This window comes from Aeribacillus sp. FSL K6-8394, from assembly GCF_038008865.1.
GTDB lineage: Bacteria > Bacillota > Bacilli > Bacillales > Aeribacillaceae > Aeribacillus > Aeribacillus composti.
The window spans coordinates 386846-444516 of the sequence record NZ_JBBPAA010000002.1; the positions used below are offsets into that span (position 1 = coordinate 386846).

General features: G+C 38.3%; 52 protein-coding genes and 2 pseudogenes (1 of these 54 cut by a window edge). 43 read left to right on the forward strand and 11 right to left on the reverse strand.

Going from position 1 to position 57671, the window contains the following annotated elements; translation table 11 throughout:
* The first annotated feature begins 376 nt into the window (after positions 1 to 376).
* The 15 genes and pseudogenes from NSR00_RS14425 (at position 377) to NSR00_RS14495 (ending at position 15910) form a co-directional block, all read left to right on the forward strand.
* A complete protein-coding gene (locus NSR00_RS14425) occupies positions 377 to 1738 on the forward strand; it encodes an IS4 family transposase (RefSeq protein ID WP_340789537.1) in 1362 nt (453 codons plus the stop codon).
* A 162-nt stretch (positions 1739 to 1900) separates the two neighbouring features.
* Positions 1901 to 2227: pseudogene (locus tag NSR00_RS14430) on the forward strand (transketolase C-terminal domain-containing protein); the annotation flags it as partial.
* Between the two features lie 202 nt (positions 2228 to 2429).
* Complete coding sequence (locus tag NSR00_RS14435; RefSeq protein ID WP_340789870.1) at positions 2430 to 3536, forward strand: dihydrolipoamide acetyltransferase family protein; 1107 nt, start codon at positions 2430 to 2432, stop codon at positions 3534 to 3536.
* 287 nt (positions 3537 to 3823) lie between these two features.
* Positions 3824 to 4243 carry an IS200/IS605 family transposase gene (tnpA, locus tag NSR00_RS14440; protein ID WP_340734271.1) on the forward strand — a complete coding sequence of 140 codons (420 nt, stop codon included), beginning with the start codon at positions 3824 to 3826 and terminating at the stop codon, positions 4241 to 4243.
* A gap of 1 nt (position 4244) precedes the next feature.
* Positions 4245 to 5510 carry an RNA-guided endonuclease InsQ/TnpB family protein gene (locus NSR00_RS14445; RefSeq protein WP_340789871.1) on the forward strand — a complete coding sequence of 422 codons (1266 nt, stop codon included), beginning with the start codon at positions 4245 to 4247 and terminating at the stop codon, positions 5508 to 5510.
* 173 nt (positions 5511 to 5683) lie between these two features.
* Positions 5684 to 6706 (forward strand): GTP 3',8-cyclase MoaA, encoded by a 1023-nt coding sequence (gene moaA / locus NSR00_RS14450; protein WP_445659586.1) that lies wholly within the window; start codon positions 5684 to 5686, stop codon positions 6704 to 6706.
* A 145-nt stretch (positions 6707 to 6851) separates the two neighbouring features.
* A complete protein-coding gene (locus NSR00_RS14455) occupies positions 6852 to 8117 on the forward strand; it encodes a molybdopterin molybdotransferase MoeA (RefSeq protein WP_340789539.1) in 1266 nt (421 codons plus the stop codon).
* Between the two features lie 24 nt (positions 8118 to 8141).
* A complete protein-coding gene (locus NSR00_RS14460) occupies positions 8142 to 8765 on the forward strand; it encodes a nucleotidyltransferase family protein (protein ID WP_340789540.1) in 624 nt (207 codons plus the stop codon).
* A gap of 922 nt (positions 8766 to 9687) precedes the next feature.
* Positions 9688 to 10632, forward strand: a complete 945-nt coding sequence (locus NSR00_RS14465; protein WP_066246945.1) for a metal ABC transporter solute-binding protein, Zn/Mn family — start codon at positions 9688 to 9690, stop codon at positions 10630 to 10632.
* A gap of 1 nt (position 10633) precedes the next feature.
* Positions 10634 to 11395 carry a metal ABC transporter ATP-binding protein gene (locus NSR00_RS14470; RefSeq protein ID WP_063386349.1) on the forward strand — a complete coding sequence of 254 codons (762 nt, stop codon included), beginning with the start codon at positions 10634 to 10636 and terminating at the stop codon, positions 11393 to 11395.
* Positions 11373 to 12293, forward strand: a complete 921-nt coding sequence (locus NSR00_RS14475) for a metal ABC transporter permease (protein ID WP_117017041.1) — start codon at positions 11373 to 11375, stop codon at positions 12291 to 12293. Before NSR00_RS14470 ends, NSR00_RS14475 begins: the two co-directional genes overlap by 23 nt.
* 2 nt (positions 12294 to 12295) lie before the next feature.
* On the forward strand, positions 12296 to 13183 hold the full coding sequence (locus NSR00_RS14480; protein ID WP_063386347.1) for a metal ABC transporter permease: 888 nt from the start codon (positions 12296 to 12298) through the stop codon (positions 13181 to 13183).
* A gap of 112 nt (positions 13184 to 13295) precedes the next feature.
* On the forward strand, positions 13296 to 13733 hold the full coding sequence (gene mntR, locus NSR00_RS14485) for a transcriptional regulator MntR (protein ID WP_063386346.1): 438 nt from the start codon (positions 13296 to 13298) through the stop codon (positions 13731 to 13733).
* A 124-nt stretch (positions 13734 to 13857) separates the two neighbouring features.
* Positions 13858 to 15267: a processed acidic surface protein gene (locus tag NSR00_RS14490; protein WP_340789541.1), complete on the forward strand. Its 1410-nt coding sequence runs from the start codon at positions 13858 to 13860 to the stop codon at positions 15265 to 15267.
* 1 nt (position 15268) lies between these two features.
* Positions 15269 to 15910: a class D sortase gene (locus NSR00_RS14495; RefSeq protein ID WP_340789542.1), complete on the forward strand. Its 642-nt coding sequence runs from the start codon at positions 15269 to 15271 to the stop codon at positions 15908 to 15910.
* 220 nt (positions 15911 to 16130) lie between these two features.
* On the opposite strand, the gene NSR00_RS14500 is transcribed toward NSR00_RS14495, so the two are convergent.
* On the reverse strand, positions 16131 to 17507 hold the full coding sequence (locus NSR00_RS14500) for an amino acid permease (RefSeq protein ID WP_340734395.1): 1377 nt from the start codon (positions 17505 to 17507) through the stop codon (positions 16131 to 16133).
* A gap of 536 nt (positions 17508 to 18043) precedes the next feature.
* Here NSR00_RS14500 and NSR00_RS14505 point away from each other — a divergent pair.
* The 5 genes from NSR00_RS14505 to NSR00_RS14525 all read left to right on the forward strand — a co-directional run bounded on the left by NSR00_RS14505 (position 18044) and on the right by NSR00_RS14525 (position 23726).
* Positions 18044 to 20485, forward strand: a complete 2442-nt coding sequence (locus NSR00_RS14505; RefSeq protein ID WP_340789544.1) for a PBP1A family penicillin-binding protein — start codon at positions 18044 to 18046, stop codon at positions 20483 to 20485.
* Positions 20486 to 20909: 424 nt separating this feature from the next.
* A complete protein-coding gene (locus tag NSR00_RS14510) occupies positions 20910 to 21494 on the forward strand; it encodes a CalY family protein (RefSeq protein ID WP_094245059.1) in 585 nt (194 codons plus the stop codon).
* A gap of 66 nt (positions 21495 to 21560) precedes the next feature.
* A complete protein-coding gene (gene tapA, locus NSR00_RS14515) occupies positions 21561 to 22430 on the forward strand; it encodes an amyloid fiber anchoring/assembly protein TapA (RefSeq protein ID WP_340789545.1) in 870 nt (289 codons plus the stop codon).
* Between the two features lie 63 nt (positions 22431 to 22493).
* Positions 22494 to 23081: a signal peptidase I SipW gene (gene sipW / locus NSR00_RS14520; protein ID WP_094245061.1), complete on the forward strand. Its 588-nt coding sequence runs from the start codon at positions 22494 to 22496 to the stop codon at positions 23079 to 23081.
* 12 nt (positions 23082 to 23093) lie between these two features.
* The gene (locus NSR00_RS14525) at positions 23094 to 23726 is read left to right on the forward strand and encodes an LPXTG cell wall anchor domain-containing protein (protein WP_094245062.1); all 633 of its coding nucleotides are present in this window, start codon (positions 23094 to 23096) and stop codon (positions 23724 to 23726) included.
* Positions 23727 to 24214: 488 nt separating this feature from the next.
* Here NSR00_RS14525 and NSR00_RS14530 read toward each other — a convergent pair whose 3' ends face one another.
* The 6 genes from NSR00_RS14530 to NSR00_RS14545 form a co-directional block, all read right to left on the reverse strand.
* A complete protein-coding gene (locus tag NSR00_RS14530) occupies positions 24215 to 25588 on the reverse strand; it encodes an IS1380-like element ISGsp2 family transposase (protein ID WP_044899598.1) in 1374 nt (457 codons plus the stop codon).
* Positions 25589 to 25671: 83 nt separating this feature from the next.
* Positions 25672 to 25986: a helix-turn-helix domain-containing protein gene (locus NSR00_RS14535; RefSeq protein WP_340789874.1), complete on the reverse strand. Its 315-nt coding sequence runs from the start codon at positions 25984 to 25986 to the stop codon at positions 25672 to 25674.
* Between the two features lie 87 nt (positions 25987 to 26073).
* Positions 26074 to 26268, reverse strand: a complete 195-nt coding sequence (locus tag NSR00_RS14540; RefSeq protein WP_094246425.1) for a transposase — start codon at positions 26266 to 26268, stop codon at positions 26074 to 26076.
* Positions 26269 to 26431: 163 nt separating this feature from the next.
* Positions 26432 to 26746, reverse strand: a complete 315-nt coding sequence (locus NSR00_RS18145; protein WP_144597200.1) for a transposase — start codon at positions 26744 to 26746, stop codon at positions 26432 to 26434.
* Between the two features lie 174 nt (positions 26747 to 26920).
* Positions 26921 to 27037, reverse strand: a complete 117-nt coding sequence (locus NSR00_RS18150; RefSeq protein ID WP_445659588.1) for a transposase family protein — start codon at positions 27035 to 27037, stop codon at positions 26921 to 26923.
* A gap of 740 nt (positions 27038 to 27777) precedes the next feature.
* Positions 27778 to 28125 carry a hypothetical protein gene (locus NSR00_RS14545; protein WP_063386339.1) on the reverse strand — a complete coding sequence of 116 codons (348 nt, stop codon included), beginning with the start codon at positions 28123 to 28125 and terminating at the stop codon, positions 27778 to 27780.
* Positions 28126 to 28458: 333 nt separating this feature from the next.
* Between NSR00_RS14545 and NSR00_RS14550 the strand changes: the two genes are divergently transcribed.
* From NSR00_RS14550 to NSR00_RS14640, 19 genes and pseudogenes are all read left to right on the forward strand, one after another.
* Complete coding sequence (locus NSR00_RS14550; RefSeq protein ID WP_340789546.1) at positions 28459 to 29706, forward strand: NAD(P)H-dependent oxidoreductase; 1248 nt, start codon at positions 28459 to 28461, stop codon at positions 29704 to 29706.
* Positions 29707 to 29743: 37 nt separating this feature from the next.
* Positions 29744 to 30169 carry a transcriptional regulator GutM gene (locus NSR00_RS14555; RefSeq protein WP_340789547.1) on the forward strand — a complete coding sequence of 142 codons (426 nt, stop codon included), beginning with the start codon at positions 29744 to 29746 and terminating at the stop codon, positions 30167 to 30169.
* Between the two features lie 25 nt (positions 30170 to 30194).
* Positions 30195 to 30722 carry a PTS glucitol/sorbitol transporter subunit IIC gene (srlA, locus tag NSR00_RS14560; protein ID WP_066246929.1) on the forward strand — a complete coding sequence of 176 codons (528 nt, stop codon included), beginning with the start codon at positions 30195 to 30197 and terminating at the stop codon, positions 30720 to 30722.
* Positions 30723 to 30773: 51 nt separating this feature from the next.
* Positions 30774 to 31808 carry a PTS glucitol/sorbitol transporter subunit IIB gene (srlE, locus tag NSR00_RS14565; RefSeq protein ID WP_063386336.1) on the forward strand — a complete coding sequence of 345 codons (1035 nt, stop codon included), beginning with the start codon at positions 30774 to 30776 and terminating at the stop codon, positions 31806 to 31808.
* A 28-nt stretch (positions 31809 to 31836) separates the two neighbouring features.
* A complete protein-coding gene (locus tag NSR00_RS14570) occupies positions 31837 to 32196 on the forward strand; it encodes a PTS glucitol/sorbitol transporter subunit IIA (protein WP_063386335.1) in 360 nt (119 codons plus the stop codon).
* Positions 32197 to 32264: 68 nt separating this feature from the next.
* Positions 32265 to 33188, forward strand: coding sequence for a sugar-binding transcriptional regulator (locus NSR00_RS14575; protein WP_340789548.1), 924 nt, complete (start codon positions 32265 to 32267; stop codon positions 33186 to 33188).
* A gap of 355 nt (positions 33189 to 33543) precedes the next feature.
* Positions 33544 to 34524, forward strand: coding sequence for a pyruvate dehydrogenase (acetyl-transferring) E1 component subunit alpha (pdhA, locus tag NSR00_RS14580; protein WP_340789550.1), 981 nt, complete (start codon positions 33544 to 33546; stop codon positions 34522 to 34524).
* A gap of 20 nt (positions 34525 to 34544) precedes the next feature.
* Positions 34545 to 35528, forward strand: a complete 984-nt coding sequence (locus NSR00_RS14585; RefSeq protein ID WP_063386333.1) for an alpha-ketoacid dehydrogenase subunit beta — start codon at positions 34545 to 34547, stop codon at positions 35526 to 35528.
* A gap of 16 nt (positions 35529 to 35544) precedes the next feature.
* On the forward strand, positions 35545 to 36876 hold the full coding sequence (locus tag NSR00_RS14590) for a dihydrolipoamide acetyltransferase family protein (protein WP_340789552.1): 1332 nt from the start codon (positions 35545 to 35547) through the stop codon (positions 36874 to 36876).
* A gap of 14 nt (positions 36877 to 36890) precedes the next feature.
* Positions 36891 to 38273: a dihydrolipoyl dehydrogenase gene (lpdA, locus tag NSR00_RS14595; RefSeq protein WP_340789553.1), complete on the forward strand. Its 1383-nt coding sequence runs from the start codon at positions 36891 to 36893 to the stop codon at positions 38271 to 38273.
* A gap of 230 nt (positions 38274 to 38503) precedes the next feature.
* Entirely contained in the window at positions 38504 to 38971 is a 468-nt protein-coding gene (locus NSR00_RS14600) for a PTS sugar transporter subunit IIA (RefSeq protein WP_340789556.1), read from the forward strand.
* A 54-nt stretch (positions 38972 to 39025) separates the two neighbouring features.
* Positions 39026 to 40411 (forward strand): PTS galactitol transporter subunit IIC, encoded by a 1386-nt coding sequence (locus NSR00_RS14605; RefSeq protein ID WP_340789558.1) that lies wholly within the window; start codon positions 39026 to 39028, stop codon positions 40409 to 40411.
* Between the two features lie 27 nt (positions 40412 to 40438).
* A complete protein-coding gene (locus tag NSR00_RS14610) occupies positions 40439 to 40723 on the forward strand; it encodes a PTS sugar transporter subunit IIB (protein ID WP_066246917.1) in 285 nt (94 codons plus the stop codon).
* 77 nt (positions 40724 to 40800) lie between these two features.
* Entirely contained in the window at positions 40801 to 41229 is a 429-nt protein-coding gene (locus NSR00_RS14615) for a hypothetical protein (protein ID WP_133309084.1), read from the forward strand.
* A gap of 14 nt (positions 41230 to 41243) precedes the next feature.
* Positions 41244 to 42269, forward strand: a complete 1026-nt coding sequence (locus NSR00_RS14620) for a zinc-dependent dehydrogenase (RefSeq protein WP_340789559.1) — start codon at positions 41244 to 41246, stop codon at positions 42267 to 42269.
* Between the two features lie 21 nt (positions 42270 to 42290).
* Positions 42291 to 42986, forward strand: coding sequence for an SDR family NAD(P)-dependent oxidoreductase (locus NSR00_RS14625; protein WP_340789560.1), 696 nt, complete (start codon positions 42291 to 42293; stop codon positions 42984 to 42986).
* Positions 42983 to 43735, forward strand: a complete 753-nt coding sequence (locus tag NSR00_RS14630; RefSeq protein ID WP_340789561.1) for an SDR family NAD(P)-dependent oxidoreductase — start codon at positions 42983 to 42985, stop codon at positions 43733 to 43735. The genes NSR00_RS14625 and NSR00_RS14630 overlap by 4 nt, the downstream gene beginning before the upstream one ends.
* Before the next feature lie 673 nt (positions 43736 to 44408).
* Positions 44409 to 45536 (forward strand): annotated as a pseudogene (locus tag NSR00_RS14635) (IS110 family transposase).
* A 953-nt stretch (positions 45537 to 46489) separates the two neighbouring features.
* Entirely contained in the window at positions 46490 to 47437 is a 948-nt protein-coding gene (locus NSR00_RS14640; protein WP_066246910.1) for a sugar-binding transcriptional regulator, read from the forward strand.
* A gap of 615 nt (positions 47438 to 48052) precedes the next feature.
* On the opposite strand, the gene NSR00_RS14645 is transcribed toward NSR00_RS14640, so the two are convergent.
* Both NSR00_RS14645 and NSR00_RS14650 read right to left on the reverse strand, forming a co-directional pair.
* Positions 48053 to 48745: a response regulator gene (locus tag NSR00_RS14645; RefSeq protein ID WP_340789563.1), complete on the reverse strand. Its 693-nt coding sequence runs from the start codon at positions 48743 to 48745 to the stop codon at positions 48053 to 48055.
* A 21-nt stretch (positions 48746 to 48766) separates the two neighbouring features.
* Complete coding sequence (locus NSR00_RS14650) at positions 48767 to 50344, reverse strand: sensor histidine kinase (RefSeq protein ID WP_340789564.1); 1578 nt, start codon at positions 50342 to 50344, stop codon at positions 48767 to 48769.
* Positions 50345 to 50477: 133 nt separating this feature from the next.
* On the opposite strand from NSR00_RS14650, the gene NSR00_RS14655 reads away from it, so the two are divergent.
* The 3 genes from NSR00_RS14655 (at position 50478) to manA (ending at position 55301) form a co-directional block, all read left to right on the forward strand.
* Entirely contained in the window at positions 50478 to 51527 is a 1050-nt protein-coding gene (locus NSR00_RS14655) for a DctP family TRAP transporter solute-binding subunit (protein ID WP_340789565.1), read from the forward strand.
* A gap of 710 nt (positions 51528 to 52237) precedes the next feature.
* Entirely contained in the window at positions 52238 to 53524 is a 1287-nt protein-coding gene (locus tag NSR00_RS14660; protein WP_340789568.1) for a dicarboxylate/amino acid:cation symporter, read from the forward strand.
* 826 nt (positions 53525 to 54350) lie between these two features.
* Entirely contained in the window at positions 54351 to 55301 is a 951-nt protein-coding gene (manA, locus tag NSR00_RS14665; RefSeq protein ID WP_066247027.1) for a mannose-6-phosphate isomerase, class I, read from the forward strand.
* Positions 55302 to 55402: 101 nt separating this feature from the next.
* On the opposite strand, the gene NSR00_RS14670 is transcribed toward manA, so the two are convergent.
* Entirely contained in the window at positions 55403 to 56263 is an 861-nt protein-coding gene (locus NSR00_RS14670) for an alpha/beta hydrolase (protein ID WP_340789569.1), read from the reverse strand.
* Positions 56264 to 56455: 192 nt separating this feature from the next.
* On the opposite strand from NSR00_RS14670, the gene NSR00_RS14675 reads away from it, so the two are divergent.
* Positions 56456 to 56986 (forward strand): competence protein ComK, encoded by a 531-nt coding sequence (locus NSR00_RS14675; RefSeq protein WP_094245073.1) that lies wholly within the window; start codon positions 56456 to 56458, stop codon positions 56984 to 56986.
* 94 nt (positions 56987 to 57080) lie between these two features.
* Here the strand turns inward: NSR00_RS14675 and tagU are convergent, their stop codons facing one another.
* Positions 57081 to 57671, reverse strand: partial view of a polyisoprenyl-teichoic acid--peptidoglycan teichoic acid transferase TagU gene (gene tagU / locus NSR00_RS14680; protein WP_340789571.1) — the 3' portion only. Its footprint extends 360 nt past the window's final position; 591 of the gene's 951 nt are visible here — the last part of the coding sequence; its start codon lies off the right edge, out of view; the stop codon is at positions 57081 to 57083.

The window sequence follows — 57671 nt, forward strand, 5'->3', positions numbered from 1 at the left end:
AAATTTCTAAAACAAACTGCATGATATTTTCCATCTTTAAGAATTTTGTCTTATCACCATATTCTATTTGATCCTGCACAATTTGACGTACTCATCTCTCCTAATGGTTGGTTGCCTGAATTAAGCAAGAAATTTAATAATAGTAACTTCATTTAGAATTTATAGAAAATAATAAAAATTATATTGACATAAAAAAGGTCTTTTTTATTATTAACTCAGCTTTCGCAGTCCAAAATCTTGTTTAAATGCTTGATGTAAATGGTTTTGGGAAGTACAAAATTATCATTTGCCATTTTTTAAAACATAAAGAAAGACACCTATTCTTTTGGTAAAATATTGGTGACGAAACCAAATCCAAAAGAAAGGTGTCACCACTATGATAACGAATAAAGACTACTTTGCGCAATTACCAAAAGAAATTAAACAAGGATTTTCCGAATTAAATATTGGATATCATTTAAGAAAAGCGAATATTACGAAACTTTCCGGGTATTCTTGTCTTACTGTTTTCAAACTGATTTTTCTTTTAGTCTTCCAATATAAGAACTGGTTTCGTGCTTTTATGAGTAAACGATCTCAGGATCTGCCCGGAAAGGATACAGTCTATCGCTTTTTAAATACACCAACCTATCATTGGAGAAAGTTTCTGCTTTCATTAAGCAGTGAAATGATCCGTCTGCTTCAACCATTAACTTCAAAAGATCGTGTCACAGCTTTTGTGATTGATGATTCTGTCTTTTCAAGAAACCGTAGTAAGTCGGTTGAACTGTTGGCTAAGGTTTTTGATCACTCTACCCATCAGTACTTGAAAGGGTTTCAAATGCTTACCCTTGGCTGGACCGATAGTTTTACTTTTATTCCCGTTGATTTTGCTCTTCTAAGTTCACCGAAAAAGGAAAATCGCCTGCAAGAAATCAATACCAATATTGATAAACGAACATCTGGCTATAAGCGTCGCCAGGAAGCTCTGAAATCAAAACCGGACGTGGCTTCAGCTTTACTTGATCATGCGCTTGAAAAAGGGATTGTAGCTGACTATGTTCTCATGGATTCCTGGTTTACACAAGCGCCTTTAATTGAGAAGATTACGAACAAAGGGTTATTTGTCATTGGCTTGGTGAAGCAATTAAAGCAGCGATACGTTTACAATGGTGAACGTTTCACACTGAATCAACTTTACAAATTGGCAAAACCTCACATGGGTAAAAAAGACATTCTCGGATCCGTTTATGCTACTTTAGACAATGGAATTCCAGTAAAAATTCTATTTGTACGAAACCGTAATAAACGGAGCGAATGGCTTGCCATTCTCAGCACAGATACAACATTAGAAAATGAAGAGATCATTCGTATTTACGGCATGCGTTGGGACATTGAAGTCTTCTTCAAATGCAATAAATCCCTTTTAAATTTAGAGAAAGAATTCCAGGGACGTTCCTACGACATGTTAATTAGCCATACAACCATTGTTTTTACACGATATATTCTCATTGCTTGGCAAATGCGAAAAGAGGAGGATCCTAAGACGATTGGCAACCTTTTTTACATCCTTTGCGAAGATGTAAAAGACATAGATTTTATTACTGCCCTTCAATCACTTATTGACTTTTTCCAAACTTTGCCGGAAGCCGAGGTTTCTTTGAACATGGACATCTTTAAAAATCAAATGAATAAATGGTTGGCCACTATACCTAATTATATCAAGCAATGCTTAAATATTTCTGTGTGCGAAAGTTGAGTAATTAAGAAATAAAAAAACAGAGGAGGCGAAAAAGGAGAAGTTCCGGAAGAGGAATACACGATTCCTTTAGGAAAGGCGGATATTAAAAGGTCTGGAAAGGATGTTACGATTGTTACGCTGTCAAGAATGGTACAGTTTTCGCTTTAAGCTGCAAAAGAATTAGAAAAAGAAGGAATCGATGCTGAAGTAATTGATTTGCGTACTCTTGTTCCTCTAGATATAGAAACAGTTAAGGAGTCAGTAAAAAAGACGAACCGAGTAGTTGTTGTGCATGAAGCGACTCGTTCTTACGGCTGAGGGGCTGAAATTGCTGCCAGAATTCAAGAGGAGGCTTTTGATGATCTGGATGCACCGGTACAACGAGTGGGGGCGGAAGATGTTCCTGTTCCATATAACTTAAATTTAGAAAAAGAAATGCTCCCGCAAACGAAAGATATCATTCAAGGAGTAAAAAAATCTTTGTATTTACAATTGGAAACAGTGTAATGGCACAGTACAACAATTATTTGAAAGCATTTTGATAAATAATTGCAATTTATATACACAAAAAGATGCTATCTATGTGTTATGACGAAGGAGGAAAAAAGGTGCGGCAGGAAATTGTACTTCCTAAATTGGATTCATCAATGGAAGAGGCTCGTATAGTTTCATGGGAGGTCAAAATTGGTGATACCAAATAGATGACCCAATTTTAATTGTAGAAACTGAAAAATCCAGTCTTGAGGTTGAATCAGAAGTAGAGGGAACGTTAGAAGAAATTGTTGTGGATGAGGGTGAAACTGTACCAGTAGGAACTGTTCTTGCATATGTATCGAGTGGTAAACATTCCACCGAACAAAAAGGCAGCTCCGATCATAATCCTGTAAAAGAAGAGAACATCTCACCAGGAAAGACTGAAAGAATCCGAGTTTCTCCAGCAGCTAGAAGACTTGCAAAGCAGCGCGGAGTAGATCTAACCAAAATTAAAGGCTCGGGACCAAGGGGAAGAGTGATTCTGAAAGATGTGGCGGAAGCTGCTGCAAATGTAGTGGATCAAAGTGTTAAAACAGAAAATAAAGTCATAGCATCGATACATGCTAAAGGGAAAAGGGTTAACCTTACAAGTATGAGAAAAACGATTGCGCAGCGCATGACCGCAAGCTTTATGAATGTTCCTCAATTCCAAATCAAGAAAAGAGTCGATGTATCATCCATTGTGCAATTGCGGCAGGCAGTAGTTTCAAGCATTGAACATTCGGCAGGCGTTCGTTTATCATTTAATGATTTTCTCATACAGGCGGTGGCTTTAACATTGAAGAAATTCCCGAGGGTAAATGCCTCATTCATAGATTCTGAAGGAGATCCTTATATTTTGGAGCATGAAGATATTAATATTGGTCTAGCGGTTGCTATTGATGACGGTTTAGTTGTTCCCGTCATCCATCAGGCAGATCAATTGTCCTTAATCGAGATTGCAGAAAAAAGAACAGAATTGGTTGAAAAAGCGAGAAAAGGCTTATTGAAGCCTGAAGAAATGCGTGGAGGAACTTTCACAATTTCCAATCTCGGCTCAGTTGGAGTTGACGAGTTTGTGGCAATCGTAAATCCTCCTGAAACCGGCATCTTAGCAGTTGGAAATATAATAGAACAGCCTGTTTTAACGAATCGTCATGAAACTTTGATAAAGCCGATGATCACATTAAATGCTTCATTTGATCATCGTACAATTGATGGCGCCTACGGTGGAAGATTTCTCGCTCAATTATGTGATCAACTGCAATCAGATCAATGGAATATCTTTTCAACAGTAAAATAATGAAATCATTAGGAAGTTGCCATGATGGGCATTCGAACATTCAAACAATTTTTCTGAGAAGGACATTAAGCAAAGCTTTTAATCAAGCTATCTTTGACTCTGATCTGAGGAGCAGGAGCTGGTGCACACCGAAAATATTGTCTGAAGATTTAGGATAAAGCGGTGAGAATCCTTATTTCAATGAGGAGATGAATCAACGCCTTCTTTGTACAGATAAAAGACTATATGTAATTAATCTAATCCATATAAATATTGGAATTTCGTTGTATTTGTAATATACTATATGTATGGATAAAAAAGCAAAAATTACTTATGCTAGAACTTGTGTTTATAATGTCAATTATCATATTGTATGGTCTGTCAAATATCGAAGAAAGGTGCTAATCAAGGAAATCGAGAAATATTTAAAAGACCTTTTTCAAGAAATCGCAAAAGAAAAAGGATTTGAAGTGGTCATGATGGAGGTAGGTGAACAAGATCATATTCATGTATTTGCGACCGCTCATCCAAAAGTAGCTCCTTCTTACATTGTAAAAATGTTAAAAGGAATTTCGGGCAGAAAATTGTTCTTAGAATTTCCTGAGATTAAGCAAAAGTTATGGAAAGGGCAACTATGGAACAGCAGTTACTATATTGAAACGATTGGTTCTATTAGTGAAGGAGCGATTAAGAAATACATTGCTATGCAGAAGAAGGGCAGTGAATAACATGATTCGTGCATCGTATTTCATTTATAAACCAAATCAAATGAACGAGATTATCCTTCGTCAGCTATGTTATGCGAGCCGAAAATTATGGAATGTTGCAAATTTTGAAAGACGTAACTGGACAAAAGATAGTGGTATTCCTTATCCTAACTGGTACGATCAAAAGAAGCGGTTAAAGAATCACTTTTGGTACAAGAATCTTCCTTCTCAATCCGCACAAGAAGTTTTGAAGGTGTTACAAGAATCTTGGCAATCATTTTTTGAATTGAAGAAATCGGGAGGGATTGAAAATCCCAAACCTCCACGATTCAAACATCACAATTTCAATGTAAAGTTTCTAAACAATGGTTTTCGCATCGAAGGAAATCGTATTCGATTGTCTATTCCTGCTAAACAAAAGGCTTATTTGCAAGAAACGTATGGGATTATAGAGAAATTCGTTTATATCTCTATCCCTAAACATATAAAAATTCATCATGTGAAAACGGTCGAAGTAAAACCGTTGAAAAATGGGAAGTACAAAATTATTTTGGCACAAAAATACGATGATGTGTTGATGAAGGAACATTCTACAAAGTTTATGTCTATCGACATAGGGATTGTGAACGCTCTTACTTGTTATGATTATAAAGGAAACTCTCATATTCTATCGGGTCGCCAATGGTTAGCGGTTGAACGGTATTTTCACAAGAAAATAGCGCACTATCAAGCTATTTCTGATGCTCAACAGGTAGCCAAAGGAATGAAATACCCGAAGAAATCCAAACGAGTGTTGCAGTTATATCGCAAAAGAAAAGGACAAACGTTTCATATCTTGCATTGTATGACGAAGAAAGTTGTTGATCTTGCAGTTAAGCAAGGTGTTGAAACGATTGTCATTGGAGATATAACAGGTATTCGTGATCAAACGAATTTTGGGAAGAAAACCAATCAAAAGTTTCATCAATTACCGTTTGAAAAGATAGTTCAGATGATCACGTATAAAGCCGAGGAACAAGGGATTTCAGTCGTTAAGCAATCAGAAGAATATACATCACAAACGTGTTCGGTATGTACACCATATCCAGCGAAAGAATTTGCGAAAAGGTCGAATCGTAAGCATCGAGGACTATATGTATGTAAGGATTGTCAAAGTGTAATCAATGCAGATGTGAATGGAGCGATCAACATCAGCAAAAAGTATCTGAAAGGGCTGAAAGCCCAATCAGTAGTGGTGTTGGACACGCCAACTGTGTATACGTTTAATGGACAAAAGTTCATTGCGTAGAACAGGAAGCTCGTCATTTCAATGACGAGTAGTTCACGCGGTAACTAAAAAACAAGTGAGAACTGATTCATCAACGCCTGCATCAAAAAGTTTCAAAAAATTCGGAACAACTTGAAATTTTCATGAGAAGCTTTTTCTCCAAAATAATGTTAGCATGATAGGAGAGTGTAAAAATGGGCAATATGAACAAAATAACCGATACCCTTCAGCGTCCTCTCCGTGATTTGCGCATTTCAGTTACTGATCGGTGTAATTTTCGCTGCCGCTATTGTATGCCAGCGGAGATTTTTGGTCCTTATTTTCAATTTCTCAAAAATGATCAGTTGCTCAGTTTTGAGGAAATAACTCGACTGGCTCGCATTTTTGCCTCACTTGGCGTCGAGAAAATTCGCCTATCAGGGGGAGAGCCGTTGCTGCGCAAAGAGCTGCCGAAGTTAATTGAAATGCTCGGTTCTATAGAGGGTATTTCTGACATTGCTTTGACTACGAACGGTTCTCTTCTTGCCAAACATGCGAAAGCATTAAAGGACGCTGGTCTTCACCGTGTCAACGTTAGTTTGGACAGCTTAGATGATAAAGTTTTTCGCCAAATGAACGGCGGCCGCTGTGACGTCAAAACAGTTCTTGAAGGGATTGAAGCGGCCGCAAAGGCAGGTATGAAGGTGAAAGTGAATATGGTTGTACAAAAGGGGATCAATGATCAGGACATTGTGCCCATGGCGCGTTACTTCCGCGGAACCGGACATGTTTTACGCTTTATTGAATTTATGGATGTAGGAAATAGCAACGGCTGGAATCTTACACAAGTGGTATCTAAGCAAGAAATTTTCGAACGTGTGAACGCTGAAATGCCGTTAGAACCAATCCCGTCCAATTATTTTGGAGAAGTAGCCTCTCGTTATCGCTATTGCGGCACAAATGAGGAAATAGGCATTATTTCTTCCGTAACGGACTCTTTTTGTTCCACGTGCACAAGAGCTCGCCTCTCAGCGGACGGCAATCTTTACACCTGTCTATTTGCCTCGCAAGGGACAGATTTGCGTGCGCAGCTCCGTAGCGGGGCAAAGGATGAAGAAATTAGGAATCTCATTCAGGATGTTTGGAGCCGTCGAGCTGATCGTTACTCTGAAGAAAGATTTAACAATACAACGATGCCGAACAAAAAGAAGATAGAGATGTACTATATTGGAGGATAAAACAGAGCGGGGGAGAAAAGAACATATATTTCAGCTAAACGCTATGATAACAACGAAATTGTCGGTCGATTGAAGGGACAAAAGAACGTATTTTTCAACTAATGAAAGGCGCAGGATCATTTCAAAATATACAGGTGGTGATTGCATGTTATATATCCCGAATTCTTCCCCTATCCCATTTGAAGAAGCACAACGTCTTATTCTCTCTGTGATACGTCCCCTTCCGGTTATGACCATACCTCTGTCTGAAGCTCTTGGGTACTATTTAGCGGAAACGGTAAGGGCAGATCACGATGTTCCTATGTTTGACCGTTCCACTGTAGACGGTTACGCACTGCGTGCGGAGGATGTGATCAATGCCAGCGCTTCTAACCCGGTAAAGCTGAAGGTTTTGGAAGAGATTCCCGCTGGATATTTACCTCAACAAAAAATTACCCAAGGTACGGCCAGCCGCATTATGACGGGAGCACCTATCCCCGAAGGTGCAAACGCAGTCGTTATGGTAGAGAAAACTGAGAATGCAGCGGAAGATAGCGAAAGCGTTTTGGTTTATCAATCGGTTAAAATTGGCGACGCTATTGCCAAAAAGGGACAAGATATTGAAGAAGGGAAGGACGTCCTCACACAAGGGACGCTTTTAGGACCAATTGAACTGGGTCTGCTCGCTACATTCGGGATTGCATCTGTTCCGGTTTATGCGAAGCCTAAGGTTGGTATTCTTTCAACGGGAAGTGAATTATTAAACGTAGACGAGCCGATCGTCCCTGGAAAGCTTCGTGACAGTAACGGCGTAATGCTGGCCGGTCAAGTGAGTCAAGCAGGAGGTGAACCGGTTTATTTCGGGATTGCCCCGGACAAAGTAGAAGAGCTAGAAAAAAAGATGCTAAAGATACTACAGCAGGTGGACATTTTAGTAACAAGCGGAGGCGTGTCCATGGGCGAATATGACTTCCTTGGAAAGGTATTTGAAAAAATTAATGCGAAAGTGATATTCTGGAAAACATTAGCTCGCCCTGGAATGCCAGTTTTGTGCGGAGTATGGCAGGATAAGCCGATTTTTGCTTTGGCAGGAAATCCAGCTTCGTCTTACGTCAATGCACATCTTTATGTGCTGCCTGCTATACGCTATATGAGCGGTTCTAAGGATCCGCTGCCGAAACGGGTAACGGTTGTATGTGACGAGGCAATTGAAGGGAAGCAAATGCTTCACACCCGGTTTTTACGAGGATTAACGTACGTTTCCCCAACCGGTGAACTAAGAGTGAAAATATCAAAGAAACAAGCTTCTAATGTTCTGTCCAGCTTTCTGGAAAGCAATTGTCTCGTTAAAGTGCCTGGGGGAAAAGGATTTAATGCAGGTGAGAAAGCGGAAGTGTATTTGCTGGGTGCAGTTGAGGAATTGAGACAGTGACAATGAGTCTGGGGGAGAGATGGTTTGAAAAAGGTTGGGGCAATTATTTTAGCAGCCGGAATGTCAAAACGGATGGGAAAACCAAAGCTGTTATTATCTCTAGGTGGGAAGCCATTATTTCGCTACTCTGTGAACACCGCTGCCGCAGCTGGCTTAAAACCAATTGTATTGGTCGGCGGCAAACATATTGAAGAACTGCGCAAACACACATCTGATTTAAGAGAAATAGAAATCATTGAGAATCGGGATTATGAATCCGGCATGGCTTCCTCTCTTAAAGCAGGGATTCAGGCTTTAAAGGGACGAACGGATGCAGTCTTCGTATTTTTGGCAGACCAGCCCTTTGTACCTCCAATAGTTATAACGAAATTACTAGAATCTTATGATCAATATCGAAAAGAAGGTGTCCGCATTTTCCGCCCTAAGTATAATAATGTGCTTGGACACCCTGTATTGTTTGATGCTGAATTATTTGATGAATTTGAGCAAATTCAAGGTGATGAGGGAGGAAAATCAATTGTCCAAAAACATTATTCCAGCTTAATGGCTGTACCGTTTGAAAATTCAGAATGGGGATTTGATATTGACACCACAGAGGATCTGCTCAAACTAAAAAGGATTGCGCCAAAATATATTAAACAAAAATAGGGATAACAATAGATTCATTGTTGTCCCTTTTTAAATTTGTGTAACGGTCGTTGTACTTGAAGAAGTGCGTGGTTTTATTCAATCAAAAATTTCCCGGTTCAACAAGATTGACCGAGACTTTAGAAAATTTATTGCAGGAGTCCCATATTGAAATCGATAAACAAACAGCTCTGATGGGATCTATATATAATTCGTATCTTAATAAGGCTCTTTATGATTGTTGAGAAAATTGTATCTTAGTTATCCGGTATTAGAAATAACAAGCAAATCCTTCCTTGATCATCATTCATTAGGATACTTGTGCGAGTGTTCCTCATCTCTTTGCACCGCTGAGTACGAATGCGGTTCTTCCATTTCGTTTTAATTTCTCCCGTTCATTCAGATAGTTTATACTTGACAGTTTCTCAAAAATGGTATTAAATTTGCATTAAGGAAAAATATATGCAATAACAACAAAATTTAAACTCAATAAAATAAATATGTGTGAAGGAATTTTTTTTAACATAAAGTTTGCCCTTAGGCAATATTTATAACTATGGTAAAAAAGTAGGTGAAGGAATGGAAAAAATTCTTATTTGTGCAACATGAAGCCGGCAACTTTCTGTAAAGTATTAAGCCAAACGGTAAGCTGAATGGCGAAGCTGAAACAAATCAACTAGCGAAATGAAATTCATGTCTGTAAGTGTTTTGGCATTTATTCATTGATTGCGTTTTTTCAGTTTTGTTTCTTCTCAGGAATAAAAACAAATTGAGGTTACATATAGGAGTTTTCTATAAAAAACGGACAATGTTTGATTCCTGAATTCACAATTTGCCAGAATGGTTGTCGATATTTAATAGAGATCGTTCGCCAATAAACTAGAGAGATGGGCTGACTTAAAAATCAAATCAATTCATAAAAATAAAAGGAGAGTGCGAAAAAATGAAAAATGTTATGAAAAAAATGGGGTGCTTATTCTTAATTAGTGCCTTGCTGGTGTTAAGCGCGTGTAGTTCTGGACAAGAAGCATCCAAACGATCAAAAGATGGAAAAATTAATGTCGTCACAACGATTGCACAAATTGGCGAGCCGTTGTCTGTAATCGGCGGCGATCGTTTAAATGTCAAAAGTTTAATGGGGCCGTCTGTAGACCCTCATTTGTATAAGGCTACTCAAAGTGATATGGAAACTCTTGAAGAAGCAGATATCATTTTTTACAACGGGTTGCATTTGGAAGCGAACATGGTTGAAATATTTGAAAAGATCTCTGAATCAAAACCTGTTCTTGCAGTCGGTGAAACCATTCCTGAAGAATCTCTTTTAAAGGATGAAAAAGGGGTAGTTGATCCTCATATTTGGTTTGATCTGGACCTTTGGCAGCAGGCATTGGATGCTGCGGTTGAACAATTAAAAGAATTCTCTCCGGAAGACGCAGATTATTTTGAAGAAAATAAAAAGAAATATTTTGCTAGATTAGCTGATTTGAAAAAAGAAGCCGAAAAGCTTGCGGACATTCCAGAAAGTCAAAGAGTTCTTGTCACAGCGCATGATGCTTTCGGATATTTCGGACGAATGCACGGCATTAAAGTAGTTGGTCTTCAAGGACTTAGCACTGATTCCGAAATCGGTATTACAGATATTCAAGATACGATTGACATTATTAAAAAGTACAAAGTTCCTGCCGTATTTATCGAATCAAGTATTAATGAAAAATCGATCAAGGCTGTCATAGAAGGAGCGAAAAGTGAAGGAATTAACGTTACATTAGGCGGGGAGCTTTACTCTGATGCAATGGGTGAGGAAGGAACAGAAGAAGGAACTTATATAGGAATGTATCGCCATAATATCAATACGATTTATGAAGCATTAAGCGAAGGAGGAAAATAGCATGGCTGAAGCAGTGCTTCAAGTAGAGAATCTGTCCGCTTCCTATCGAAAAAATACAGTGCTCTTCGATGTGAATTTTGTAGTGCAGGCTGGTTCGCTAGTGGGAATCGTCGGTCCGAACGGTGCTGGAAAGTCGACGCTTTTAAAAACAATATTAAATCTTCACCCTTCCTTAACGGGATCAGTGAAATTTTTCGGATTGCCATTCAACAAGGTCCAAAAAAGGATCGGTTATGTACCACAGCGAGGTTCGGTTGATTGGGACTTTCCAACAAACGCATTGGATGTTGTCACTATGGGACTATATGGGCAAATCGGATGGCTGAAGCGGCCATCCCGATTGCATAAACAAAAAGCATTCGAGGCCTTGGAAAAATTAGGGATGGCTGATTACGCTGACCGTCAGATAAGCCAGCTTTCTGGCGGTCAACAGCAGCGTGTGTTTTTAGCACGCGCATTAGTGCAAAATGCCGACTTGTATTTTATGGACGAACCGCTGGCTGGTGTTGATGCAGCAACAGAACGCGCTATTATGACATTGCTGAAAGAATTAAAAGCTTTAGGAAAAACGGTCATGGTCGTGCACCATGATTTGCAAACAGTAGAAGATTATTTTGACCATGTTCTTTTATTAAATCGCACCGTCATTCAGTACGGAAAAACGAAGCAAATTTTTACTAGAGAAAATATTTCGCGAACTTATGGAGGAGACTTGCGCTGGTTGAGAGAGGAGAGTCTTCATGTTCACAATCCTATTAAATAGCAACACACAATGGGTGTTATTTAGCACGATGATTTTTGGGATTGCTGCTGGAACAATGGGCTGTTTAGCCTATTGGAAGCGGCAAAGCTTAATGAGCGATGCCTTAGCTCATGCAGCATTGCCCGGTGTTGTGATCGCCTTTCTTCTACTTGGAGAAAAAAACTTATTTGTCATGATCATTGGAGCATCCATCAGCGCTTTAATTGGAGCATCATTTATCCAATGGATACGTTCATCAACTAGAATTTCGGCAGATACGGCGATGGGAATGGTGCTGTCTATTTTTTTTGGCTTAGGAATCATGCTCCTGACAGTTGTGAATCGGACGTCAGGCGGAAATCAGAGCGGTTTGGACAGTTTTATTTTCGGTCAGGCCGCCTCGATGGTCAGATCAGATGTCACTACAATGTTAATCCTAGCTTTGGCGGTTATTTTGATTGTATTCATTGCATTTAAAGAATGGAAAATATATCTTTTCGATCCGGAATTTGCAAAAGGATTAGGACTGTCACTTAAATGGATGAACGGATTATATACAACGATTCTTGTCACAACGATTGTCATCGGGATTCAAGCTGTAGGAGTTATTTTAATTGCCGCCCTGCTGATTATCCCGTCAGTAAGTGCCCGCTATTGGACACAGTCTTTTCAACGGATGATTATCATATCAGCTCTGTTTGGGGGAGTGGCTGGAGCATTAGGAACATTCATCAGTGCATTGGGAAGAGGATGGCCTACAGGACCTTTTATCGTCATTGTGGCGTCCGCGCTGTTTTTCTTATCGCTTTTCTTTGGCAAAGAGAAAGGGATTCTGGTCAAGTATTTACAATTGAAAATGCAAAAAAGATTAGTGAATATTCATACCAGTAAGGCCTTAAGAACAAAAGGGGTAGAATGACCATGACTTATCATGCTATGTGGATTATCGTAACTGCTTCTTTAGTAGGGCTGTCCTGCGGCTTAATAGGTGTATTTCTGATACTCAGGAAAATGGCGATGATGGCTGATGCAATTAGTCATACGGTTCTGTTAGGAATTGTCATCGCTTTTATTATTACACGTGAATTAAGCGGAACTCATATGCTCATTGGTGCTATATTTGCAGGACTATTGACAGCTTTTTTAGTGCAATGGCTTCATTCTTTAGACGTTCAGCAAGATGCAGCAATAGGAATTGTGTTTACGACGATGTTTGCTATTGGCGTTATTTTAATAGCGACTTCTGTAGGAAATGCACATTTAGATGTTCAACATGCTTTAATGGGGGAAATCACCTTTATACCTTGGAATAAAATGTCACTTCCTCTAATTGGCGAGGTTCCGAAGGCTACAGCATTGCTGGCTCTCGTTTTGTTTGTTGTTTTATTTGTTCTTGTCGCTTTTTATAAAGAATGGAAAATCACTTCATTTGATCCTGCGCTTGCTGCCAGCTTAGGGATTCCTGTTTTACTCATGCATTATGTATTCTTATGCTTAGTATCGATCACGACAGTTGCTTCTTTTGATGCGGTCGGCGCAATTATGGTCGTTGCGATGTTAATTACTCCAGCTGCCTCGGCTTATCTTTGGACAGATAGACTTTCTATTATGCTAGTATTAAGCGGATTATTTGGCGTAATATCTGCTGTAGCGGGCTATTATATAGCAGCTTGGGTCGACACTTCTATTTCTGGCTCAATGGCATTTGCCACAGGATTAGTGTTTTTCATAAGCTTTTTGTTTTCTCCGAAACATGGATGGATTGCGAGATATTTGCGATTGCATAAAACTGTAAAAAAGACAGGATGAAAATCGGCTATTAAATTGTCTTTCATAACGGTTGATCTCCTCCATACGCTTGTCTTATGGTGCTTTTATATAGTAAACTTTGTATGATGAAGATATTAATGGAGGATAACCAATGCCAACCCCGAGTATGGAAGACTATATTGAACAAATATATTTGCTAATTGAAAATAAAGGCTATGCGAGAGTGTCGGATATAGCAGAAGCGTTATCTGTACACCCTTCTTCCGTTACAAAAATGGTGCAGAAGCTCGACAAGGATGACTACTTAGTTTACGAAAAATATAGAGGGTTCGTCTTAACGCCGAAAGGAAAAAAAATCGGAAAACGCCTCGTCTACCGACATGATCTGTTAGAGCAATTTTTGCGGATTATTGGCGTCAAAGAAGAAAACATCTATCGCGACGTGGAAGGAATTGAGCACCATTTGAGCTGGGATGCTATTGACCGAATAGGGGATCTGATTCAATTTTTTGAAAAAGATAAAAGTCGAATCATAGAATTGCAGCAATTGCAAAATTTGAATGAAGAAAATGAAGAAAACGACTTCTAATTTAGAAGTCGCTTTTTTTGTGCATGAAAAAATTTTTGTAAAAATTGTAAAAATTTTGTTGATTGATTCGTTATTCCTATTTATAATTTTCTCAAGAGATATAAAAAAAGAGGAAAAGAGGATTATGATGAAAAAATGGGGATTCATATTACTAGCTTTTATTTTGTGGATAGGAGTGATGCCAAAGCCGTCATCAGCTGCACAACAAGCATCTTTTGAGAAAGAACTGAATCAATATTTAGAGGAAGTAAGTAAACAAAGAGGTTTCAAAGTTACAAGAGAACATATCGAATTTTCGTTAGCTCAATATGAAGAAAAGATCGAAAATTTTGATTCTGTTGAAGAACTTCGTGATTTTTTAGGAGAGGTCATTCAAAAAGATTTAAGCAATTTAACCGAAATATATGACGAATTTAATTTAAATGAAGCCAGTTTGCGCCAGCTGCTTCAAGCACACGGTGAAGATCTAGATGAGTATGTGTTTGTAGAAAATCTGTATGATGCCATCATGCTTTACATAGAGCGTGATCCAAATTTTGATAAAAATTTGCAAGACTATTTGGCGAAAATTAGTAGTATTAGAGGATTTCCTGTGACGATTGACCATATTAATAGATCTTTGAGTTTATATGAGAGAAAACTGGAAGACTTTAAAACCGTTAAAAGTTTAGAAAGATTTTTAGGAGAAGTTATTAAAAAGGATTTAAGCAATTTATCCTATATTTATGATGAATATGATTTAAATGAAAAGGAGTTGCGCCAGCTGCTTCAAGAACACGGAAAAAAATTGGAGGATTACGTTTTTCTAGATGATTTGGAAGAGGATGTTATAACATTTTTAAGTGAAGAATGGGATGCTGGTGTAGAAGACGAGCTCCTTTACGATTTATTAACGGTTTTTGAGCAGGAATACGGATTGACAAAAGAAGAAATCGAGCGGTTAAAGAACCATTTGCGATCAATTGAAGAGCATCTTATGAAAGAAGAGACAATTATAGCTTTGTTGGACTTGGCGGATCGGATGATGGCTTTTGAAGGGTTTGATGAAGCGACAGAGCTTACAAAGAGCCAAATCGAGGAGTTAATTTCGATTTTTAAAGATTTTCAACGTATTTTTAAAATTAAAGTTACATTTTCCCTTGTAAAAGATGGGTCTGAAAAGGAGCTTTCGCTGTTTGATCTATTTAACTTGAAAGAATTGATCAATGCAAAATTGAAAATCAACATATACAGTGAAAGTGGAGAATTTTTGGCTGATCTCCTCATTACCGGAGAAATCGTTGATTCAGATACGTTACATCGAACTGGGCAAACGATTCGTCACGGCGCTCAAGAAGCCAAAAGTGTGAAACAAGAGAAAAACGTTTCGCAAAAAATAGAAAAAAAGCTAAAAGCTGTAAAGGACAATGAGCATAAAACAGTAAAAGGTGCAAAATTGCCGAAAACAGATTCCGGCTATGGCATGAATGCTATTGTAGGATTGTTCATTGTTTTAGCGGGATTTTTAATTTTTAGACAAGCAAGGAAGGTTTAATATGCTGGAAACTACAAAAAGAAGCAGCCGAAACAAGCGGTTGTTTCTTCTTTTCTTTGCATCAATGATTATATTAGCCGGCCTATGGTTTTCAGCCGCAAACAGCTATAAACTTTTCAAAGGAATGCTACTGCCTGAGACCCATTCTGAAACGAAACAGAAGGCGGAAGCTCAACAGCCGGCCCCAGAAAAAAATATGAAGGCAGAAAAGGTTTTATATCCGACACGACCTAAAATTGGGGAGCAAATAGGAGAGCTGTTTATTCCAAAACTAAATGCAGTACTTCCGATATACCATGGAACGAACGAAGAAGAGCTTGAAAAAGGGGTCGGTCATTTTGCAGGAAGCGTATTGCCAGGAGAGGCAGACAATTCGGTTCTTTCCGGTCATCGCGACACCGTGTTTCGTAGGCTGGGGGAAGTAGGAAAAGGAGACGAGTTAATCGTCACAACTTCAGCTGGAGAATTTACTTATAAAATCTATAAGGTTCGGATCGTTGATAAAGACGACCGGACCGTGATCGTTCCGAAACCGAGGGCTACGTTAACTGTCAGTACATGTTATCCGTTTCATTTTATCGGCTCCGCGCCGGAACGATACGTGCTCGTAGCATATCTTGTTTCCGAGAAGTTGAAAAAATAATCTGTTATCTTGACCTATCATAATGTTTCCAATTCCCGTCTTACGGTGGGAAAACTATCATAAAAACGGCTTTAGCCCTGTGTTCTAAAGGGCTAAAGCCGTTTATAATCGACTGTCTGACAGGGGAAGGTTTCCCCCCTAAAATTTGTTATCATGTGCATTTTTCAAGACACTGCATTTTTTTGACAGAGTTACGAATGAGTCTTTTAATGTCCTTATTTTACGGACTTTCTACCTTATCCTTGTTATTTTTATCACTTTGTTCTTTTCTGTTTTTATTCATAAAAGAAAATATGGTGAGCAGAGCTAAGATGACAAGGCAAACAGTAGAACCGATCATATTTTTCTTATTAAAGATAAAAGAGAAAAAGATGACCAATAATGAAACGGTGGCTACTATCGTTGTGTATGGGAACCATTTTACTTGGAAATATGGTTTCTCCTTATACTGAGAACGAAGCTTTAGCTGAGCCAGACAAATGCTTGTCCATAATAAAATAATCGTAAAACCAGGTATCGTCATTAAATAGCTGATGACTCGGTCTGGAGTCATATAAGCTAACAATACCCCAAATAAAATACAGATAGCCGTAACGGTAATACAGTTGATCGGTATTCCTTGTTTGGAAATCTTTAAAAATCTTTTTGGCGCTTCACCGCTTTGAGCCATGGAATATAATGTTCTGGAAGTTGCGTAAATCCCTGAGTTCGCCGCTGATAAAACAGCAGTAATAAGGACAAAATTCATAATATGAGCGGCTCCAGGAAGACCTGTGATGCTCAATACTTGGACAAATGGACTGTCTTCCCCTGTCACTTGATTCCACGGCATTAAACCACAAATAATAAGAATAGGAAGCATATAAAAGAGAATAACTCTCCACATCGTTCCTTTAATGACTTTCGGCAAAACCTTTTCTGCATCTTTTGTTTCTGTGACCGCAACACCGATTAACTCAGCCCCGCCGTATGAAAACATGACGACTAAAAAGGCGCTTAACATTCCTCCAATTCCATAAGGAAAGAACCCGCCGTGTGCCGTATAGTTAGAAAAAGGATCATCAATATTGCTCGGAATAATTCCAAACAAAATGCCAAAGCCTAATAAAATGAAAGCGATTAATGCGAAAATTTTAATTCCGGCAAACCAAAACTCAATTTCACCATAGTACTTTACTTGAAACAAATTCATTCCAACGATTAAAACCATACAAAGGAGACTTAAAAGCCATAACGGTACGGTTGGAAACCAATATTTCAGAAAGCTTCCTGCTGCTAAAATTTCAACAACGGTGACAACAATCCAATTGATCCAATAAAGCCATCCTACAATAAAGGATATATGGAAGCCAAAAGCTTTATAAACAAGATGCTGAACGTTTAAGTTCGGATAAACAATCGCCATCTCAGCCAGTGCCGTCATGACAATAAATAATAAAAGGCCTCCTAATAAGTAAGCTATTACAACACTTGGGCCGGCAATATTTAATGTATCTGAGCTCCCTTTAAAAATTCCTGTTCCAATCATGCCTGCTAGCGCAATAAACTGAACATGTCGAGGTAGTAACCCTTTTTTTAATGTTTGATCTTTTTCCATGGTGTTCATGCCTTTCTGTCCATTATGAAAAATATACTAGAATAACTGGCAGCATACTTTTTTACTTAATCGCTTTTCAGGTTTTACGCTTTTCTGCGTTTAAGTAAAAAAATAAATATGTTTCTAGTATATAATATTCTTTCGATTCATCAAAGAATAATGAAAAAACTCATTGCTATAAAACTGTTACAAATTATGGTAAATAGCAATACTCTCGAACTTCGAAGATATTTACGGAGCAAAGATAAGGTCGATTCTTCCTCTATTTAGTAGGAACTTATTACGATCTGTTCGATAAAACACTTCCTAAATGAAGAGGAATGTTATGAAGGTTCGCAAATCTTTTTCAAAACAGGGGTACTATTTTAAAAAAGTGTTTTATTTTAAGAGTAGTTCAAATAAGTGTTATAATTTTTTTTGTAAAAAAATTGTCTGTTGCCGACAAATTCCACCACAAAAATCTTCTCGTCATCCGTATAATCTTAATCGTGTATTATTTATAGATTACCTTCTATACAGGTTAGGAGGAGACGGAAATGGGAGATCAATATCAGACGCGTATGGAGAAACGTCAAAAAAAGAAATCAGCTTCTAAAAAATCTCCGCTCATAAAAATCATGACAGCCTTTATTCTTGCGATTATCGTAATGATGACTGCGGGCGGTATCGTGGTATTGTCTTACATTATAAGCGCCCCTGCACTAGACCCGAAATTACTGAAAGATCCGTTATCCTCAACCGTTTATGATATGTATAATGAAAAAGTGCGAGATATTTCAGGAAGCGAACATCGGAAAATCATCAAAATCGAAAATATACCGAAAAATGTACAAAATGCGTTTATCGCAACAGAAGATGTGCGGTTTTTTGAGCATAATGGAATCGATTTTAAACGAATCGCAGGTGCAACCGTTGCGAATGTAAAAGAAGGATTCGGCGCTGAAGGCGGAAGTACGATTACCCAGCAGGTAGTCAAAAATTCATTCTTAACGCCTGAAAAAACGCTCAAGCGAAAAATACAAGAAGCTTACTTGGCTGTTCAGTTGGAACGACGCTACTCAAAAGAAGAAATTCTTGAAATGTATTTAAATAAAGTGTATTTCGGTCAAGGAGCATACGGGGTTGCGACAGCGGCAGAAACATATTTTAACAAATCCGTGAAAAAGCTGACGATTAGTGAAGCGGCGCTGTTGGCGGGGCTGCCGCAAAGACCGAGCGAATACGATCCATTTAAAAATCCGGATTTAGCTGAAAAAAGAAGAAATATAGTATTGTCGTTAATGAGGAAGCATGGTTTTATTACCGAAAAAGAAGAGCAAGATGCGAAAGCGATCCCGGTTGAGAAATTATTAAAGAAGAAAAAAGAAGGGCCGAAATATCAAGCGTTTATCGATCAAGTCATCAAAGATATTGTTGATGCCGGAATATCGGAAAAGGATATCTATACGGGCGGTTTAAAAATTTATACAACCCTTGATCCGGAAGCTCAAAAATTTACAGAAAAAGTGCTGACAACTGATCAATACATTTATTATCCAGACGATCAGTTCCGGGCAGGAGTCGTGCTACTTGATACACAGACTGGTGCCGTCAGGGCAATTGGCGGAAACCGCAACTCAGATCAAGGAATACAAAGAGGTTTTAACTACGCAACACAAACGAAAAGACAGCCAGGTTCGACGATTAAGCCGATCTTGGATTACGGCCCGGGAATCGAACATTTCAAATGGTCTACATATAAACAGTTCATTGACGAGCCGCTCACCATCCATGGCAAAGAAATCAAAAACTGGGACGGTCAATATCGCGGCAGTATATCGATGCGAAAGGCGCTACAATGGTCTTACAATATACCGGCTGTAAAAGCATTTTTGGAGGTAGGGGAAGACCGGGCAAAAGAATTTGCGGAAAAACTCGGAATCCCGCTCGATCAGATCTATCCTTCATATGCGATCGGAGGCTTTAATAAAGGTGTGTCCCCGCTTCAATTGGCTGGGGCGTATGCCGCTTTTGGAAATGAGGGCGTTTATCATAAGCCTTTTACGGTAAGGAAAGTCGTGTATCCAAACGGTAAAGAAATCGATCTTTCTTCCAAACCGGTGAAGGCGATGAGCGACTATACCGCCTACATGATGACCGATATGTTGAAAACCGTCGTGAAAGAAGGAACAGGGCGACTGGCGAACATCCCAGGACTTCCACTAGCAGGAAAAACAGGAACAACCAACTTGCCGGAAAATATACGAGGAGATGGAACATCTGATGCCTGGTTTGTCGGCTACACGACTCGTTATGCGGCTGCGGTTTGGACGGGATACGACCAGACGACTCAGGAAACGTATGTGACAAACGAGAAGGCGAAGATTTCAAGACTTATTTTTAAAGAAATCATGTCTCACGTTTCTGAAAAAATAGAAACACCTGATTTTGAAAAACCGGACAGCGTCGTCGAAAGAGTGATTGGCGGCCGAACTGAATTATTTGTAAGGGGAACTCCAATCCCAGCAATTCCAAAACAAAAAGAAAAGGATAAAAAAGAGGATCAAAAACAGGATCAAGTAAAAGATAATGAACAGGAGCAAAAACAAGAAGAGGAAAATCAGGAGCAAAATCAGGAGCCAAAAGAAGAGAACAATCAAAATGACATGGATAAAGAGCAGCAAGAAAATTCTGAGGACAACAAAGAGCAGCCTGAAGATAATAAAGAAATAAAGCAGCCAAATCAGCCTCCTGCCAATGAACAGCCGCAGCCACAACCACCAGCTAACAACGGCAGCGGCCAAGGAAACGGCCAAAAACCACCAGGAGGAGATAACGGAACTGGCGGATCAAATAATAACAGAAACGGCGGCTCGAATAGCAACGGGAATGACAGTGGATCAAGCAGTAATAATGATCCAGGAAAAGGAGCCGGCACAACCAATCCGAACGGAAAATCACAATCTGAAAAGCAATCAACGGATAACGGCAGTCCATAAACAAAAGGGCTGAAAAAACATACTAACAATAGTAGTGCAGACCACGGCCATGGTTTGTGCTACTATTTTTTTTATAGATTCTACGTGAATTATTGAGGTGCCCTTGCAGCGCGCCTCGTATGAAAGTTAGATCGCAAGCTGCGTTTATAATCCTTTTCTTGAATTGTTTTGATTATCAGAATGGAAAATGAGCCTTAAAAATTAGTAAATAACCTTTTACTGTTATACTTCTAATTTAATAGTTTTATTCAAGAGATAACAGCATTATTCTAACAATTCATTATAAAGAACGATTTATTTGTAAAAAAATAAAAATATTTTTAAAAAAGGGGTTTACAACATGATAGAGTTAAATTATATTTAAGTTGTGTTCGTTATAAAGAACATAGTCTTAATTATATTTCTTATGAGGAGGATTTAAAAAATGGGTATTAAACAAAAGTTGGGAATGGGTGTAGCAACTGCGGCTTTAGGTTTATCTTTAATCGGGGGAGGTACATATGCCTACTTTAATGATGTTGAAACCTCCAATAACACATTTGCAGCAGGTACATTAGATTTAACTCTTGATCCGCAAACAATTATTAATGTCAACAACTTAAAGCCTGGGGATTGGATGGAGCGTGAATTCACATTAAAGAACAGCGGAAGTTTGGGTATTTCTAAAGTTCTTCTTGAGACAGATTATACTGTAACGGATGCGAAAAATGACAATAACGGCGATGATTTCGGCAATCATATTAAGGTGCAAATTTTAAAGAATGTGAGCAATAAGGAAGTTATTGTTTATGAAAAAACGTTGGCACAGCTTAAAAATCTAAAGCCGGATTTAGTGCAGGATGAATGGCTCTGGTGGAATATTGGCGGTTTAGATCCAAATGAAACGGATAAGTTCAAAGTTAAATTCGTCTTTGTAGACAACAATCAAGATCAAAATCGTTTCCAAGGCGATTCTTTAAAACTAACTTGGAAATTTGACGCGAAGCAAGAAGCAGGTGAAGCAAGATAGCTATCAATATAGGGGAGAAGGCGGGGAACTGCCAACTTCCCTTGATTGCTAAAAGTTGAAACGGTGGTGAGAGAAATTCGGTACTCACGAGTAAAAAAATTTGGGCAAAAGAAAATGCATTTGAAAATAATGTTCAAAATTGTCGCAATTTGTTACTTTCTTTTCATAACATTCAACTTTGTTAGTTCCTACACCGGGGCCAGTTTTAATAAAACAGTAGCCATAACCGGTTTTCTTGCTGCAACAATTCCTGAAGAGGACAAATCCATTCTGCTGCGCTTTGTGGACGATAAAGACAAGGTCATTCAATCGTGCGGAATAGTTCGAATATCATCTGTTATTCAAAATGAAGGGGATGATTTAGCGGAAGCATTGCATTATGAAATATATTTCATTGCTCAAGGAGATCCAATGAATGGAGAAAAAATAAGTCAAGGAAAGATTCCAGCATTAAAAAGTAAGAGTCAATTCCAATTAGCATACAATGCCGAAAAACCTGGAAATTATAAATTTAACGTTTTAATGAATACAAATGATGATGTTTGGAGCAAAAACATTCAAGTAATTTGCAAAAAGAACGAACAACTTGATCAACCTGCGAATGACTCAGATCAAAACCTTAATGAAGATAAGGCAGCTCAACCATCCGAACATTCGAAACAAGAACAAAAACAACTTCCAGTGGAAGAACCTATACGGGAAAATAATGGGAAAGAAAACGAAGTAAAGAAAGAGCAATCCAACGAAACGTTAATGAAAGAAAATGAGAATCAAGAAAATCATTCAAAAGATGAAATGAAAGAAAATGGAGCGCAACAAATAGAACAGAATAAAACCGAAACAAAATCAAATGACATTCACCTGAAAGAACAGCAATCAGCAAAACAAGAACAAGTTTCAAATGCTTTAGAGCAAAACGAACCACCTTTACAGTAAAGTGATTACAATTATTTCATTACGTTTTGTGTCTTGAGCAAAGCGAAAGGAATGGGTAAAAAAATGAAAAAAGTTGTTAAATGGATCAGCAACACGATATCGGTCATGCTGCTGGCTTCATTAATCATCATGTTATTCACAGTCATTTCGTCAAAAGCTTCAGGCGGGGAGCCTAAATTTTTCGGACATCAATTAAAAATTGTTCTTTCAGGATCAATGGAACCTAGTATACAGACTGGTTCCGTGATCGTTGTAAAACCTGAAAAAGAAACGGAAAAATACAAAGAAGGCGACATCATTACATTTCAAGCAGATGAAAACGTGTTTGTAACACATAGAATTATAAAGGTTGTCAAAAATGGCAATGAAGTTATGTACCAGACAAAAGGGGATAATAATGAGGAAGCCGATTCCGAACTTGTGTTAAGTAAAAATGTTGTTGCTAAATATACAGGCATTACCATCCCATATATTGGCTATTTTATGAATTTCGCCAATTCTAAACAAGGAAGCGTTATTCTTTTAATCATACCAGGCATTATTCTGTTCAGCTACTCATTAATCAGCATTTTTCGGGCACTTGCAGAAATTGATAAAAATTTGAAGCAATCAACTGCAAAAGAAGACTTCAACCATTCTCAAAATCAATAATGGAGGAAATACATGGTCAAATCAATTGGACGATGTTTCATATGTTTTTTATTTGTCTGGCTCATAATGCAAGTTCAAAATTTCAGCGCTGAAACACAAATAGGTATCGCTTTAAAAAATCTTCATTCAAACCATATGCTATTTCAAGTAGAAAACATGAAACCAGGCGATTGGGCTGAAAGAACGGTCATTATCGAGAATGTTGAAAATGCTGATATACAATATAATACTTTAATTGAAAATATAAAAGGATCAAAAAAATTATTTGATGCTTTAACTTTAGAGGTTAAAGATGGTCAAAAAAATCTTTTGTTTAAAGGATTGTTAAAAGATTTTAAAGGTTTTACACCGCGAAATATCCAAAGTTCCAAAGAAGACCAGTTGACATTTTTAATCACATTTCCTGAACAGTTAGGAAATGAATATCAAGGGTTAGAAACTTCTTTTAAAATTGTTTTTCAGGCAAATTCTTCTTTAGGCAGTATTCAAACGTATGGCAGCGGGAATAATGAAGGTTTACTTTTGCCAAATACTGCGACAAACTTTTATGCATTTATTCTTGTTGGGATAATGTTTTTCGCGATGGGAGCCATTTTTTTCTTTCAAAAACGAAATAAACATAAAGATCAGCTTCATGAGTTATGAAGCGCTTGGAGGAAGCGGTGTACAAAAAATATTGTCCTAATTGTCTGCGTTTTTCATATAGCAGCTGCTCTGAAAGAAAATGGTTGTGCCCATCATGTCGTTCTGATCTTACTTCCATGGAAGGAATATTCTGTCGCAATGTATTAAAATATTCTGCCGCCCTTGCGGAATATAAGCAAAAAAATCATAACCGAAGAGAGGTTCATTTTTCTAAACAAATATAAAAATTTTAGTTAACATTTAGATCTTTCTTTTCCTGTAATTTCCATTTTTTTGTAAATCCTGAATCCGTGATGAATTGAAATCGACTTTGATTTTGTTGTAATTTTGATGGATTGATAATCCATAAAACCCCTTTTATGCTTATGACCTATGTCATCTCTATTTCCGAAAATGGAACAAATCTCTTTTTTAGGTATACGAACCAAAAAAATAGACAAAAAAGCACAGGGAGTGACGTTGGACATCAGTGCCCGAACATTCGTTCGTTATCTTGCCTCTCTCCATTTCTGATAGACGTTCAGTAGGGGCTCGCTATAGCCACTCCTTCGCGTCAGTTTCATCCAGATCTGTCGTGATCGACGGACGAGTCGCCCTGCCATCGTGATCACCGTCTGAATAATCGTCTTGATGCGGCGGCGTTTCACTTTGTGGTGCAACGGATGTCTCGGATCGCTTAATAGATCTTGTCCAATCAGACGAAGAAGATTGTAAACGAAGGCTCCCATGACCAACACGAGCGCATTCGTTTTCATCTTCCCAGATGGAAGCCGCTCTAAATCTAAGTCGCTCTTCAGTTCGCTATGAAACTGTTCGCATGTCGCATGGTCATGATACAACGCGAGCACATCGCTCATTCGAACATGCTCGTATCCTTTGAGCCGCACCCAATAGCTTTCCACTTCATAATCAGGAACGAGCATCAGCTGTCCATTGCGTTCCATCGTCCGTTCCGTCACTTGGGTGACTTGAACGTACGTATACGTGTTTCCATCGATCGCTGCCTTCTGTGGAAGGCATAGCTCATAGGTTTGTACTCCTTCGCTTTGTCCATCATCGACACGTTTGCCCTTTTGCGAAGCGATCTGGAACCAAAGCGCTTTCGATTCTCGGCGTAAGTTTCGCTTGATGACAAAGTCCACGTCTTCCTTTAGGCATACGTGCACATTCGCTTCTGCATCGTTTCCTGCATCCATGCGAACAAGCAGACGAGATGAAGTCAGTTGACGAGCTCGACGGATAGCGGTGACTAAAAACGAGGGCATGTTGTCTTGCACATGTTGTTTCCCTGGACGCAACTCGGCATGAACGAGATACCCTTCCTTCCCTGCATACGCAAACAACGGTGTAAAACCGTCAAATCCTTTATACGTTCGACTGACTCCTTCTTTTTTCGTATCGGAGTTGTCAAATGGGGAACCATCTATATCAAGGGGAAGCCATGTCGTCTTTCCTTTGGTCCAACAAGGGGACAAAGTGGCATGTCGTTGAATCAACAGACGTATGGACTCCTCCCAAAGAATCGTTTCGGTCATCGGAAGACAAGCGAGCTGATCGAGTCGTTGTCGCAAGGTTGGAGAGGAAGGCACGTGCTGAATCCCCATCGATGCCGAAAAGATATCGTCCTGACGATACGCTTCGATATGATCGAAATCCGTTTTTCCTGTGGCAAGCAAGCCAATCATCGAGCGAATGACATCGCTATGGGAAATGTGCACTTCTCGACGAACCGTTGGAAGCCGAAGTGCGTTTACCCGTTTATCCAGTTTCGTTCGATGGAGTAAGTAGCCAACGAGAGCAAGCCCAGCACTTGGGGTAATCGCTTCATCTGTCAATACAAACCGAATCGGGAAATCTTTCATCACATCACCTACTTGATGAAGAATCGTCAACGTCGTTTTCCCTTATCGTATCAACGGTTTGCGACCATTGTAAAGATGTTTTGTCACGGATTCAGGGTAAATTCTAAAAACTGACGGAATTCTTCTTTCGATACTCCGGAATTCATTGCTTCCTGTACTAATAACATCCATTCAGGATCAAGAACATTCGTATTTTCTTCATTTTCCCCATTTATTAATGTATTAACAGGAACATCTAAAACGGATGATATTTTTTCCAAGAAATGGACAGAGGGGTTTGATTGAAGATTCCGTTCGATAGAACTTAAATAAGATTTTGCCACCCCTGCTTGTTCAGCCAGTTCAGATAGCGTAAGACCTTTGTTTTTTCTAAGCTGCTTTATGCGATCACCAATCATCATGATCATTTCACCTTCCTTTAACGGTTCTATGTCAATTATTGGGTGTACTTGATGTGAAGAGCACCTCTTTTATATGTATGAAAGTTAGATAAGTGAGCATAATATCTTATTTCTGAGTCGATCAAAGTTGCGAATACCATAAGAAATTCGTTTCATCACTTTAATTTTATTGTCAATCCCTTCTAAATAACCGTTGGTGTAGGGATAAATAAATGAATGGATAATTTCTTTTTCCCAGCTTTTAAAGATTCGTTTCTCATTCAGTCCCGATTTATCAATAGCTTAATACAGCAGTTCTAAGTTTGACCTTGCATTTCGCTCATTATTTTGTGTCATCTATTTTTTAAAGACTTCTATCACTTGGTAAGCTTTCCTTAAATCGGGGGCAACTCTAAATAATATTGAGAGTTCCTGTTTACGTGTGATGAGCTTCTTTTTCGATTTATGGGAGAGAAACCGCAACTTTTTCATCGAGTTTCGATCTTTGTCTTGGTTCGAGTGCCCAAAAGTTTTGGCGCGCATAATGGAATTGGTCCACGATGATAATCGAATTTTGAAAGAGTTGTTGGGCCAAAATTTTATACGGCTGCCACATATCCATGACTACCATTTGAATACGATAAATCGGTAAAGAGCGAAAATAATCTTTTAACTTGGACCAACTTTCAGTCTTGAATGACATCCAATACCTTGTAGCCTTGAGGGTCACCAATGACACATTGATATGTTCCTTTTTCGGTTGTCCACTTGATCTCATCAAGGGCTAAAATTCGTGGTAATGAGTGGCTTTCATAAGTATCATAACGGTCAAAATATCGAATAACCGTTGAGTATCATCATCCAATATCTTTAGACACTTCCTTAAAATTGGCCGTTCTCCTTTTGATAAGAAGAGCTTGAAGGACAAATTTCGTATGACGCTGATAACGCCCTAAAAGGCATATAATTCAAAGAAACGTTTTCCGCAAAATGTACATTTATAACGACGCTTTTTCAGAATGAGGTACGCATACATTCCACGAAACTTGATATCTCGAATCTTCTGCAGACATAATCATGAATGGATCTTGCCTCTTCCAGCATTGAGGGCCATGTTTATAACAAGGTTTGGTTTCGAGAAAAATTCAAGGTGCGTATCTGTCTCCACAATCTTTGACGCCATTACATTTTCCAATCCAATCAGCTCTGGGATGCAAATAGTCTTGCATTTACGAAGTCTCCTTTTTAATGAGGTTTTGCCACTTTCATTATAAAAGAGAGCATTTCGTAAATGCTTTTTTATTTTTTAAGAAATTTCTTCTACCTCAACATTTGGTATAGAACCCTTTTAACCCAAATGTTTGTTTTTATTTAGAAACAACATAATCGCAATTAAAAAAAGTAAACGTAAAAGTCCAATTTTAAATCAAATTCATTTGCAAATGCATGAAAATACAAAATATTAATAAGGGAAAGCTCCATTCCGAAGAAATGACTAGAAAACATGTTTCCCCTATTCAGAATCATTTTACATCACTAAGTCGAACCATGTCTACTTATGCCGAATAAATCTTTGGCTATTCATACTTATTATATTCTCTTCTAAAAGCTGCTACCCCTTTTTTATTAATTCAAAATTAACGTTTTCTGCTCGTCAAGCTAAATGGGGAAAATGGAGAAAAAATTCGTTGAAATTGCCGTATTGCTTTTTTATTAACTACCGGCAATTAATCGGCATAAATCCAGGTAAAGAGGCTGTAAACATTTAAGGGATTCGGAGATTTAAACTGCATGGAAAGCCGAAAAAAGCTACTTTTTCCGTTTTTGCTTCTCTTTAAATGTTTTAAAAACATCTCGTGTTTGCTTCATATATTTATAAATGCTGTAAGGCTTTTTTATGATCCGGATCGGAAGGGAAAGCAAAAATTTACTGAGGTCATTCCGGTATTCCTCTGTAATCTCAGCCGGTTTATGAACAATTTTTTCATACACCTCATGGTAAAATTCGTTTAATAAATCAATTTTTATTTCAACTGTGTGATGGCAGTTTGCACATTCTATCCTTGAAATTTTATCGTTAATGTAAGTAATGATGTGATCTTGTTCCTCATTGCAATGAATACAAAATAACGTTGCTTCCATTTCTTTAATTTCCACGTTCTTCACCTCTTTTTATGAAGGATGAATTCTCCAAAATCCTTCTCTACACTAAGTATATTATTCAAAGCTGCATTCATTTCCTTCTATAAAAATGTTTCTAAATGCCAACAATTGATAAAACATCTTCAACGATTTAAATCATTATAACCAAATTTTAATATGTATTTCAAAGTATAAAAAGTTTGAAAAATACTTTCAAGAATTTATTGACTTTTTAAACATCTGGAATATAATAAGGATTACAAACGATTAACAAATGTTATAAGTCGTAACAAATGTTACAGGGTACATGCACATACGACAAAAAATTGCCTAGAAGGAGCTGGAAACATGTCTATTTATCAAGAGTTGCTTTCACGGGAACGTGACGGCCAGCCAATTAAAGTAGGTGTTGTTGGTGCAGGTCAAATGGGATTCGGTCTGATTTCCCAAATCTCACGCATACCTGGCATGGTAGTCAGAGGGATTTGTGATGTCAATATTGAAGCGGCAGAAAGAGCCAGCAGCTATTATCAATCGAAATTAACGAAAAAACATCCTGTTCTTGTCAGCAGTGATTACCGAAAAGTGATTCAATCTGATGAAGTAGAAGTCATTGTAGATGCTACAGGGGTTCCTGAAGTTGGTGCAAACATTTCACTGGAAGCATTAAGATCTAGAAAACATTTAGTACTGCTTAACGTTGAAGTAGATATTACAATCGGATCAATTATGCACAATTTGTTTACCTCAGCCGGATTAGTTTATACAGGATCTGCGGGAGATGAACCGGCAGCAACGCTTGAACTGTATGAGTTTGCGAAGACAATGGGTCTTGAAGTGCTTGTTGCTGGGAAAGGGAAAAACAACCCGTTCATACCAAACGCCAATCCGGATACATGCAAGGAAGAAGCTGCTCAAAAACATATGAGCGCCCATATGCTTGCAGCGTTCCAAGACGGCACAAAAACAATGGCTGAAATGAATTTATTAAGCAACGCTACAGGCCTCATTCCAGATAAAGTTGGTATGCACGGCGTGGAAGCAAATTTGGAAACGGTTGCCGACAAGTTGAATTTACAAGAAAACGGCGGTGTTTTAAGTCAATTCGGAGTAGTTGAATATGTAAACGGATTAGCACCGGGCGTGTTTGTCATTGTGAAAAGCGAATTAGAACCTGTAGATGCAGAATTAAGATATTTGAAAGTTGGCAAAGGCCCTCATTACGTTCTTTACCGGCCTTATCATCTAGCAAGTTTAGAAACTCCTATTACGATTGCAAAAGCAGTATTGCAACACGATACATCGATTCATCCATTAGGGGCGCCAGTTTCAGAAACAGTCGCTGTTGCCAAGCGCGATATTCAAGCAGGAGAAGCCATTGATGGCATCGGCGGCTACTCAGTAAGAGGCGTGCTTGAAACTCATCAAGAGATGAAGAAAAATTCACACATCCCAATCGGTTTAATCAGTGGAAACATTGTTGCAAAACGTTCCATTAAACAAGGTCAATTTTTAACATTAGATGATGTTGAGCTAGATCCATCCACAACCGTTTGGAAATTAAGATCTCTTCAAGATCATCTATTTTCTAACTAAAAAATGCATTTGTGCAGAGCAAAGGGGGTGATTCTTTTTGAAGCTTGCTATCATTTTAACCATGATTTTGCTAGTTCAATATGTGGCGACAATTATACAAGTCAGACATTATAAAAAATATGTCGACAAAATTGTAAGCCGTTACAAGGGTAAAGAAGGGTATTTTTTGTACTCAGGCATGAATCGGCGAAAATTTAGTTCCGGCGCTATGGCAATGATTGTTGTGAACAAGGATTATGTTATAGAAGATTGCTATATTCTAAAAGGTATTTCAGTTTTCTCAAAGTTTAAAAAATATGAAAAATACATTGGCCATCATGTAGCCAAAATTTTGGATGATCACCATGAATTCACAGAAAATGCTGCAGGAAAAAAGAGGCAAATCCCTTCATTTTTGGCGGCTTTATCGATGGCGGCCGAAAATGCTATCGTTTCCATTTCCAAGAAAAAGCTTTCAATATAAAATGTGCTGAAAGGAGAAGTGAAAGATGGAATGGTTGAAATGGATTGGTGAACATTTTATCGGAATGTTCCAGGCTGGCGGAGAAACGTTTATGGGTATGTTTACAGGCATTATCCCGACTTTGGTTGTTTTGCTTACATTTACTTATGCAGTTATTAAATTTATTGGTGAAGAGCGGGTCAATAGAGCGATACAATTTGCTTCGAAGTATATGCTGTTACGATATACTGTCATGCCGATATTATCAGTATTGCTGTTAACAAACCCGATGTGTTATACGTTCGGACGCTTTTTGCCAGAAAAACAAAAGCCGGCGTTTTATGATTCAGCTGTATCGTTTGTTCATCCGGTGACGGCGTTGTTCCCGTATGCAAACGCAGGAGAATTATTTGTCTATTTAGGAATTGCCAACGGAATAAAAGAAGCGGGCTATTCTATGTCAGAGCTTGCTGTTCGTTATTTTCTCGTAGGGATCGTAGTTATTTTATTGCGGGGAATTATTACGGAATATATAACAAAATTTTTGGCGCGCAGAATGGAAGCGAAATCTTAAATTTTGGACAAAGATGAAAGCGAGTTCAAATTTTAAAGAGGAGGAGAACATATGTCAAAACGAGCTGTTTTTGTTGCAAAAGGTTCTGGCGGCTGGGGAAAAGGCTTGCGCATTGAACCGAAAGGAAAGAAACAAAAAGTTGTATCCATTACAGGCGGCGGCATCCATCCTGTAGCAGCGAGAATAGCAGAATTAACAGGCACTGAAGCTGTAGATGGTTTTAAAAATTCAGTTCCGGAAGATGAAATGATGTGTGTCGTGATTGACTGCGGCGGAACAGCCAGAATTGGTTTGTATCCAATGAAAAGAATCCCGACCGTTGATATTCTTCCTTCTTCACCTTCTGGTCCATTGGCGAAACACATTACAGAAGATATTTTTGTATCGGGTGTTACTGTGAAGGATATTTATCTTGCGGACGAAGCAGAAGAACAAAACATTCAGACGGATGCTTCGGAAACGGAGCAGCAAGAAGACAGTCCAAAATTCAATGTGAATGATAAGGAAGCATTTAAAGCTCAATACGAACAAGTAAAAAAGGAACACCGTGAAAACAATGAAAATATATTAATGAAGTTTTCAAGAGGAATAGGAAAAGTAACTGGTACTTTTTATCAGGCGGGACGCGATTCTGTTGATATGCTGATTAAAAATATTATTCCATTTATGGCTTTTGTTAGTATGTTAATAGGTATAATTAATTATACGGGAATCGGTGATTTGATCGCTAATACTCTTTCTCCTCTTGCCAGTTCTTTATGGGGATTGATCGTCATCGTTATCGTATGTACAATCCCGATTCTGTCACCGGTGTTAGGTCCTGGAGCTGTTATTGCGCAAGTCATTGGGGTATTAATTGGAAGCCAAATTGCAGCGGGCAACATTCCGCCTCAATTTGCTTTGCCGGCTCTATTTGCCATTAATGGCCAAGTGGGTGCGGATTTTGTCCCTGTCGGTTTGTCTCTTGGAGAAGCGAAGCCAGAAACGATTCAATACGGTGTGCCAGCTGTATTGTACAGCCGTTTAATCACAGGAGTTCTTGCAGTTTTAATCGCATATGCCGCAAGCATCGGCATGTATCAATAATGAATAGGATTTCAAGGAGGATCAGAAGATGTCGAAAACGATTATTCGTGAAATCGGTACTCTAGTCCCATCATTTGAAGAAGAAAAAGTTTTAATTCTCTTTGGACCTAATGCTCCTCAAGAGCTTAGAGAAGTATCTGTTATTCATGAATTTGAAGGCGATGTGTCGGATGAGCCGCTTGTTGAGGGCGGAAAAATTATATGGGGCGATCAAGAATATTTCATCACAGCAGTCGGCTCGGCAGCAAACAAAAATTTAAAGGAATTAGGCCATATTTCGATCTATTTTTCCAAACCAAATGAACATGTGCTTCCAGGAGCTGTTTTTGTCGAGCCTTTTACTTTCCCACATATTGAAGTTGGAAAAGAAATTCGCTTTGAAAAATAACAATTTTCTTTCTGTTACCATTATAATTTAATACGAACCTAGATTTTATAGAAAGAAGTGGGGAATTATTGGAAGATAGAAGGCTGCTTGTGAAAATTTCTCATATGTATTATGCGGAAGGAGCTACACAATCAGAAATCGCAAAAGTGTTCGGTGTAAGCCGGTCGCTGATCTCAAAATATTTATCAAAAGCAAGAGAATTGGGAATTGTTGAAATTAAAATTCATGACGGCTCAAATCATCCTCTCATGAATATAGAAGCAAGAATTGAAAAAAAATATGGACTTCGGGAAGTCATTTGCGTTCCGAATCTAGGAAACGGACCGGATTTGGAAAATATCGGGGAATATGCGAGCAAATATTTATTAAGGATATTGAAAGACGGACAAATTGTCGGGGTTTCTTCTGGCACGACATTGCTTTCTGTTGCGAAGCAGATACCAGCTAACCTTAATTATTCCTCCACGACCTTTGTTCCGATTGTAGGAGGAATGGGGGATGAACGGGTAGATATACATGCCAATGTTCTTGTTTCGATGTTTGCTGAAAAATTGAAGGCAAATTATAAGCTTCTCCATGCCCCTGTGATGGCTGACAGCAAAAAAGATAAGGAATTGTTTATGACCCAAACATCTATACAAAGCATTTTTAACCTTGCCGAAAAAGCGGATATCATCCTTGTAGGAATCGGCGGTTCACCTAAACACTCAACCATTACGAGATCAGAGCTGGGAAAAAAGTATAGACAATATTTTAATGAACTCGATGCTGTTGGCGATATTTGCTATAAGTTTATCGATGAAAACGGAAGCGCCCCTTCAAATATTTGGAATGATAAAATCATTTCTTTTAATATTGAAAAATTAAAAGAAATTCCGTTTGTGATTGGAGTGGCAGCAGGACTGGAAAAAGTCGATGCGATCAAAGCCGTTTTAAAAGGGAAGTTAATAAATGTGTTAATTACAGATGAAAAAACAGCGGAAATGCTTTGACCTAAAAAAATTAATCATATGTGTAAGATGGGGTTCGATAAGTCCCTAAATAAATCAAGTAAAAAACAATAAACCGTTTTTCTCTGCTTGATTTCGTATGTTTCCTATTTTGTCTAAAAGAGCTGAGCTGCCATAACTACAAATTGGCAGCCATTTTTTTTGCATAAAACATGGTTGCAGCCCCTCGATTATCTTTAGTTAACCAAACAAAAGAAAGAAGCTTGAGTACTTCCACTATTTTGAAAGGCTCCAATAAATAAGCTTATATAGATATTCCTTGACTATTTTCGGAAAAAACTCTATATTTATTACAAAAGTAACTATAAAGAACAAATGTAAAGGAGAGGTGGAAGAAATGAGTAATCATGCACTTCCAGCATTTATAACGGATGAAAGATTAGTTGAATTGTATAAACAAATGTGGCTGATTCGATATTTTGATGAAAAAGTCGACCAATTTTTTGCAAAAGGGATGATTCATGGAACGACTCACCTTTGTGTAGGACAAGAAGCAACAGCAGCAGGATCAATTGCCGTTTTGCAAGAGAAAGATAAAATTACCAGCACACACAGGGGTCACGGCCATTGCATTGCTAAAGGTGCAACAGTCGATAGAATGATGGCCGAACTGTTTGGCAAAGTAACCGGATACTGTAAAGGGAAAGGCGGTTCCATGCACATTGCAGATGTAGAGAAAGGAAACCTAGGGGCAAACGGAATTGTTGGCGGAGGCATTCCTTTGGCAGTCGGTGCGGCATTAACTTCAAAGATGAAAAATGAGGGGTATGTTGTATTGTGCTTCTTCGGAGATGGTGCAGCAAATGAAGGAAGCTTCCATGAATCATTAAACCTTGCTTCCATTTGGGATCTTCCAGTTGTGTTCATTTGCGAGAACAATCAATACGGAATGAGCGGGTCTGTAAAAGAGATGTTCAATATTGAAAATATAGCAGATCGTGCACAGGCTTACGGTATTCCAGGCAAAGTAATCGATGGAAACGACATGCTTGAAGTGATGAATACAGTTTATGAAGCTGTTGAACATGCCAGATCAGGGAAGGGCCCTGTGCTGATTGAAGCAAAAACATATCGATGGAAAGGCCACTCAAAAAGCGATGCAAAAAAATACCGCACTCGTGAAGAAGAGCAAGAGTGGAGAAAAAAAGATCCGATCAAACGGTTTAAAGAGTACTTGATTGACAAAGGAGTATTAACAGAAGAAAAGGCTGAACAGCTGAGAGAAGAAGCATTCCAGGAAATTGAAGACGCTGTTAAATTTGCGAAAAACAGTCCAGAACCGTCTGTTGATACATTGCTTGAAGACGTTTATGCGTAAATTTAGGGAGGGGAAAAGCGATGAGAGAGATCACTTATTTAGAAGCAGTTCGAGAAGCAATGAGTCAAGAAATGAGAAAAAATGAAGATGTTTATATATTAGGCGAGGATATCGGGGTTTACGGCGGTGCATTTGGTGTCACGCGGGGGATGATCGAGGAATTTGGTCCGGAACGCGTGAGAAATACGCCAATTTCTGAAGCGGCCATTGCAGGTGCGGCTGTCGGATCAGCGCTGACAGGCATGCGGCCGATTTTGGAGCTTCAATTTTCAGATTTCATCACAATCGCTATGGATCAGCTTGTGAACCAAGCTGCAAAGCTCCGATACATGTTCGGAGGTAAGGGGAAAGTTCCGATGGTTGTAAGAACTCCTGCCGGATCAGGTACAGGCGCAGCTGCCCAGCATTCTCAAAGTTTAGAAGCTTGGATGGCGCACATTCCGGGGCTGAAAGTCGTACAGCCGTCAACAGCTTACGATGCAAAAGGATTATTAAAAGCAGCGATTGACGATGATAATCCAGTTATTTTCTACGAACACAAACTCCTTTACAAAACAAAAAGCCACGTTCCAGAAGAACAATACTCGATTCCATTAGGAAAAGCGGATATTAAACGGGAAGGCAAAGATGTGACGATTGTTGCAACAGCGATTATGGTGCATAAAGCATTAGAAGCGGCAAAAGAGCTTGAAAAAGAAGGAATTGACGTCGAAATTGTCGATCCAAGAACACTTGTCCCGCTGGATGAAGAAACGATCGTCGAATCTGTGAAAAAGACAGGTAGAGTTGTAGTCGTCCATGAAGCTGTAAAACGCGGAGGATATGGCGGTGAAATCGCTAGTGTCATTGCAGAGAGCGAGGCCTTCGATTATCTCGATGCCCCAATCAAACGTCTTGGCGGGCTACCTGTCCCTATTCCTTATAATCCGAATCTAGAAAAAGCAGCTGTCCCGCAAGTACCGGATATTATAAAAGCAGTAAAAGAAACGGTTCAATTTAAATAAAAAGGGGGGAGAACCGATGGCAAAAGAAATTTTTATGCCGAAGCTGAGCAGTACGATGGAAGTCGGCACACTCCTTCAATGGTTTAAAGAAGAAGGAGAATCCGTTGATATCGGCGAACCGTTATTTGAGATAATGACCGATAAAATCAATATTGAAGTTGAGGCATATGACAGAGGAATATTGTTGAAAAAATATTTCCAACCGGATGACCAAATTCCGGTCAATCAAGTGATCGGATATATCGGCGAACCGGGGGAAAAGGTTCCTGACGAGCCGCCGGCTTTATCAGAGGAATCAAGCGAACAATCCGTTGAAAAGACTGAACAGTCTGAAACAAACGAAGACGCTGTCGAAGTAAAAAGCAATGAGAATGGTAAAGTACGAGCCACACCTGCCGCAAGACGTTTAGCTAAAGAAACGAAAGTAGATCTTCGGAACATTGTAGGAAGCGGGCCAAAAGGACGCATACACCTTAAAGATGTGAAGCAATATTTAGAAACAGAAAAGGCACAACCGAAAGCATCGCCGCTAGCAAGAAAAATTGCAGAGCATGAGAATATAGACTTGAAGGCGCTTCAAGGCTCAGGTGCAGGAGGCAAGGTGATGAAACAGGATGTTATCAACGCCATTCAAGCATCAAGTCAGAAAGCTCAGCAGTCTGAAGTTCGGAAGAAACTATCCGGATTGCGGAAAGTGGTTGCCGACAGAATGGTGCAAAGCGCATTTACTGCTCCACATGTTACATTGGCCAGCGATATTGATATGACAAAAGCAATCGAAATGAGAACAGCGCTTCTTCCGGTTGTCGAAAAACAAACTGGATTCCGTTTAACTTATACAGACATTATGATCAAAGCAGTCGGTACAGCTTTATCACGATTCCCTGAAGTGAACGTTCATTTGGAGCATGATGAAATCATTTATAAAAATGAAGTTAATGTTGGAGTGGCAGTTGCGGTAAAAGACGGTTTAATGGTGCCGGTAATTAAACAAGTTGAGCAGAAAGGATTGGCCGCTATTTGTGCAGAAGCAAAAGATTTAAGCAAACGTGCAAGGGAACAAAAACTCCGGCCTGACGAGCTTAAAGGCTCTACCTTTACGATCAGTAATCTCGGCATGTATCCGATAGATGTATTTACACCGATTATTAATCAGCCGGAAATAGCCATTTTAGGTGTTGGTAGAACCCAAGAAAAACCTGTAGTAGTCAACGGGGAAATCGTCATTCGGCCGATGATGACAGCCAGCCTGTCTTTTGATCACCGTGTAATAGATGGAGCACCTGCTGCAGAATTTTTGGCAGAAGTTAAACGCATTCTTGAAAACCCGTATGAAATGATCTTATAAGGAGGGGGCTCAATTTGACAAAATCGTATGATATTGCAGTAATTGGCGGTGGACCAGGAGGCTACATGGCAGCACTTCATGCAGCACGGTTTGGAAAAAAAGTAATGCTAGTCGAAAAAGATTTTTTGGGCGGCACATGTTTAAATAGAGGCTGCATCCCTTCCAAAACATGGTTGAAAAACGCTGAAATTATTGAGGCAATTGAATTATCAAGAGAATGGGGAATTCAAACGGACAACATCACGATTTCATTAGACAAAATGAAAAAGCGCAAAGACGAAGTCATCTCCCGTCTCAGAAACGGTGTTATGTTTTTGTTAAAGCAAGGAAAAATTGATGTATATGAGGCAGAAGGCTTTGTAGAAGAAGGAAATATTGTAAAAGTAGTTTCGGATAAAAAAGAGGAACGTGTTCAAGCAGACAAAATTATTGTGGCAACCGGTTCATCCCCTTCCGTTCCCCCAATAGATGGACTGGGCTCTGCGTCTTTTTATACAAGCGATACCATTTTTGATATTGAAAAAATACCAAGCTCCCTAACCATAATTGGCGGCGGAGTCATTGGGGTGGAGTTAGCGACTATTTTTTCCAGTCTAAAAACAAATGTTACGATCATTGAAATGGCCGGACGGATTATTCCAACTGAAGATGCTGACGCCTCCAAAGCGCTAGCTAAATCGCTGCAGAAAAAAGGAGTCCAAATTTTAACAGATGCGAAAGTAACAAGCGTGAAACAAAACGGAGACAAAATCATTGTCGAATGTCTAAATGAAAAAGGCGAATCGGTATCGGTAGAAGGGGAGGCGCTTTTAGTAAGCGTTGGAAGAAAACCTAATTTATCTGCCGTTCAGGCAGTAAAGCTAGAACAAAACGGGCCTTTTATTAAAGTGGACGAAAAAATGGAAACGAGCTATCCGAATATTTATGCTGTCGGCGATGTCATAGGAGGATATCAGCTGGCGCATGCGGCATATATGGAAGGAATTGTTGCCGCATCGAACGCAGCAGGCTGTGAACGGAAAATGGATGAAAAAGTTGTTCCCAGGTGCATTTTTACGCTTCCAGAAGTAGCTAGTGTTGGCTTGACAGAAGAGGAGGCCAAGCGCAAAGGGCTGCAAGTAAAGGCTGAAAGATTTGATCTTGCCGGAAATGGAAAAGCGCTTGTTTCTGGCGACACATCAGGATTTATAAAAATAGTGTATGATGAAAAATATGGAGAAATAATTGGAGTCACAATGGTTGGCCCACACGTGACCGAAATGATTTCAGAAGCTTCCTCTTTCATATCCCTGGAAGGCACTGTAGAAGAACTGGCCAATATGATCCATCCTCACCCAACCATATCTGAATCGTTTTTTGACGTCGCAAGAAACATTATAGACAAAAGTAAAAAATAATAGCGTGATGTAAAAAGGGCTTATTTACAATTGTTATACTAATTAACATTTAGTAAAACAAATTTGTAAATAAGCTCTTATTTTTTCTAATTTAATTAAAAAGTATTGACTCGATAATTCTAACAATTTAAAATATTATTAACAAATGTAATATTAAAGAACTTTTGGAAAGGGGATGAGAATGTTCCAAATGATTGTCTTTCCTTATAAAGAAATAGGGAGATGGTTTTATGGAGAAGTTTGTACATCTAGATGAAGATATCATTTGCTTGGATGTCGACAAGAAAACGAATGAAGATGTAATTACTTATATGTTTGAAAAAATGAAAAAAAAGAATTATGTGAAGGAATCGTTTCTTAAAGCTGTTTTAAGTAGGGAAAAAGTATATTCTACTGGTTTACCTCTTGAAAATATGGGGGTAGCGATTCCACATACGGATCCCGAACATGTTAACATTCCAACTGTTGGTGTTGCAGTTCTTCGTGAACCTGTGACTTTTCAAATGATGGGAAATCCATCTCAATCTGTAGAAGTAGAAATAGTTTTTATACTAGCAATTAAAGATCCTAGTAAGCAGCTAACAATGTTAGAAAAATTGATGGAAATGTTTCAAAATAATGATGAAATGTTTAAATTAAAAAATGCCAGGGAAAAAGCTGAAATATACAAAATATTAGATAATAAATTTAATTTTTAATATTTTAAAATGTAAGCGTTTTAAATACCTTATTTATTACAGGGGGTGGGTGAAATGATTAAACAAGCTGTTGATTTTATTCTTGATTTAGGACCATCCATCATGTTGCCTATCATAATGACAATTTTCGGATTGATTTTAAAACAAGGATTTAAAAAATCATTTCGGGCTGCTTTGACAATTGGAATTGGTTTTGTTGGAGTAAACCTTGTCATTACTCTTTTAACTAATTCATTAGGTCCAGCTACAGAGGCAATGGTCAAAAAACTTGGTTTGGAGTTGGGAATTTTAGATGTTGGCTGGCCGATTGGTGCAGCTATTTCATTTGGTACTCCAGTCGCTCCACTTATGATTCCTTTAGTACTAATTTTAAATGTTATTTTATTGTCGATTAATTTTACTAAAACTTTAAATGTTGATATTTGGAACTTTTGGCATTTAATTTTTGCAGCTTCTGTTACTTATTATGCTTATGACAATATGATACTTGCATTGTTTGTAGGTTTAGTGGTTTCTGCGATTACATTAAAACTAGCCGACTGGACAGCACCAGCTGTTGAACACCATTTTGGCTTAAAAGGCGTGTCTTTAGCACACTCGGAAACGGTCAATTTTGCCCCAATCACTTACGCAACAAATAGAATATTGGACAAAATACCGGGAATTAACAAAATTCATGCAGATCCTGAAACTTTAAGTAAAAGATTTGGAATATTTGGGGAACCGTTGATGATGGGGCTAATTTTAGGAATGCTAATTAGTATCCTTGGAGGCTACGATTTAAAGGGAATTTTAACACTTGGCGTACAAATGGCAGCTGTGTTAGTTCTTTTGCCTCGGATGGTATCCCTCCTTATGGAAGGGCTGATCCCTATCTCTGAAGGCGCAAGAGATTACATTAATAAAAAATTTCCTGGAAAAAACGTATATATTGGATTAGATGCTGCTATTGTAATTGGTAATCCAGCAAATATGGCAGTAGCTTTAATTATGGTTCCTATAACGATTCTTTTGGCCGTGATTCTTCCATACAATCAAATGTTACCATTTACAGATTTAGCGGTTCTGCCTTTTACCGTCATTTGGGCTGTAGCAGCAGCTAGAGGAAATATTGTTAGGGGATTAATTAATGCTATCATTACGATCATGATTGTTCTTTTTATAGCAACGAACTTAGCGGAATTGGCAACAACAATGGGAAGAGCAGTAGGTTTTGATTTTCCTGAGGGAGCTTCGTTGATTTCTGGTATTGATTTAGGATCTCATGTTATTCCTTGGATCATCGTTCGTTTACTGGACCCAACAAATCCTTATTTTATTGCTGCAATTATATGCGCAGTACTATATGGGTTGATTTGGTATTGGGTGAGAAATGATATCAAAAAGCAATTCTCAAAGGAAATGGGAATCTTGGAAGAGAATAATAAAAATATAGAATAGCAAAAAAAATATGAGGGAGGAATAAATTTGGCACAGAAAAAAATTTTAGTATGTTGCGGAACAGCTGTTGCCACTTCTACTGTAGTTGCCAAAAAGATTGAAGAAGTTTTAAAAAATAAAGGATTCAATGTAGCTGTTGAACAATGCAAGGCTGCAGAAGTGCCTGTAAAAGCTGAAAATGCTGATGTAATCGTTACGACAACACCAGTAAGTAATGTTGGGGATGTGCCAGTTATTCAGACTGTCTCTTTTTTAACGGGTGTTGGGATTGATGATGATATTAACAAAATTATTGAATATTTAAACAAGTAACATGTATCAGGAAAAAGAGTTAGATTTCAAATTCCTTAAAAAAGAAATCTAACTCTTCTTTCAATTCGGAGGTTGTTATGAAAAAGTATAGGTATAGTAAATGGATGGTTTGCAGTAAAAATTTTGTTCCTTTGATTTTAATGGTTGGTTTGTTTGGTTATGGGATATATGGCTATCTTATTGATGAACATAATGAATTATATAAACTATTAATCGTTGTTATGCCTTTTTTAATATTATCCTCCGTTATTGGTTTACAATTTCCTTCTTCTATCACGGTAACGAAAGAAGGAATTTTATTTGAAGGATTTGGCAGACAGCATAAATATGATTGGAGTGAAGTTAAAAATGAAATGAAAATAAAAAAATATGATTTTGCTGGCCAAATATACATTCGCATAGGTAACCCGCGAATATTTGGCGGAAGATATTGGATTTCATATAAAATGGACGGTTACTCTGAATTATTAAGTGAATTAATAAATAGAGGTGCTCGCGTACTTTAGTGGAGGAGATCAATATGAAAGCTGCTGTCTTTTATGATAGGGAGGATATAAGGTATGAAGAAAGACCAATTCCTCAAATAGGTGAAAATGAAATTCTATTAAAAATGAAGATATGTGGTGTATGTGGAACTGATATTCATAAAGTAGTCGATAGAATTGTACCGCCTAATACAGTATTAGGGCATGAAGTATCAGGGGAAATTGTACAAGTTGGTAAAAATGTTACACAATTTGAAGAAGGAGATCGTGTTTTTGTTGCCCATCATGTACCATGCTTCACCTGTCATTATTGTAATAGAGGAAATTACAGTTTATGTACTCAGTTTAAAGCAACAAATCTAGATCCTGGTGGTTTTTCAGAATATATTCGAGTCTCTGCTGTTCATGTAAAACATACAATGGGAAAATTGCCATCTGATATGAGCTTTGAAACAGGAGCTTTTGTAGAACCAGTTGCTTGCTGTTTGCATGGATTTGAGTCCATTGCATTAAATCCTGGAGATACAGTTTTTATAATGGGGGCAGGTCAAATAGGGTGCATTCAAATTCAATTGGCAAAATATTTCTTAGCTGACAGAGTAATCGTAAGTGATATTAACCCATTTCGGTTAAACAAATCATTAGAATTTGGTGCGGACTATATCATAAATAGCAAGAATGAACATGTGAGGGACAGAATAATGGAAATAACAGATGGTCAAGGGGCAGATGTAGTTATTATTTCAGCTGGTGTTAATCATCTGTTGACGGAAGCAATGGAATGTGTAGGCAAAGGTGGGACAATATTAGTATTTGCTCCGTTTAAGAGGGACCTTGTCCCATTACGGGCGGATAGGTTTTTTCAAGACGAAATTAAACTTGTTGGCTCCTATTCATCCAATCCATATAATTACGATAAAGCATTACAACTACTTAAGATGGGTGTTGTAGAAGCGGATAAGATGATCACACATCGTTTCCATTTATCACAGCTGAATGAAGCCATTCAATGTGCACACAGTACTAAAGAGAATGTGTTAAAAGTATTGATTAAATCGTAATAAATGGTGGTGAAAAATCCTTTGGAAATAAAGTTAAAAAATAAAGTTGCGATCGTGGTTGGAAGTAATTTTATTTTTGGGAAAGAGATATGTTTAGCACTTGCTTTATCTGGCGCTGAGGTATGGATTCATCATTTTAACGAGGAGGACAAAATTGAGCAAATTTCTAAAGAAATCTCCTCGCTCGGCGGAACAGCAAAGGTCATCTCAGGCGACTTAAGGAAACTAGAAGAGGTTCAAAAAGTTATTTCAAAAATTGCAAAGAATAGTGGCAAAATTGACATTTTAATCAATAATATTCATGTTTTGTCAAAAGAAACAATTGAGGATTTAGATCCTAATGATTGGATTGAAACGTTGGAGTTCAACCTTGATATTCCGTTCTTATGCAGCAAGGAAGTGATTCCACACATGCTAAGAATTGGGGAGGGAAACATTATTAACATTTCAGCAACCGCGGCAGTCACCGGTGAAATCGGCCCCCATTATGCAGCGTCGAAAAGCGCATTAAATTCAATGACTAAAGGATTGTCTAGGGAATTCCGTGAATTTGGAATACGTGTAAATAGCATTTCTCCTGATATCGTTCAAACATCGACATCATTGTCTTCTCTCAGTAAAGCAGTTGCAAACACAGTTTTGTTTTTATGCTCTTCATATGCTACACATTTAAAAGGTGAAATAATTTTCCTTGGAGAGGAGGAAAATATTCATTGAATAGAGAGAATGTATTGGTAATTGGAGGAGCAGCGGGCATTGGAAAACAGATTGTTTTAGACTTTGCCGGAAGGGGAAAAAAAGTAGCAGTAGCTGATATTAATAAAAAAGCACTTGATCAACTAATTAATGAAAGCGGAAGACCAAATGACATTTTTAGTTTCGAAGTAGATGTATCGAACTGGGAAAGCGTTCAAAATATGATGACAAAAGTTAAAGAAACTTTAAATTCGATTGATATTTTTGTTTATTCTGCAGGGATTACGAAACAAGTTTCTTTTTTGAATATTGATTGGGCATCGTGGAAAAAAACAATAGCTGTAAATTTACATGGACTTTTTTTCAGTACAAAAGCAGTGTTGCCATTAATGAAAAATAAAAATGGGGGTAGTATTATAATCATTGGATCTGGTTCTGCTATAACCGGTTCAGGCGGAGGTATCCATTATGCAGCTTCAAAAGGTGGTGCTTTTGGATTTATGAGATCTTTAGTAGGAGAGCTAGGTAAAGAAGGAATTAACATAAATGTGATTGCGCCTCGTGTAATTGAATCGGACATGCTTGACCGCTTATATCCTTCAGAGGAATCCAAAAATACTCTAAAAAAAGAAATTCCGATAGGCCGACTGGGTAAACCTTCTGATATTTCAAATCTCACTAATTTTTTGTCTAATGAAGAATCAGCATATATTCATGGGCAAATCATTATTGCAGATGGCGGGAGAACATTTAAACCAAAAAGCGGTTAAGTTCACTTGATTAGTTTTGAACTTGATCATCTATTTCTTGAGCTTTACAAGAACCATTTTTTCATCTTAAAAATAATGGTCAATATTGTATTGGGGCAACTTTATGTTCAAAAAACAATAGCTATATGTGTTTTTCGTTCATAATTGTTTTTGCTCACATAAAATTGAGCCACTTCGCTCATGAAAACGTGCACCACTCCATTTCCATCGAAAAACACCATCTTGATATGGAGTGAGAGGCATGATAGGCTTGTTGCCTATCGAAACACTTTGATGTGTCGCCTTTCGAGTGAAATCATGCCTCTGGAGGCTCCATGTCAAGACACTCCAGATTTACCATTTGCCAATTTCGAAGTGACTCACAAGGATGTAATCGGAGTGGCTCAAAATTCAATTATCAAATACAATAATAAAAACATCCATGAGTAATTTTACTCCCCACCCATGCATGAAAATCCATCATTCCTTCCCATAATGGATATGAACGCAAACAGTTTTGAAAGACGTTCTCTTTAATGGTGGTTCGACCCTGTAATAAAAACTGTTTGAGTCCATTTGGTGTTCCACCCATTGTCAGCCCTTTTCGTGTGAAAAGGTGACTACGAACAGAAAAATGCCTAACGTGCAAATGGACTCCCTGTTTGCGAATTTATCGATGGAAGGAGTAAGAATCATGGATGTTCTTTATCATCGTTGTGCAGGATTAGATGTCCATGCCGAAACAATTGTCGTTTGTGCTCTTCTTGGAGAGGAAGAACACGTTCAAAAGGAAGTTGAAACATTTCCTACTTTCACGAAAGACTTGTTTCGTCTTCTGAAATGGTTAGAAGATCGTGGTGTCACTCATATTGCGATGGAGAGTACGGGCGTTTACTGGAAACCTGTGTTCAATATTTTGGAAGATTACTTTGACATTACACTTGCCAACGCTCAGCGAATCAAAAATGTACCGGGGAGAAAAACCGATGTTTCCGATGCAGAATGGATCGCCAAATTGTTGCGTTACGGATTGATCGAGAAGAGTTTCGTACCTCCTGAGAACATTCGAGAATGACGGGATTTAACTCGCTTGCGCAAAAAATGGATCGGGCAGTTAACCGCGGAGAAAAACCGCATTCAAAAAGTGTTGGAATGTTCCAATATCAAGTTAAGTTCCGTGATTTCGGATGTATTTGGTGTATCTGGGCGAAAGCTACTGGAACGTTTAATGAAACAGGGATACATCGAAGAAACCGAAGTCGATGCTTGCATTCACAGGAGTATGAAGAGGAAAAAACAACAAATTCAGGATTCTCTCTTTGGTACATTGACCAACCATCAACTGTTCATGATTCGCCAATCGTGGAAGCACATCGAATCGTTGGAAAGTTTACTTCGAGACATCGAAGAACGAATCGACCAACTCTTACAAGTATACAAACAAGAGATGGAGCTTCTTGTGACCATACCGGGGATCAAGAAGGAAACCGCTGCCGTGATTATCGCTGAAATCGGAGTCGATATGGGACAATTTCCAACGTCTCAACACCTCGCTTCATGGGCGGGAGTCGCGCCGGGAAATCATGAAAGTGCTGGAAAACGAAAAAGTACCCGAACGACGAAGGGGAATCCGCATATCAAATCGGCGTTATGTGAGGCGGCTTGGGCTTTGTCTCGATGTAGGAATCAACGTTTGGCAGCGAAATATTGGTCATTGGCGGCACGCAGGGGAAAGAAAAAAGCACTCGTTGCGATCGCGCACCGAATGCTTACCATCATTTACTGCATCATTTCTCGAAAAGAACCGTTTCGAGAGCAGTAAATAAATTAGTATAACCAAAAAGGTTCAGAAATATACGAGATACCTAAAAATAAGGTAGCTCTGCTTTCCTATTTCCTTTTTTTGGTCGTTAATAGGGTATCCAATTTGATTGTGGGGTATACCGCTTCAGCCATGGTTAATTGATTTTCACAGAAAAAGATTAATAAGAATTTATATGGAAACAAGGGGAATGATAGTTAAATAGTCTAGATGGTCCCAGTTCACCTTCGTTAAATTGTTGTTAAAACATGGCGGATTCTTTTTTGTGTTTGACCTTTTTGATTAAAGAAATTGAATAAAGGAAAAGTCCTTTGTTTATTTCAATATAAAAGTGTGGAGAGGAATAAAGTGCTTATGCAGTGATATACACTGGGCTTTACATGGAGGAAGGCAATAAAAGTTTAACTGTTTTAACTGGTGATTGTTGGAAGAATTAAGCTGCAGCGGCTCCATGTCAAGCCTTTTATAACTGAATCGTTGAGTTATATTATTGCAAATTTTTAATGTTGACTCCACACTCTGCTTTTTTTCTTGCAGAAATAGTCCTTCTCAGCTCTGGCAACAACTTTCACCATTCCCCATTTTAGATCTTTCGTATGCTTTTCATTTAGGCTATCTAACTCAAGTGTAGAAACTTAAGGCCGTTAGTTTCTTAACGTGTTTGATGAATCAAATTGAACAACTCAGAAAATTCTTGCTTATTCATTTTACTTATTAGTTCATTTGTTGTGTTTTTTGTGTTATCCTTATCCATGGGAATTATCCTTATAATTAGAAATTCTAATTATAAGGATTTTTTATACTGATTAAAGACCATGTATTTTCCATATATTTAAAAATATTACAAAATTTTTTGAATATAACAACTTGAGGAATAAGATTAATTTAAGTCAAAGGTTAGTTAATATAAGTTATTTTTAACAATGCTGATGGTTAAATAAAGAGGTGAAGAAATGTTAACGTGGGAAGAAAGGAGACAACTTGTCAAGATAGCGACTTTATATTACACAGAAGGATGGACACAAGAGCAAATTGCCAAAAAGATTGGCGTGTCTAGACCGATTGTTTCGAAAATGATACAAAAGGCAAAAGAAGCAGGAATTATTGAAATATATATAAAAGATGAGAGTATCCATACAGTTGAATTGGAACAGAAGCTGGAAAAATATTTTAATTTAAAGGATGCAGTTGTTGTTCCTTCTGTAGGTTTAACTCCTGATTTGGTAAAGAGTGCGGTAGGACGAGCAGGTGCTTATTATCTTTCTAAAAATTTAAAAAACGTAAAACGTCTCGGAATTTCCTGGGGAACTACACTTGCCGAACTTGTAAAGGAATTTCCATATGTACGTAATGAAGATATACATATAGTTCCGCTCGAAGGTGGTATGGGAAGAAAATACGTTGAAATTCATGCAAATCAACTGGCATATGAACTGGCAAAAAAGTTAAATTGTACATGCTCTTATTTATACGCTCCTGCGATTGTAGAGACAGAAGAATTAAAAGAAAGATTATTAGCAATGCAGGATATAGAAGCAGTGCTTGAAGAAGGACGAAATGTCGATATAGCAGTCATCGGAATTGGTAACCCGCATAGGTCATCTACATTGCGGAAGTTAGGTTATTTGAGTGATGAAGATTTAAATTATTTACGCAAGCTCGGTGTAGTCGGAGATATCGGATTTCGTTTTTTTGATGATTTTGGAAATGTTATTATCGACTCTTTTACGAACAAAGTAATTGGCGTTACTTTAACAGAACTGAAAAAAATTAATCAAGTAATTGCTGTTGTTGAAGGGATACACAAACTTGAAAGTATAAAAGCTGCATTAAACGGTGGATTTATAAATGTTTTAATTATCGATGAACAGACTGCTGCAGCAATTGTTGAAAACTGGTAATACCCTGTTAATTCAATCCCATGGGCCGATTTATAGAAAAATTAAATAAAAATACTATGCTCCAACTCTCAAATCATTAAGTTTTGAAGTTGGAGTTTTTTTGATTTTGCTGAAATATTTTGCCGATTTAAAACGTCGACGCTTACTTAAAAAAATCACGCGTCTTTGTTTAGCATGGGGCATTTTGTAACGGATCATGACAAGGCAGTTATTCCACTAAAAAAAGTGGGGTAAAAAATTTAAAAGCAAAGTTGAAAATGGTAATGGCGAAGGAACAGATAAAGAGCGGACAATAGGTTGAAGGAAAGCAAGGGAGGAGGAGCAAAAGTTGAAAATTCAACGCATTGAAAGGCAAAGTCGGCGGAAAATTCTGAACTTTTTTCTAGAATAATCGTTGTTATTGAGAACTCATAATGTGGGTTCGAAAGCCTTTCTGTGTCCCGATTGAAAAAGCAAAATGTCCGATAAGAGAAAATTGACACCATTAGTATTCAACGTGCAATGACTGTTCCCCTGATAAAGCCAACATAGCATTTATTTGTCCTAGCAATATAAAAATGAGAAAAGTGGTCCAGCTCAATGATTTTTTCGTTTGTTTTTCACCTCTAGCCAAGCTTAATCAGAATGAAACATATATCGATTGACAGGTCTTCCGATGCTGCCATACTGAACATGGATTGAGACTTTTTTGATTTTCGCCAGGTAGTCTAAATATCTTCGTGCAGTAACGCGTGCAATACCGATTCCTTCCGCAACTTCTTCAGCGGAAATCGGTTCTTTTTGATTTTGGAGGAAACGGATGATCTTATCAAGTGTTACTTGGTTTAACCCTTTAGGCAGGTCTGGATCCTCTGGCTTGCTCTTTAATTTATTGTTTAACAACATAGTGTCTACATCTTTTTGCGTTAATTTTTCTTTTTCCTTCAGCTGGCTATGATAAAGCAAATAGTTTTTTAACGATTGTTGGAGCCGTTCAAATTTAAACGGTTTCATAATGTAGTCAAAAGCGCCGTTTTGCAGGACACGGCGAACAGTTTCCATATCTCTCGCAGCGGTAATCGCAATGACATCTACGGAATGACCCTCTGACCGGATTTGCTTAAGCGTTTCTAATCCATCCTGATTAGGCATGTAAATATCTATAATAACTAGTTCAGGTTTCAATTCTCGAACAAGCTCTATGCCTTCTTTTCCGTTCCCTGCGATTCCAATCACAGTAAAGCCGTCGACTTTTTGGATAAATTGTTTATTCACCTCTTGAACCATGGGATCATCTTCAATCAACAATACACTAATTTTTTTGTTCAAATTTTTTGCCCCCTTTGTTTTTTACATATCAAATGTGATGATAAATGTAGTTCCCATACCTTTTTGCGACTCAACATGAATGTGACCGTTTGCTCGGTCAACAATTTGTTTGACCAGATATAAGCCTATTCCATGATTTTGCTTGTTTTTTGTGGAAAAACCCTTTTCAAAAATGTTCGGTAATACAGAATCGTCTATGCCAGGACCGTTATCTTCAACTAATATCGTGCAAATTTCTTTATTTTGATCGATGCTGACGAATATTTCTTTGTCAGGATCAGTCGACTCTTGAAAGGCATCAAAAGCATTTTCAATTAAATTCCCAATGATGATCACCAGGTCGTGATGATCGATATTTTTTGGAAATCGCTCCAAATGGCTGTTTCTGTCAATGAATACTTTAATTCCGAGCTCTTTGCCCCGGCTGATTTTGCTGAGTAAAAGGCCCGATATGCTTTCATCTTTAATATGTTCAGTTAAAAAGTTTGTCAGCTCTTCTTGCTCTTCCGTTATTTTGAATACATATTCTAACGCTTTTTCTTTATGTCCAAGCTGAATGAGACCTGCTATTGTGTGCAATTTGTTCATATGTTCATGATTTTGAACACGAAGCGCGTGGACAAAAGCTTTGACTCCGGTTAATTCTTCCGCAAGCTTTTTGATTTCAGTTCGATCCTGGAAAATGGCGACAGCTCCGACCGTTTCGTTATTCACTCTGATCGGGATGCGATTGCTTAAAATGCTTAGATTCCTTACCTGCAATTCTTTGTTATAAATAGGACGGTCAATTACTAATATTTCCGGGAGTCGGGTGTCGGAAATAACGTCGCGAATCGGCTTTCCGATCACATCTCCTTCAATGCCCATCATTTGTTTGGCACGGTCATTAAAAATAGTTATACGTTCATTTTTATCAATGGCAATGACTCCTTCGTGCATAGCATTAAATGTTTCAGTCCGTTCAACTAGCATTTTAGCTATTTCAAAAGGCTCCAAGTGAAACATCTGCTTTTTTATATGTCTTGCCAGGAGCCAGGCCCCCAAACCGCCTAATAGTAAGACAAGAAAAGAAATCGAAAAAATTTGCGATTTTAAATTTGCAAGCAGCTCATATAAGCTTGGAAGCTTATAGGCTGCGATGACGACTCCAACTTGTTTATGTTCTTTATTCATGACAGGTACAAAGGCGCGGATAACAGTGCCGATTTCTCCATTTGCTTTTGACGTATATGTGTGTTCGGCAAAGGCAGGACCTTCATCTTCTCCTTCCGATTTTGTTCCGATTAAAGATTTGACCGGATGGGAAAGGCGGGTACGATCCATATCGAGCACAACAATATATTCTGTTCCGTTAATGATTTGAAGACGTTCAATCATCGAAGGAATCAGCTGGCGATCTTTCAAGCTTCCATTGAGCCCGTTTCTGACTTCAGGCAGCGCCGCAACCGTCCTCGCAGCTAATATAGATTGCTGTTTAAGCTCTTCTTCTTTTTGGTTTAAATATTCGTTTACAATAAATAATCCTCCGAAAAAAAGCGATAAAAAGACAATAATAAAAATTAAACCTGTTATTTTCCATATAATTGGTAATCGCTTCATAAGGCAACCTCTTTTAGCTAAACGTTCATACTTGCTTTATTTTATCACAGATTTGCTTTCCTTTACTTTAGAGAAAGAGCATGCTTGGTATAATTTATGTTAAAATGATCAAAAACAAATGGTGTGATGAATCATGAAGAAAAAAATCGTGAGGTATTTGGCTATAGTATGTGCCGGGTTAGCCTTTGCGTTATTTTCCTATAATATCATTATACAATCTCAAAATGATCCACCGGTTTACGATGATGAGCAAGAGGGGCTAAAAGAGCAAATTAAAATCTATTTCAGCCATGTAGTGGCGGAGGATACGCCAAAAGGCTTGGCTGCACAAAGGTTTGCAGATTTGGTCGAGGAAAAGACGAAGGGCCGAGTAAAAGTGATTGTGTTTCCAAACGGTTCATTATATTCAGATAAAGATGAAATAGAAGCTTTAAGAAAAGGCAAAGTGCAAATGATTGCTCCTTCCTATTCAAACGTGGCAGAATTGGTTCCGGAATGGGAAGTGTTAGATTTACCGTTTATTTTTCAAAACGATGATAATGTTGAAAGGGTTTTAACAGGAAAAATTGGCGAAGAGCTGCTCAGTATGTTAGAACCGAAAGGATTTAAAGGACTGGCTTTTTGGGGAAATGGATTCAAACAAATGGTAAATAGTCAAATGTTTATGAAAAATCCGGATGATTTCAAAGACCAAAGATTTCGGATCATGCCTAATAAAGTCATAAAAAAACAATTTAACATGTTAGGAGCGGAACCGATTGCCCTCTCATTTGATCAAGTTTATGAATCATTAGAAGAGGAAGCATTTGACGGACAAGAAAACACAATTTCGAATATTTATTCAAAAAGATTTTATCAATTTCATCCGTATGTAACAATTAGCAATCACGGTTATTTAGGATATGTCGTAATGGTCAATGAAACATTTTGGAATCAGCTACCTAAAGACGTTCAAAAACAAATTATGGAAGCAATAGAAGAAACGACAGCTTGGAATATGAAGCAATCGAAACAGCAAAATATAATACAGCTTGAAGAAATGAGGCAAAATCCAAATATACATATTCATACGTTAACGGAAAAAGAGCGAAAGAAATGGCAGGAACGATTTGTGCCGCTTTACCAAGAATATGAAGCGAAATATGGAAAGCTATTAAAAGAAATAAGAAATGCAGCAAGCTGAACTAGCCATCGTTTCAGCAAAAATGGACTGTCCGCGAGGCGGCAGTCTTTTTTTATGGAATTTGAGAGAAAAAATTTGTTCAGTGAGGTGTTATATTCGCCGCTCTCAACCATTTTTACGCATGGTACACCACAAGAAATAGTCCAACGAGCATTCGGTGGAAAGATGTAAGATAAAGTACATGGACATCACAGCGGCTGCACTTTCTTTACAGGAATGGCTGAAATAAAACCTTTCAGCTTATCGGCAGTAACTATTTGAAACGAATGAATGATTCTAAGAAACTCGATCTCATGGTTTATCGCCCGTTGTGTTTTGATTTTTTTGGGGTTACCAATGGACAATCGGTTATGAAAATGGTCATCGTTGGAGTTACGACTGAAGCATAAGAGTCGTTGGGCAGTAGTTAACCAGCTCTGTTAAGGAAGGAGAAGAAGCCGTTTACGTTTCTTTGGAGTGACCAGCTCGTTAGACTTTAAGTGGGAGTAGTTGAAAAGCAAAAATGAATCTATTAAGAGTTTCTGCTTCTGTTTCCCAGAATGACTAGGGAGGTGCTGATCCTTTCTCATTTTTGGCCATTCAAATTAATTTTGAGACCAAAAAGAACAAAAAGATTAATAAAACCATAATATTAAAACTTTTTGAACATTCTATTAACATAAATGTACGGACGTTTGAAAACGTTATCAAAGGGGAAAGGAGAGAGATAGATGCGAATAAACTTTAAAAACCTGACTGTACAAGTTATTATCGGTATCATTTTAGGGATTACAGTTGGATTTTTATTCCCTGAGTTCGGGGCGAAATTAAAGATTTTGGCAGATATTTTTATTAAACTAGTGAAAATGGTGATTGCACCAATTGTATTTTTCACCGTTGTCATCGGCATCGGATCGATGGGTGATCTGAAAAAAGTAGGCAGGATCGGCGGGAAAGCTCTGATCTATTTTGAAATTGTTACGACGATTGCTCTAGCTATCGGGATCTTTGTCGTAAACATTATGAAGCCAGGTGAGGGCTTTAACACCGATAGTGTGCAAGGAAGCGATATTTCTCAATATACGAAACAAGCAGAGGAAACAAGTCACGGTGCTTTAGACTTTATCATGAGCATTGTGCCAGAAAATGCAGTGGGAGCGCTCGCGAACGGAGAACTCTTGCCGATTTTATTCTTCGCAGTCCTTTTCGGATTAGCAGCGGCAAGACTAGGGGAAAAAGCAAAACCTGTTATCAATTTGTTTGAACAATTGACAAATATCTTTTTTGGCATCGTAAATATGGTTATGAAAATTTCACCGATTGCGGCTTTTGGTGCAATGGCCTATACAATCGGAAATTTCGGTCTGGGATCGCTTGTGTCTTTAGGAAAATTAATGGCCTCTGTCTACATGACGATGTTCTTATTTATCGTGATCGTGTTGGGACTGATCACAAAATTTTACGGGTTCAGCATTTTTAAATTTATCGCATATATAAAGGAAGAAATATTGCTTGTGTTAGGAACTTCTTCCTCTGAATCCGCATTGCCAAAATTGATGGAAAAGCTTGAGAAGTACGGATGTTCTAAGTCTGTTGTTGGTCTTGTTGTTCCGACTGGGTATTCTTTTAACCTAGATGGAACGTCGATTTATTTGTCAATGGCGGCTATCTTTATTGCACAGGCATATGGGATCGATTTAACCATTTGGCAGGAACTGACACTACTTGGAATTTTAATGCTGACTTCCAAGGGCGCTGCAGGTGTGACTGGTTCCGGATTTATTACATTAGCCGCTACTTTGGCTGCATTTCCAATGGTTCCGGTTGAAGGAATTGCTCTTCTCATCGGTGTTGACCGATTTATGTCAGAAGCCCGTGCGATTACGAATTTAATTGGAAACGGTGTCGCAGTAGTTGTTGTGTCAAAAATGGAAGGAGAGTTTCATCCGGAAAAAGCTTCTCAAGAAGAGCAGGTTTCCAGTCAGGCGGCTGGCACTGTATATGCTAACGAACAGTGATCCGAAAATTTGATAACAAATCAAAAAGAAAAGGATGCTTTAAAGAATTCGGCATCCTTTTCTGTTTGTGCGCCCGGCATGTATATGAACTATAGGGTGTAAGTCCCGAACCCCGAAGACAGAAGTAGAGGTCAGCCAAGAGCAAGGGTGTCCGTGGTGACGCGGAATCTGAAGGAAGCGAGCGGCAAACTTCCGGTCCGAGGAACACGAACCTCATATAAGGCTAGGTATGATTGAGTGAGTTTGCAAAACAAAACAAAGCTCTTTCTGTCGAAGGTCATATCGAGTAAATGAGGCGGATAGATGGTGTGAAAGTGCATGTACTTACCCGGGGAGGTCTGGTGGATATGTGAAGTACGCTTCATAACCTACTTAGTGATAAGTAGCTGAACCGTCAGAAGTCAGCAGAGGTCATAGTATTAGTTGATCTAGAACAACTAAGAAGGACCGAACAATTAAGAGAGAATAGCCCTTGGCATTCAGTGAGTCATGATGAACACAGAAAACGTAGTACCTCACTTGAGGGAGGAAGCGGTGAATCCCGTGGGAGACCTCTTGGAGGGTGGAGTGACCACTGGCATAAAGAGAACAGCTATTCACGGAAGTTATAAAGACTTGCGTCAATTATCTTAATTGAACCGCCGTATACGGAACCGTACGTACGGTGGTGTGAGAGGACGGGAGTTAATCGCTCCCTCCTACTCAATTGATATTGAAGGTTTCTCTTCAGCGAGCTCTGTATAAAAAATGAAAAAAGGTGAAAAAATTTCAAGAACTGTTTAATATAAATAATGGGGAAATTATTGCAGAAAGGGAGTGGAACAAGGTGGTGCAGTCTCCAATTTTTTTAAAGCCTGTTTTTAAAGATCGAATTTGGGGTGGAACAAACCTTCGCACTCATTTTCATTACAAAATTCCAACGGAGACAACAGGAGAATGCTGGGCGATTTCTGCCCATCCGCATGGTCAAAGCATTGTAGCAGAAGGAAAGTTTAAAGGAAAAACATTGGGTGAATTATGGGACAACCATCGAGAATTGTTCGGCGGAATAAAAGGGGATCGATTTCCTCTCTTAACGAAAATTCTTGATGCAAACAACGATTTGTCCGTGCAAGTGCATCCAGATGATGAATATGCAAAAAAGCACGAAAATGGTGAATTAGGAAAAACGGAGTGCTGGTATATCATTGACTGCTCAGAAAATGCGGAAATCATTTACGGTCATCATGCCAAAACGAAAGAAGAGCTCGTATCCATGATTCAAAGCGGAAAATGGGATCAATTGCTGAGAAGAGTAAAAATAAAACCGGGCGACTTCTTTTATGTTCCGAGCGGCACCATCCACGCCATCTGCAAAGGAACGCTCATCCTTGAAACGCAGCAAAGTTCTGATACGACTTACAGAGTGTATGATTACGACCGTGTAGATGCAAACGGAAATAAAAGAGAATTGCATTTGAAACAAGCGATAGAGGTGGCGACTGTTCCTCATAAAGATTACACAATTGAACGTTCTGTGGAAGTAAAGGAAGGAGCAACGATTACCACATTTATCAAAAACGAATTTTTTTCAGTTTACAAATGGGAGATTGACGGCGAAGGGAAGTTTGTTCAAAATCATCCGTTCCTTCTTGCAAGCGTGATTGAGGGAGACGGGGAGCTTACTCATGATGGCCGTTCATACACACTAAAAAAAGGGGCTCATTTTATTTTGCCGAACCAAACAGGCGATTTCGCAATAAAAGGAAAATGTGTTCTCATTGTATCTCATGTATAAAACATTTATCCCGACTCTTCTTCCTCCTTTTAAAGGGGAAAGAAGAGTCGGGTTTTTTTATTTGAAAAAGGTCATTCGGTTGAAGAAATACTTTCCCCAACTCAATTGTACCCCCATAGAAATTCGCCGATATACTTGTCCACTTTCGGATGCTCATGAAGACCGCTGTGTGTGGCAAGTTTATCTTTAACAATGATTTCATGATAATTTTCTAACGGAACAATATTTCTAGCGCTGAGAGCGCTCTGGATGGAGACAACTCCATCACTGTCTTTATACTCGGGATTGATCCCTGCGATATTGAGAACTTTCGTTTTTTTAGAAAATTGATCCCGGTTGTTCAATATTTCTAGTAAAGCATGAGAATCTGGCTTTAAATCAATGATTGCTTTACCTGTATTTAGCTTATGGTAAGATTCCTGTTCTATTCCTTGAAACGGGCTGCCTATGACCACCATTTTGCGGACAATCGGGTAATCCGTCAAGCCGTTCGTATCCTCAATATATTTTGTCGAAACGAGTCCTCCCATCGAATGAGCCACAATGTATAGCTCGTCTACCGAATAGTTTTCTTTTAATAAGCGCATTGCCTTTTTCAGAGAATTTGCCGTTTCCTCAATACTTGTGCGGTTTTCCTCAAAAACAATTTGTATAAAAGGATTTTTTAAGTTTTGTGGGGTTGTTCCGGAAATATGGACAATGCCCATGCGATCAACTCGAATGACCATTGATTTTGTTCCCCAGCGGTAATCATATTCAAAACGATGCAGCATATGTTGGAACGAGCGCATTGTTCCTTTATAGCCATGGACAAAGATGGTCGGAATTTGAGGTTCAATGCTAGCAAAAGAGTCGTTTGAATCGACATGCTTCGAGCGCCACGTAATAAAAAAAACGCTTAAAAGCAAAAACGTAAATAAAAAAATAGATGCCATTCGCCCCATCATCGATTTTTTTCTCACGATAAGTTCACCTCGTAATGATAATATTATACTAATTTTTTGGTTTTATCATGGAATTTTTTTTTTACAAAAAAGTTTAGAAATTTACCAAATTTTCTTGAAATTCGTGTATAATATACATCGAAAGAACTAGTAAAAAAAGTCTAATGTCATGCAAGGATTGTCAAATATTGAAGAAAAAGGGGTGAAAGAGTGGAGCAGGTCAAAAATTATATTGTAACTTGTGACACGTTAGCATTGCTTCCTTTTTTTAATACGTATGGGGAATGTTGGACAATTGTTATTGAAAAGTATGAAAAGTATCTTGTGAAAAAGAAGCCGAAGGATCTTTTGGCGGAGAGCTGCAACTATTATGGTGTGTCTCTTAACGGTATCATTGAGGCAGCTAAGAAAATCCTGCCGCGCCAGCGCATGCTTCCTGTATGCATTCCTGTCCTCGATCTTTGTTTTTTCCCTACTAAATCAATGGAGCATTTAGACTGCCAATGGATTGCGCATTCGGCTATTCGACATGTCGTTTCAAAAGGAAAGCATTCAACAATCGTTTTAATCAATCATGAGAAAGTAGTAGTGGAGAAGCATATGAGTATCATTTACAACAAAATGAAAAGTGCGTCTCATATCAATGATACATATAAGAGAAGGATCAATGAGGGGAAGGAATACCATTCCTTTATTTTATATGAGAAGCCATCTTGTTATGATTGTAAACGAAAATCATAATGCTGCTGAATGATTCTCGGCTTGGGGGATTTTTATTATAAGTGCGGCAGTTCTTATAAAAATGCGATCGAATGGTGAACTGCCGCACTATTTCTTACTTTTCAGCGGTTTCTTTATTTAATCCCAAATGTTTTTTCAGCTCGTTGGAAAGGGAAAGACGTTCATCTTCAGGCACAATATAGTAGTAAATGCCGTTAATTTTTTTTCCGCTCCCTTTTATTTGATGCTGAATGACATTTTTTCGGGCATCTTTGTAATTTTCTTGAATCGCCCACATTTCATCAAATGTAAGATTTGTTTTTACATTGTTTTCAATGACTTTAAACATTTCTCCAAATTTTGTAATGGATGTAATGCTTGCTCCTTTTTCAATAACCGCCTCAATAATTTGCCGCTGTCTTTCCTGACGGCCGAAATCGCCCCTTGGATCATCATATCGCATTCTTGAATACGCAAGAGCTTTTTTGCCATCCAAGTGAATGGTTCCTTTTTCAAAATGGTAGCCCTCGTAAGTGAAATCTAAATCATTTTCAACCGTCACACCGCCGACTGCATCGACAATATCGCGAAAGCTTTCCATATTCACTTTGACAAAATAATCAACCGGCACATCTAAGAAATTTTCAACCGTTTTAATAGCCATTTCTGTTCCGCCGAAAGCGTAGGCGTGGTTAATTTTGTCTTG

What these genes read in the sequence shown, in the direction of transcription:
- NSR00_RS14445 (WP_340789871.1), top strand. Translation starts at nt 4,245, where the DNA reads ATGATTCGTGCATCGTATTTCATTTATAAACCAAATCAAATGAACGAG.
- mntR (WP_063386346.1), top strand. Translation starts at nt 13,296, where the DNA reads ATGCCAACCCCGAGTATGGAAGACTATATTGAACAAATATATTTGCTA.
- srlE (WP_063386336.1), top strand. Translation starts at nt 30,774, where the DNA reads ATGTCAAAACGAGCTGTTTTTGTTGCAAAAGGTTCTGGCGGCTGGGGA.
- NSR00_RS14470 (WP_063386349.1), top strand. Translation starts at nt 10,634, where the DNA reads ATGGCTGAAGCAGTGCTTCAAGTAGAGAATCTGTCCGCTTCCTATCGA.
- NSR00_RS14655 (WP_340789565.1), top strand. Translation starts at nt 50,478, where the DNA reads ATGAAGAAAAAAATCGTGAGGTATTTGGCTATAGTATGTGCCGGGTTA.
- NSR00_RS14615 (WP_133309084.1), top strand. Translation starts at nt 40,801, where the DNA reads ATGAAAAAGTATAGGTATAGTAAATGGATGGTTTGCAGTAAAAATTTT.
- NSR00_RS14465 (WP_066246945.1), top strand. Translation starts at nt 9,688, where the DNA reads ATGAAAAATGTTATGAAAAAAATGGGGTGCTTATTCTTAATTAGTGCC.
- NSR00_RS14590 (WP_340789552.1), top strand. Translation starts at nt 35,545, where the DNA reads ATGGCAAAAGAAATTTTTATGCCGAAGCTGAGCAGTACGATGGAAGTC.
- NSR00_RS14475 (WP_117017041.1), top strand. Translation starts at nt 11,373, where the DNA reads ATGTTCACAATCCTATTAAATAGCAACACACAATGGGTGTTATTTAGC.
- NSR00_RS14640 (WP_066246910.1), top strand. Translation starts at nt 46,490, where the DNA reads ATGTTAACGTGGGAAGAAAGGAGACAACTTGTCAAGATAGCGACTTTA.
- NSR00_RS14425 (WP_340789537.1), top strand. Translation starts at nt 377, where the DNA reads ATGATAACGAATAAAGACTACTTTGCGCAATTACCAAAAGAAATTAAA.
- NSR00_RS14600 (WP_340789556.1), top strand. Translation starts at nt 38,504, where the DNA reads ATGGAGAAGTTTGTACATCTAGATGAAGATATCATTTGCTTGGATGTC.
- NSR00_RS14620 (WP_340789559.1), top strand. Translation starts at nt 41,244, where the DNA reads ATGAAAGCTGCTGTCTTTTATGATAGGGAGGATATAAGGTATGAAGAA.
- NSR00_RS14660 (WP_340789568.1), top strand. Translation starts at nt 52,238, where the DNA reads ATGCGAATAAACTTTAAAAACCTGACTGTACAAGTTATTATCGGTATC.
- srlA (WP_066246929.1), top strand. Translation starts at nt 30,195, where the DNA reads ATGGAATGGTTGAAATGGATTGGTGAACATTTTATCGGAATGTTCCAG.
- NSR00_RS14650 (WP_340789564.1), bottom strand. Translation starts at nt 50,344, where the DNA reads ATGAAGCGATTACCAATTATATGGAAAATAACAGGTTTAATTTTTATT.
- NSR00_RS14500 (WP_340734395.1), bottom strand. Translation starts at nt 17,507, where the DNA reads ATGGAAAAAGATCAAACATTAAAAAAAGGGTTACTACCTCGACATGTT.
- moaA (WP_445659586.1), top strand. Translation starts at nt 5,684, where the DNA reads ATGGGCAATATGAACAAAATAACCGATACCCTTCAGCGTCCTCTCCGT.
- tnpA (WP_340734271.1), top strand. Translation starts at nt 3,824, where the DNA reads ATGGATAAAAAAGCAAAAATTACTTATGCTAGAACTTGTGTTTATAAT.
- NSR00_RS14530 (WP_044899598.1), bottom strand. Translation starts at nt 25,588, where the DNA reads ATGAAAGATTTCCCGATTCGGTTTGTATTGACAGATGAAGCGATTACC.
- sipW (WP_094245061.1), top strand. Translation starts at nt 22,494, where the DNA reads ATGAAAAAAGTTGTTAAATGGATCAGCAACACGATATCGGTCATGCTG.
- NSR00_RS14480 (WP_063386347.1), top strand. Translation starts at nt 12,296, where the DNA reads ATGACTTATCATGCTATGTGGATTATCGTAACTGCTTCTTTAGTAGGG.
- NSR00_RS14585 (WP_063386333.1), top strand. Translation starts at nt 34,545, where the DNA reads ATGAGAGAGATCACTTATTTAGAAGCAGTTCGAGAAGCAATGAGTCAA.
- NSR00_RS14570 (WP_063386335.1), top strand. Translation starts at nt 31,837, where the DNA reads ATGTCGAAAACGATTATTCGTGAAATCGGTACTCTAGTCCCATCATTT.
- NSR00_RS18145 (WP_144597200.1), bottom strand. Translation starts at nt 26,746, where the DNA reads ATGAGATCAAGTGGACAACCGAAAAAGGAACATATCAATGTGTCATTG.
- NSR00_RS14455 (WP_340789539.1), top strand. Translation starts at nt 6,852, where the DNA reads ATGTTATATATCCCGAATTCTTCCCCTATCCCATTTGAAGAAGCACAA.
- NSR00_RS14605 (WP_340789558.1), top strand. Translation starts at nt 39,026, where the DNA reads ATGATTAAACAAGCTGTTGATTTTATTCTTGATTTAGGACCATCCATC.
- NSR00_RS14505 (WP_340789544.1), top strand. Translation starts at nt 18,044, where the DNA reads ATGGGAGATCAATATCAGACGCGTATGGAGAAACGTCAAAAAAAGAAA.
- NSR00_RS14510 (WP_094245059.1), top strand. Translation starts at nt 20,910, where the DNA reads ATGGGTATTAAACAAAAGTTGGGAATGGGTGTAGCAACTGCGGCTTTA.
- NSR00_RS14495 (WP_340789542.1), top strand. Translation starts at nt 15,269, where the DNA reads ATGCTGGAAACTACAAAAAGAAGCAGCCGAAACAAGCGGTTGTTTCTT.
- NSR00_RS14490 (WP_340789541.1), top strand. Translation starts at nt 13,858, where the DNA reads ATGATGAAAAAATGGGGATTCATATTACTAGCTTTTATTTTGTGGATA.
- NSR00_RS14550 (WP_340789546.1), top strand. Translation starts at nt 28,459, where the DNA reads ATGTCTATTTATCAAGAGTTGCTTTCACGGGAACGTGACGGCCAGCCA.
- pdhA (WP_340789550.1), top strand. Translation starts at nt 33,544, where the DNA reads ATGAGTAATCATGCACTTCCAGCATTTATAACGGATGAAAGATTAGTT.
- NSR00_RS14535 (WP_340789874.1), bottom strand. Translation starts at nt 25,986, where the DNA reads ATGATTGGTGATCGCATAAAGCAGCTTAGAAAAAACAAAGGTCTTACG.
- NSR00_RS14525 (WP_094245062.1), top strand. Translation starts at nt 23,094, where the DNA reads ATGGTCAAATCAATTGGACGATGTTTCATATGTTTTTTATTTGTCTGG.